50 protein-coding genes and 2 tRNA genes (1 of these 52 only partly in view) are annotated in these 57,438 nt (G+C 69.7%); 28 read left to right on the top strand and 24 right to left on the bottom strand.

All coding sequences use genetic code 11. The features are described 5' to 3' along the window. On the top strand, positions 1–558 hold the final stretch of the coding sequence (locus JKJ07_RS48375; RefSeq protein ID WP_203078660.1) for a PhoX family protein. 1,548 nt of this gene lie to the left of the window's left edge; 558 of the gene's 2,106 nt are visible here — the last part of the coding sequence; the start codon falls outside the window, past its left edge; the stop codon is at positions 556–558. Between the two features lie 163 nt (positions 559–721). Continuing rightward, positions 722–2,761, top strand: coding sequence for a PhoX family protein (locus JKJ07_RS48370; protein ID WP_203078659.1), 2,040 nt, complete (start codon positions 722–724; stop codon positions 2,759–2,761). Here JKJ07_RS48370 and JKJ07_RS48365 read toward each other — a convergent pair whose 3' ends face one another. Continuing rightward, on the bottom strand, positions 2,762–2,968 hold the full coding sequence (locus JKJ07_RS48365) for a 4-oxalocrotonate tautomerase family protein (protein WP_203078658.1): 207 nt from the start codon (positions 2,966–2,968) through the stop codon (positions 2,762–2,764). 113 nt (positions 2,969–3,081) lie between these two features. On the opposite strand from JKJ07_RS48365, the gene JKJ07_RS48360 reads away from it, so the two are divergent. From JKJ07_RS48360 to JKJ07_RS48330, 7 genes are all read left to right on the top strand, one after another. Then, complete coding sequence (locus tag JKJ07_RS48360; protein ID WP_203078657.1) at positions 3,082–3,918, top strand: MmyB family transcriptional regulator; 837 nt, start codon at positions 3,082–3,084, stop codon at positions 3,916–3,918. A 217-nt stretch (positions 3,919–4,135) separates the two neighbouring features. After that, positions 4,136–5,590, top strand: coding sequence for a Y4yA family PLP-dependent enzyme (locus tag JKJ07_RS48355; protein ID WP_203078656.1), 1,455 nt, complete (start codon positions 4,136–4,138; stop codon positions 5,588–5,590). After that, positions 5,587–6,894 carry a pyridoxal-phosphate dependent enzyme gene (locus JKJ07_RS48350; RefSeq protein ID WP_203078655.1) on the top strand — a complete coding sequence of 436 codons (1,308 nt, stop codon included), beginning with the start codon at positions 5,587–5,589 and terminating at the stop codon, positions 6,892–6,894. The genes JKJ07_RS48355 and JKJ07_RS48350 overlap by 4 nt, the downstream gene beginning before the upstream one ends. After that, positions 6,894–8,063 carry an aminotransferase class V-fold PLP-dependent enzyme gene (locus JKJ07_RS48345; protein ID WP_203078654.1) on the top strand — a complete coding sequence of 390 codons (1,170 nt, stop codon included), beginning with the start codon at positions 6,894–6,896 and terminating at the stop codon, positions 8,061–8,063. Before JKJ07_RS48350 ends, JKJ07_RS48345 begins: the two co-directional genes overlap by 1 nt. Before the next feature lie 506 nt (positions 8,064–8,569). Next, positions 8,570–9,529 carry a class I SAM-dependent methyltransferase gene (locus JKJ07_RS48340; RefSeq protein ID WP_203078653.1) on the top strand — a complete coding sequence of 320 codons (960 nt, stop codon included), beginning with the start codon at positions 8,570–8,572 and terminating at the stop codon, positions 9,527–9,529. A gap of 192 nt (positions 9,530–9,721) precedes the next feature. Beyond that, on the top strand, positions 9,722–11,734 hold the full coding sequence (locus tag JKJ07_RS48335; RefSeq protein ID WP_203078652.1) for a glycerophosphodiester phosphodiesterase family protein: 2,013 nt from the start codon (positions 9,722–9,724) through the stop codon (positions 11,732–11,734). Between the two features lie 73 nt (positions 11,735–11,807). Beyond that, positions 11,808–13,517, top strand: coding sequence for an SMP-30/gluconolactonase/LRE family protein (locus tag JKJ07_RS48330; RefSeq protein ID WP_203078651.1), 1,710 nt, complete (start codon positions 11,808–11,810; stop codon positions 13,515–13,517). Between the two features lie 61 nt (positions 13,518–13,578). Here the strand turns inward: JKJ07_RS48330 and JKJ07_RS48325 are convergent, their stop codons facing one another. The 7 genes from JKJ07_RS48325 to JKJ07_RS48295 form a co-directional block, all read right to left on the bottom strand. Next, positions 13,579–18,342 (bottom strand): ExeM/NucH family extracellular endonuclease, encoded by a 4,764-nt coding sequence (locus tag JKJ07_RS48325; protein ID WP_203078650.1) that lies wholly within the window; start codon positions 18,340–18,342, stop codon positions 13,579–13,581. A gap of 214 nt (positions 18,343–18,556) precedes the next feature. Next, the gene (locus JKJ07_RS48320; RefSeq protein WP_203078649.1) at positions 18,557–20,128 is read right to left on the bottom strand and encodes a DHA2 family efflux MFS transporter permease subunit; all 1,572 of its coding nucleotides are present in this window, start codon (positions 20,126–20,128) and stop codon (positions 18,557–18,559) included. A gap of 147 nt (positions 20,129–20,275) precedes the next feature. Then, positions 20,276–20,662, bottom strand: coding sequence for a BlaI/MecI/CopY family transcriptional regulator (locus JKJ07_RS48315; RefSeq protein ID WP_307834830.1), 387 nt, complete (start codon positions 20,660–20,662; stop codon positions 20,276–20,278). Between the two features lie 38 nt (positions 20,663–20,700). Beyond that, a complete protein-coding gene (efeB, locus tag JKJ07_RS48310) occupies positions 20,701–21,939 on the bottom strand; it encodes an iron uptake transporter deferrochelatase/peroxidase subunit (protein WP_203078648.1) in 1,239 nt (412 codons plus the stop codon). A gap of 18 nt (positions 21,940–21,957) precedes the next feature. Then, positions 21,958–23,091: an iron uptake system protein EfeO gene (gene efeO, locus JKJ07_RS48305; RefSeq protein WP_203078647.1), complete on the bottom strand. Its 1,134-nt coding sequence runs from the start codon at positions 23,089–23,091 to the stop codon at positions 21,958–21,960. A 7-nt stretch (positions 23,092–23,098) separates the two neighbouring features. After that, positions 23,099–23,938, bottom strand: a complete 840-nt coding sequence (gene efeU / locus JKJ07_RS48300; RefSeq protein ID WP_203078646.1) for an iron uptake transporter permease EfeU — start codon at positions 23,936–23,938, stop codon at positions 23,099–23,101. 83 nt (positions 23,939–24,021) lie between these two features. Further along, positions 24,022–24,759, bottom strand: a complete 738-nt coding sequence (locus JKJ07_RS48295; protein ID WP_203078645.1) for a hypothetical protein — start codon at positions 24,757–24,759, stop codon at positions 24,022–24,024. A 119-nt stretch (positions 24,760–24,878) separates the two neighbouring features. Here JKJ07_RS48295 and JKJ07_RS48290 point away from each other — a divergent pair, with 119 nt between their 5' ends. Continuing rightward, complete coding sequence (locus JKJ07_RS48290; RefSeq protein ID WP_203078644.1) at positions 24,879–25,283, top strand: helix-turn-helix domain-containing protein; 405 nt, start codon at positions 24,879–24,881, stop codon at positions 25,281–25,283. A gap of 35 nt (positions 25,284–25,318) precedes the next feature. Then, positions 25,319–25,735 (top strand): VOC family protein, encoded by a 417-nt coding sequence (locus tag JKJ07_RS48285; RefSeq protein ID WP_203078643.1) that lies wholly within the window; start codon positions 25,319–25,321, stop codon positions 25,733–25,735. A gap of 29 nt (positions 25,736–25,764) precedes the next feature. Here JKJ07_RS48285 and JKJ07_RS48280 read toward each other — a convergent pair whose 3' ends face one another. Further along, on the bottom strand, positions 25,765–26,013 hold the full coding sequence (locus JKJ07_RS48280; RefSeq protein ID WP_203078642.1) for a cellulose binding domain-containing protein: 249 nt from the start codon (positions 26,011–26,013) through the stop codon (positions 25,765–25,767). A 49-nt stretch (positions 26,014–26,062) separates the two neighbouring features. Between JKJ07_RS48280 and JKJ07_RS48275 the strand changes: the two genes are divergently transcribed. The 3 genes from JKJ07_RS48275 to JKJ07_RS48265 all read left to right on the top strand — a co-directional run bounded on the left by JKJ07_RS48275 (position 26,063) and on the right by JKJ07_RS48265 (position 28,629). Beyond that, positions 26,063–26,746 (top strand): metalloregulator ArsR/SmtB family transcription factor, encoded by a 684-nt coding sequence (locus tag JKJ07_RS48275; protein WP_203078641.1) that lies wholly within the window; start codon positions 26,063–26,065, stop codon positions 26,744–26,746. Next, a complete protein-coding gene (chrA, locus tag JKJ07_RS48270) occupies positions 26,743–27,864 on the top strand; it encodes a chromate efflux transporter (protein ID WP_203078640.1) in 1,122 nt (373 codons plus the stop codon). The genes JKJ07_RS48275 and chrA overlap by 4 nt, the downstream gene beginning before the upstream one ends. 81 nt (positions 27,865–27,945) lie before the next feature. After that, on the top strand, positions 27,946–28,629 hold the full coding sequence (locus tag JKJ07_RS48265) for a TMEM175 family protein (protein WP_203078639.1): 684 nt from the start codon (positions 27,946–27,948) through the stop codon (positions 28,627–28,629). On the opposite strand, the gene JKJ07_RS48260 is transcribed toward JKJ07_RS48265, so the two are convergent. Next, on the bottom strand, positions 28,544–28,771 hold the full coding sequence (locus tag JKJ07_RS48260) for a hypothetical protein (protein ID WP_203078638.1): 228 nt from the start codon (positions 28,769–28,771) through the stop codon (positions 28,544–28,546). The genes JKJ07_RS48265 and JKJ07_RS48260 overlap by 86 nt on opposite strands. Position 28,772: 1 nt before the next feature. Next, positions 28,773–29,297: a DUF6232 family protein gene (locus JKJ07_RS48255; protein ID WP_203078637.1), complete on the bottom strand. Its 525-nt coding sequence runs from the start codon at positions 29,295–29,297 to the stop codon at positions 28,773–28,775. Positions 29,298–29,419: 122 nt separating this feature from the next. On the opposite strand from JKJ07_RS48255, the gene JKJ07_RS48250 reads away from it, so the two are divergent. Beyond that, positions 29,420–30,109 carry a CHAT domain-containing protein gene (locus JKJ07_RS48250; RefSeq protein ID WP_203078636.1) on the top strand — a complete coding sequence of 230 codons (690 nt, stop codon included), beginning with the start codon at positions 29,420–29,422 and terminating at the stop codon, positions 30,107–30,109. A gap of 107 nt (positions 30,110–30,216) precedes the next feature. Then, on the top strand, positions 30,217–30,834 hold the full coding sequence (locus JKJ07_RS48245; protein ID WP_203078635.1) for a DUF4232 domain-containing protein: 618 nt from the start codon (positions 30,217–30,219) through the stop codon (positions 30,832–30,834). A 4-nt stretch (positions 30,835–30,838) separates the two neighbouring features. On the opposite strand, the gene JKJ07_RS48240 is transcribed toward JKJ07_RS48245, so the two are convergent. After that, a complete protein-coding gene (locus JKJ07_RS48240) occupies positions 30,839–31,849 on the bottom strand; it encodes an alcohol dehydrogenase catalytic domain-containing protein (RefSeq protein ID WP_203078634.1) in 1,011 nt (336 codons plus the stop codon). 147 nt (positions 31,850–31,996) lie between these two features. On the opposite strand from JKJ07_RS48240, the gene JKJ07_RS48235 reads away from it, so the two are divergent. Then, the gene (locus tag JKJ07_RS48235; protein ID WP_203078633.1) at positions 31,997–32,863 is read left to right on the top strand and encodes a helix-turn-helix transcriptional regulator; all 867 of its coding nucleotides are present in this window, start codon (positions 31,997–31,999) and stop codon (positions 32,861–32,863) included. On the opposite strand, the gene JKJ07_RS48230 is transcribed toward JKJ07_RS48235, so the two are convergent. Beyond that, positions 32,818–33,681, bottom strand: a complete 864-nt coding sequence (locus tag JKJ07_RS48230; protein ID WP_203078632.1) for an oxidoreductase — start codon at positions 33,679–33,681, stop codon at positions 32,818–32,820. The two genes, JKJ07_RS48235 and JKJ07_RS48230, sit on opposite strands and share 46 nt — an antisense overlap. Before the next feature lie 126 nt (positions 33,682–33,807). On the opposite strand from JKJ07_RS48230, the gene JKJ07_RS48225 reads away from it, so the two are divergent. The 3 genes from JKJ07_RS48225 (at position 33,808) to JKJ07_RS48215 (ending at position 36,540) form a co-directional block, all read left to right on the top strand. Beyond that, positions 33,808–34,746 (top strand): aldo/keto reductase, encoded by a 939-nt coding sequence (locus JKJ07_RS48225; protein WP_203078631.1) that lies wholly within the window; start codon positions 33,808–33,810, stop codon positions 34,744–34,746. 98 nt (positions 34,747–34,844) lie between these two features. Continuing rightward, positions 34,845–35,945 carry an MFS transporter gene (locus tag JKJ07_RS48220; protein ID WP_203078630.1) on the top strand — a complete coding sequence of 367 codons (1,101 nt, stop codon included), beginning with the start codon at positions 34,845–34,847 and terminating at the stop codon, positions 35,943–35,945. Positions 35,946–36,276: 331 nt separating this feature from the next. Continuing rightward, positions 36,277–36,540: a hypothetical protein gene (locus JKJ07_RS48215; RefSeq protein WP_203078629.1), complete on the top strand. Its 264-nt coding sequence runs from the start codon at positions 36,277–36,279 to the stop codon at positions 36,538–36,540. A 38-nt stretch (positions 36,541–36,578) separates the two neighbouring features. On the opposite strand, the gene JKJ07_RS48210 is transcribed toward JKJ07_RS48215, so the two are convergent. Further along, positions 36,579–37,715 (bottom strand): hypothetical protein, encoded by a 1,137-nt coding sequence (locus JKJ07_RS48210; protein ID WP_203078628.1) that lies wholly within the window; start codon positions 37,713–37,715, stop codon positions 36,579–36,581. Next, a complete protein-coding gene (locus JKJ07_RS48205) occupies positions 37,712–38,755 on the bottom strand; it encodes an XRE family transcriptional regulator (protein ID WP_203078627.1) in 1,044 nt (347 codons plus the stop codon). The genes JKJ07_RS48210 and JKJ07_RS48205 overlap by 4 nt, the downstream gene beginning before the upstream one ends. Positions 38,756–39,112: 357 nt before the next feature. On the opposite strand from JKJ07_RS48205, the gene JKJ07_RS48200 reads away from it, so the two are divergent. Beyond that, positions 39,113–39,343 carry a hypothetical protein gene (locus JKJ07_RS48200; protein ID WP_203078626.1) on the top strand — a complete coding sequence of 77 codons (231 nt, stop codon included), beginning with the start codon at positions 39,113–39,115 and terminating at the stop codon, positions 39,341–39,343. A 1-nt stretch (position 39,344) separates the two neighbouring features. Here the strand turns inward: JKJ07_RS48200 and JKJ07_RS48195 are convergent, their stop codons facing one another. After that, a complete protein-coding gene (locus JKJ07_RS48195; protein ID WP_307834829.1) occupies positions 39,345–40,934 on the bottom strand; it encodes a methyl-accepting chemotaxis protein in 1,590 nt (529 codons plus the stop codon). 149 nt (positions 40,935–41,083) lie between these two features. Between JKJ07_RS48195 and JKJ07_RS48190 the strand changes: the two genes are divergently transcribed. Beyond that, positions 41,084–41,557 carry a hypothetical protein gene (locus tag JKJ07_RS48190; protein WP_203078625.1) on the top strand — a complete coding sequence of 158 codons (474 nt, stop codon included), beginning with the start codon at positions 41,084–41,086 and terminating at the stop codon, positions 41,555–41,557. A gap of 76 nt (positions 41,558–41,633) precedes the next feature. Here the strand turns inward: JKJ07_RS48190 and JKJ07_RS48185 are convergent, their stop codons facing one another. Next, entirely contained in the window at positions 41,634–42,716 is a 1,083-nt protein-coding gene (locus tag JKJ07_RS48185) for a glycoside hydrolase family 19 protein (RefSeq protein ID WP_203078624.1), read from the bottom strand. A 137-nt stretch (positions 42,717–42,853) separates the two neighbouring features. On the opposite strand from JKJ07_RS48185, the gene JKJ07_RS48180 reads away from it, so the two are divergent. Both JKJ07_RS48180 and JKJ07_RS48175 read left to right on the top strand, forming a co-directional pair. Next, the gene (locus tag JKJ07_RS48180; RefSeq protein ID WP_203078623.1) at positions 42,854–43,510 is read left to right on the top strand and encodes a hypothetical protein; all 657 of its coding nucleotides are present in this window, start codon (positions 42,854–42,856) and stop codon (positions 43,508–43,510) included. Continuing rightward, positions 43,507–44,364: a hypothetical protein gene (locus tag JKJ07_RS48175; protein ID WP_203078622.1), complete on the top strand. Its 858-nt coding sequence runs from the start codon at positions 43,507–43,509 to the stop codon at positions 44,362–44,364. Before JKJ07_RS48180 ends, JKJ07_RS48175 begins: the two co-directional genes overlap by 4 nt. Positions 44,365–44,371: 7 nt before the next feature. On the opposite strand, the gene JKJ07_RS48170 is transcribed toward JKJ07_RS48175, so the two are convergent. Together JKJ07_RS48170 and JKJ07_RS48165 are read right to left on the bottom strand one after the other, a co-directional pair. Further along, the gene (locus JKJ07_RS48170; RefSeq protein WP_203078621.1) at positions 44,372–45,604 is read right to left on the bottom strand and encodes an NYN domain-containing protein; all 1,233 of its coding nucleotides are present in this window, start codon (positions 45,602–45,604) and stop codon (positions 44,372–44,374) included. A 111-nt stretch (positions 45,605–45,715) separates the two neighbouring features. After that, positions 45,716–46,930, bottom strand: coding sequence for a WD40 repeat domain-containing protein (locus JKJ07_RS48165; protein WP_307834828.1), 1,215 nt, complete (start codon positions 46,928–46,930; stop codon positions 45,716–45,718). Positions 46,931–47,125: 195 nt separating this feature from the next. On the opposite strand from JKJ07_RS48165, the gene JKJ07_RS48160 reads away from it, so the two are divergent. Continuing rightward, a complete protein-coding gene (locus JKJ07_RS48160; RefSeq protein WP_203078619.1) occupies positions 47,126–49,990 on the top strand; it encodes an AfsR/SARP family transcriptional regulator in 2,865 nt (954 codons plus the stop codon). 23 nt (positions 49,991–50,013) lie between these two features. On the opposite strand, the gene JKJ07_RS48155 is transcribed toward JKJ07_RS48160, so the two are convergent. From JKJ07_RS48155 to JKJ07_RS48145, 3 genes are all read right to left on the bottom strand, one after another. Continuing rightward, positions 50,014–50,436 carry a hypothetical protein gene (locus JKJ07_RS48155; protein WP_203078618.1) on the bottom strand — a complete coding sequence of 141 codons (423 nt, stop codon included), beginning with the start codon at positions 50,434–50,436 and terminating at the stop codon, positions 50,014–50,016. A gap of 173 nt (positions 50,437–50,609) precedes the next feature. After that, positions 50,610–50,682, bottom strand: a tRNA-Arg gene (locus tag JKJ07_RS48150). A 36-nt stretch (positions 50,683–50,718) separates the two neighbouring features. Further along, positions 50,719–50,809 (bottom strand) — tRNA-Ser (locus JKJ07_RS48145). A 133-nt stretch (positions 50,810–50,942) separates the two neighbouring features. On the opposite strand from JKJ07_RS48145, the gene JKJ07_RS48140 reads away from it, so the two are divergent. Beyond that, positions 50,943–52,109, top strand: coding sequence for a hypothetical protein (locus JKJ07_RS48140; RefSeq protein ID WP_203078617.1), 1,167 nt, complete (start codon positions 50,943–50,945; stop codon positions 52,107–52,109). On the opposite strand, the gene JKJ07_RS48135 is transcribed toward JKJ07_RS48140, so the two are convergent. Then, on the bottom strand, positions 52,096–52,863 hold the full coding sequence (locus tag JKJ07_RS48135) for a CPBP family intramembrane glutamic endopeptidase (RefSeq protein WP_203078616.1): 768 nt from the start codon (positions 52,861–52,863) through the stop codon (positions 52,096–52,098). The genes JKJ07_RS48140 and JKJ07_RS48135 overlap by 14 nt on opposite strands. A 144-nt stretch (positions 52,864–53,007) precedes the next feature. On the opposite strand from JKJ07_RS48135, the gene JKJ07_RS48130 reads away from it, so the two are divergent. Next, a complete protein-coding gene (locus JKJ07_RS48130; RefSeq protein WP_203078615.1) occupies positions 53,008–54,120 on the top strand; it encodes a globin domain-containing protein in 1,113 nt (370 codons plus the stop codon). A 9-nt stretch (positions 54,121–54,129) separates the two neighbouring features. Here the strand turns inward: JKJ07_RS48130 and JKJ07_RS48125 are convergent, their stop codons facing one another. Beyond that, the gene (locus JKJ07_RS48125) at positions 54,130–55,659 is read right to left on the bottom strand and encodes a peptide deformylase (protein WP_203078684.1); all 1,530 of its coding nucleotides are present in this window, start codon (positions 55,657–55,659) and stop codon (positions 54,130–54,132) included. 305 nt (positions 55,660–55,964) lie between these two features. Between JKJ07_RS48125 and JKJ07_RS48120 the strand changes: the two genes are divergently transcribed. Further along, a complete protein-coding gene (locus JKJ07_RS48120) occupies positions 55,965–56,765 on the top strand; it encodes an IucA/IucC family C-terminal-domain containing protein (protein WP_203078614.1) in 801 nt (266 codons plus the stop codon). Positions 56,766–57,438 lie beyond the last annotated feature (673 nt).

The following is a 57,438-nucleotide window of genomic DNA, read 5'->3' as shown; positions in this document are numbered from 1 at the left end:
GCCATGACCAACAACACGAACCGGGCCGTCGGCACCAACCCGGGCGTGGACGAGGCCAACCCGCGCAGCGCCAACAAGCACGGCCACATCTTCGAGATCACCGAGGACAAGGGCGACCACACCGGCGAGTCCTTCACCTGGACGCTCCCGATCGTGTGTGGCGACCCGGCCGCCGCCGACACCTACTTCGGCGGGTACGACAAGACGGCCGTCTCGCCGATCTCGTGCCCCGACAACGTCGCGTTCGACAGCGCCGGCAACCTGTGGATCTCGACCGACGGCAACGCCCTGGGCACCAACGACGGCCTCTTCGCGACGCCGATCGAGGGCTCCGAGCGCGGCCACCTGCGCCAGTTCCTCACCGTACCGCGCGGCGCCGAGACCTGCGGCCCGTTCATCACTGAGGACGACCGGTCGGTGTTCGTCGCGGTGCAGCACCCGGGTGAGATCTCGGGCGCGTCAGTGGAGAAGCCCGCCTCGACGTGGCCCGACGGCGACTACGCCAAGCCGGCCGTCGTCGTCACGTGGCGCCTCGACGGCCGCCACATCGGCAGCTGATCTCCCCACGGCGGCCGCACCTGCCGGGTGCGGCCGCCGTCCCGGCTCCTCGGCGGAAGGTCCGGAACCTCACGGTTGGCACGACCAGCATTCACGGCGATCTATCAGCACCGTGGGTTGGATCTGTGTTTACCTGGGGTTCACTTTCGTCGAGGAGGCAACGATGCCCGATCCGTTACCCATGCCGGGGCACAGTGGCGGCGCGCGTGACGCGATGACCTGCCTGTATCGCTGTGGCAACGCCTGCGCCCACCCGATCCCGAACACCTCGGACAACCCGTATTTCGGCGACATCGTCAACGCGGCGATGAGCCGCCGCGGTGTGATACGAGCCGGGGCCCTGGTGCTCGGTCTGGGCGGCGCGACGGTCCCGGCAACCGCCGCGACGGCCTCCCCCGCGGCCCCGTCAACCGGCGCCGGCGAGCTCACCTTCAAGCCGATCCCGCCCAACACGCTCGACACGTTCATCGTGCCCAACGGCTACGACTCGGCGGTGGTGATCCGCTGGGGCGACCCGATCATCCCCGGCGCCCCCGCGTTCGATCCCGACCGGCAGACCGCGCAGCGGCAGGTCCGGCAGTTCGGCTTCAACAACGACTTCCTGGGGGTCGTGCCGCTCAGCCGCGACCGCGCGTTGCTGGTGGCCAACCACGAATACACCAACGAGGAGCTGATGTTCCCGGGCTTCACCACGCTCGAGGCCATGACCGTGGGGCAGATCGAGGTCGCGATGGCGGCACACGGCATGTCGGTGGTGGAGCTCGAACGGGTCGCCGGCACCGGTCAGTGGCGTCAGGCCAAGAGCGGGCGCCTGAAGTACAACCGGCGCTTCACGATGCTGGCCACCCCGTTCCGCCTCGACGGGCCCGTGGCCGGGACACCTCTGGTGCGGACGGCGGCCGACCCGCGCGGCGTCAGCGTGACCGGCACGCTCAACAACTGTGCCGGCGGGGTCACCCCGTGGGGCACGGTGCTCTCCGGCGAGGAGAACTTCAACCAGTACTTCGTCGGCGGCGACGCCGTTCCCGCGGCCGACAAGGCTCGCCTCAGCCGTTACGGGATCACGACAACGACCCGCTACCCGAGCCCGTCGCGGCGCTGGGAACGGGCGCAGGAGCGTTTCGACCTGGCCAAGCACCCCCACGAGGCCAACCGATTCGGGTGGATCGTCGAGGTCGACCCGCTCTCCCCCGACGAGCCGCCCCGCAAGCACACGGCGATGGGCCGCTTCAAGCACGAGGGCGCCAACGTCATCGTGGCCAAGGACGGCCGGGTCGCCGCGTACATGGGGGACGACGAGCGCTTCGAATACCTCTACAAGTTCGTGTCGGACAAGAAATACCGGCCCGGCGATCGGCGGCACAACCTGACCCTCCTCGAATCGGGCACGCTCTACGTCGCCCGGCTCACCGGGGACAGCCCGGCGGCCGAGATCGACGGCACCGGCAAGCTCCCCTCGGACGGCGCCTTCGACGGCACCGGCACGTGGATCAAGCTGGTCGCCGGCGACCGGTCGTTCGTGCCCGGCATGACGGCCGTCGAGGTGCTGACCTTCGCTCGCCTGGCCGGCGACGCGGTCAAGGCGACCAAGATGGACCGTCCCGAGGACGTGCAGCCCTCCCTGCGTACGGGAAGGATCTATGCCGCTCTGACCAACAACACCAACCGGGGCGTGGGCACGAACGCCGGACCCGACGAGGCGAACCCGCGACGCGAGAACAGGCACGGCCAGATCCTCGAGATCGTCGAGGCCGGCGGCGACCACACGGGCGAGAGCTTCACCTGGTCCCTGCCGATCGTGTGCGGCGACCCGGCCGACCCGAACACGTATTTCGCCGGCTACGACAAGACCGCCGTGTCGCCGATCTCGTGTCCCGACAACGTCGCCTTCGACAGCGCCGGCAACCTGTGGATCGCCACCGACGGCAACGCGCTGGACAGCAACGACGGCCTGTTCGCGACGCCGATCGAGGGCCCTGCACGCGGGCACTTGCGGCAGTTCCTCACCGTGCCGCCGGGCGCCGAGACGTGCGGACCGTTCATCACGTCGGACGACCGCTCGGTCTTCGTGGCCGTCCAGCACCCGGGCGAGATCACCGGCGCGACGATGGACAAGCCGGCCTCGACCTGGCCCGACGGCGACTACGCCAAGCCCGCGGTCGTGGTGACGTGGCGCCTCGACGGGGGCCCGATCGGCAGCTGATCACTCGCCGTTAAGCATGGCGGCGGTCAGGACGTGACCGGCCACACCCCAGCCCCCGTCGGGCACCTCGTCGACGAGGACGACGGTCGTGGCGCGGGCCCGCTCGCCATAGATCTCGACGTACAGGTCTGTGGTGGTTTCGATGATTTTCTGCTTCTGCGACGGGGTGATGGTCCCGGCCGGCACCTTGAAGTTCGCGAACGGCATGTCGTCTCCTTGCCTGGCATGAATGAACGACCCCACTCTGCGCCGCCCGCGGAGATTCAGGCAGAGGATGACAACCCCTGCCTGGGCCGGGTTCGCGGCGGCAGACTGGGGTGGTGAACCTCTCTGAGCTGGGCACCTTCCTGCGATCGCGACGAGACAGGATCCGGCCGGACGAGGTGGGGCTGCCCAGCGGTCCCCGCCGGCGGGTGCCGGGTTTGCGCCGGGACGAAGTGGCCCAGTTGGCCGGGGCGTCGGTGGAGTACTACATCGAGCTCGAGCGCGGGGCCGGGTCGCAGCCGTCGGAGCAGATGCTGGCGGCCCTGGCCCGGGCGCTGCGGCTCACCGGGGACGAGCGCGACCACCTGTTCCACCTGGCCGGCCGGGTCCCGCTGCGCACGGGCCCGGCCGCGCACGTGCACCCGGGCATGAGCGACCTGCTCGACCGCCTCACCGGTACGCCGGCCCAGGTCATCACGGATCTGCATGTCACGCTCCTGCAGAATCCGCTGGCGGTGGCCCTCCTGGGCAGTCATGATGCGTATCGCGGGGCGGACGCCAGTTTTGTGCACCGCTGGTTCACCGACCCCGAGGCGCGGCTGCTCTACCCTCCGGCGGACCATCCGACGCAGTCGCGAGCCTTCGTGGCCGACCTGCGGGCCGCCGCCGCGCGTCGTGATCAGCGGGATTCCGACGTACGCACGTTGGTGTCGACGCTGCTGGACCGGTCGCCCGAGTTCGCCCGCCTGTGGGCCGACCACGACGTGGCGTTCCGCCGGGACGACCGCAAGCGCATCAACCACCCGGCGCTGGGGCTGCTCGAGGTCAACTGCCTGTCGCTGTTCAGTGAGGACGGTCGTCAGCGCCTGCTCTGGTTCACCCCGGCACTCGGCACGGACAGCGCCGATCGGCTCGCGCTTCTGGCTGTGATCGGCACCCAGACTTTCCCGTGAATGAATGCACATATGCACAACTCACAACAGTTAGACGGTTGCCGAATCAAGGACAAATGTATTGACATATAAACGAGTAACGAAGCACTCACCGAATGTATTTACACCCCTTGGCGAGTGGTCCGCGCATCGGTTACGTTGAGGAAACCCTCTCAGCGCCGAGATCTCGACAACGCCCGAACTGACCTGCTTAAACGGCCATCCGGGGAGTCGTACTGTGACCGATTCACGTCCACTCGAGCTGGTCCCCAGAATCGAACCGATCCTCCAATCGGTTCTCGCCGAGAACGCGCTCCTGCGACAGTTGGCCGACGGCCTCGGCTCACCGCTCAACATCGTGCTGCCGGGTGCGCTGGCCGCCAATGTGGAGTCTTTCCGAGCGGTCTATCGAGCGCATCGGCTACGCGGTCACATCTATTTCGCCCACAAAGCGAACCGTTCCGCGGCATTGCTGCGCCAGCTGGCCACCACCGACGCCGGCGTCGACGTCGCCTCGCTGGCCGAGCTGCAGCACGCGCTCGGCGCCGGCTTCACCCCCGACCGGGTGATCGCCACCGGGCCGAAGAATCGCGAGTTCCTCTGGCTGGCCGCGCGCACCGGGGTGCTCGTCAACGCCGACTCGCTCGACGAGCTGAGCGAGCTCGCCGCCCTGGTCGCGATCAACCGCCTGCCCCGCGTACGGGTGATGGTGCGCCTGGCCGGGTTCGCCGCGCCGGGCGTGCAGCTGATCAGTCGCCGCAGCCGGTTCGGAGTGCCGTTCGATCAGCTGACCGAGGTGCTGGGCCGGCTCGACAAGCACGCCGAGCAGCTGGAGCTCGTCGGGGTCGCATACCACCTCGACACCATCGGCCTGCCCGAGAAGGCGGTCGCGCTGGAGGGCTGCCTGGCCGCGCTCGACGAATGCCGCAACCGGGGCGTTCCGGTCTGGTCGGTCGACATCGGCGGCGGGTTCGGCGTCAACTACCTCGCCGAGGCCGGGCAGTGGGAGCGGTACACCTCCGAGCTGGCCCAGGCGGTGCTCGGCCGGCGACCACCGATGACCTGGAACGGGCACGGATACGGGCTGCGCAACGAGGCCGGCACCCTGCGCGGGGCGCTCGGGCTTTACCCCGCGTACCGGCCGGTCTCCGGGCCCGGCTATCTCGACCAGCTGCTCACCACCCTCGCCCCCGCGCAGCGCCGGCCGCTGGGGGAGCTGCTGCTCGACAGCATGATCGACCTCGACATCGAACCCGGGCGGGCGCTGCTCGACCAGTGCGGGCTCGTGCTGGCCCGGGTGCTCGAGGTGCGTACGGGCTCCGCGGACCTTCTCGTACGGCTGGAGATGAACGCGCGGGACGTCAGCCTCGAGGAGCACGGGGTGCTGATGGATCCCGTGCTCGTGGGCGCCGGCGACCGGCCGCCCGAACCGACGGAGGTCTTCCTGCTCGGCAACCTCTGCCTGGAATCCGACCTGATCACCCGGCGCAAGGTGACCCTGCCCGCGCGGCCCCGGCCCGGCGACCTGCTCGCCTTCGTCAACACGGCCGGCTACTTCATGGACTTCAGCGCCACTCGCGCCCTGCACCAGCCGATCGGCCGCAAGGTCGCCCTCTTCCGCGACGGCGACCGGTGGAGCTGGTGCCTCGACGAGCAGTACTGGCCCGTCCACGAGCGCACGGAGGCAGCATGAGATACGACGACATGACCGAGGCGATCGGCAACACGCCGCTGGTGCGTCTCGACCCCGCGGTGCACGGCCTGGTCAACATCGACCTGTACGCCAAGATGGAGCTGCTCAACCCGTTCGGCTCGGTCAAGGATCGCGCCGCCCTGCAGATGATCCGCCCGCTGCTGGCCGGCGCGGCCGCGCGCGGGGACACCGTGGTCGAGCTGTCCAGCGGCAACACGGCCAAGGCGCTGGCCCTGATCGCCGGGATGCACGGGCTGCCCTTCAAGAGCGTCACCAACCGGATGAAGGTCCCCGAGATCAAGGACCTGTTGCTGCTGCTCGGGGCCGAGCTCGACGAGCTGCCGGGCCAGGCCGAATGCCTCGACCCGACCGACACCGAGGACCCGCTCTCACGCATGCACCGCACGCTCAGCGACAACGGCAGCGGCTACGTGCACACAGATCAGTACTTCAACGAGCGCAACGTCGAGGCCCACCTGCACGGCACCGGACCCGAGATCGTCAAGGACCTGGACGGCCGCGCACCCGACTACTTCGTGGCCTGCGTGGGCACGGCCGGCTCGTCGACCGGGGTGGCCCGCGCGCTGCGCCAGCACGACCCCGACGTACGGGTGATCGGTCTGGTCGCCGCCAAGAGCGACTTCATCCCCGGCATCCGCACGATCGACGAGGTGCACGAGGTCGGGCTGTTCGACCCCGGCGTCTACGACACCCTCGAGACGATCACCTCCGACGACGCCATCGACGGGCTGCTCACGCTGGTGCGCCGCTGCGGAACCCCGGCCGGGCCCACCGGGGGCGGGGCCTATCAAGGAGCCGTACGCCACCTGCGCGCCCTGGACGCCACGCTGACCTCGCGCAAGACGGCCGTGTTCATCGTCTGCGACCGGGTCGAGAGCTACCTGAGCTACCTGCGCGACCGCCGGCCGGCGCTGTTCGGACGGCCGCCGGCGACCAACGACGTACGGGTCCTGACCGCCGACGAGATCGCGGCCGCGCCGACGGTCGACGTCGAGGAGGCGTCGCGCTGGCCCGGGCTGGTCATCGACCTGCGCAACCCGCACGCGTACCGGGCGCTGCACATCGACGGCTCGATCAACATCGTGGACGAGCTCTTCGCCGAGCTGCTCCACGGTGGACTACCGTTCGGCCGGCGCCAGCCGGTGCTGCTGGTGTGCCCGGTCGGCGAGAAGTCGGCCCGATACGCCGCACTGCTCCTCCGCATGGGTCACCCGGAAGTACGGTCACTCGCGGGCGGCGTAATCGCCTGGCGCGACGCGGGCGCACGGCTGGTGCGTGACTGATGACGCTCACCTTGGAAACCGGCTGGCAGATCGGCGTACGGTCGCAGTTCCCCCTGCTCATGGGCAACCCCGGAGTGGCCTACCTGGACAGCGCGGCCACCTCCCAGAAGCCGCAGGCGGTGCTGGACGCGGTAATGGCCTACCTGACCAGCGAAAACGCCAACGCCGCCCGAGGCACGTACCCCTGGGCCAACCGCACCACCGCCCGCATCGAAGCCGCCCGCGACCAGGTGCGGCGCTTCCTCTTTGCCGGCGACAAGTCCAGCGTTCACTTCGTCGACGGGACCACGGCGGGGTTGCGTACGGTGGCCTTGGATTGGCTTGTGTCCTATTTGTCTGACGGCGACGAGATCATCGTGCCGTTCGCGGACCACAGCGCGAATCTGGTGCCCTGGCTGGATGCGGTCGAATTACTGCGACGCCAGGGTGTGCGGATCGTCGTGCGGCCGATGCCCTACGACGAGGCCCACGACTACGACGTCGCGCGCCTGCCGATCGGACCGCGCACCCGTTTCATCGCGGCCACCCACGTGCACCACGTCTACGGCAACGACATGAACGTGCACCGGCTGCGCGCCGCGGCCGGGCCCGACATCCCCATCTGCTTGGACGCGGCGCAGAGCTTCGGGCACATGCCGATCTCGGCGGAGGCACTGGACGTCGACTTCATCGTCTTCTCCGGCCACAAGGCGATGGCCCTGCCCGGCATCGGGGCGGTATGGGCCGCCAACAAGCGTGGCCCGGTCTTCAAGCCGGCCGGCTGGAGCGGCTCCCCCAACACAGCCGGAATCGTCAGCCTGGCCGCGGCGATGGACTGGCTCACATCCGTGGGGCTCTCGCGGATCTCGGCCTACCTCGTCGCGCTGGGCGGACGGCTCACCGCCGGGTTGTCCGCCCTGCGCAGCTACGAGGTGCTGGGCTGCCAGAACAGCCTCACGGCCGGCTCAACCGTGCAGCAGCGGCACGGAATCGTGACGTTCCGGCACCACGACATCGGCTCCAACGACCTCGGCTTCATCCTGGCCTCCGACAACCTGCTCGTCCGCGCCGACAGCCACTGCCAGGGCACACAGGGCGAAAAGACCTCCTCCGTACGCGTGAGCCTGCACGTCTACAACACCCCGGACGAGGTCGATCGCCTGCTCTCGGCGCTGGCCACCCTCGACTGACCCACCGCGCGGCACCCCCTACCGCAGCACACCACCGGCCGCCATCACCCATCCGCCAACCGCCACCGCCAGCCGCCGCACACCGCCGGCCCGCCAGCCGCCAGCCGCCAGCCGCATCGCCCATCCACCGCCAGCCCGCATCGCCGATCCGCCACCGCACACCCCGGGCCGCCACCCGCTACCCAGCATCGCCCAATCGCCGCCGGGCACCTCCCGGCCGCCGCCCAGCGCCCAACTGCCACCGTCAGCCGCCACCACCGCGCACCTCCCATTCGCCCCCTGCCCCGCCCAGTCCCCGCTGCCACCACCGCGCGCCCCCAACCGCCGCCGCTCAGTGCGCCATCGCCCATCCGCCGCCGTGCACCGCCCGGTCGGCAGGGAGCACCGCCATTCGCCGCGGGCGGGCTGTTGGAAATGGATGTCGTTTTCTGTAGTCTGCCGAAATGGGCCATATGCCGACGACGACGCTCGACTCCGCCCGGTGGCGGGCCGCCTGGGACGAGGTGATGACCGGGTTCGTGCCGGGCCTGCCCTCCCTCGAAGCCGCGATCGCCGTCGCCGCCGATGCCGTCCTGGGCCGATCACCCGTGCGCGTCCTCGATCTCGGCGGCGGCCCCGGCGTGCTGGCCGAGCGGATGTCGGCGCGCTGGCCCGAGGCCGCGGTCACCATGATTGACATCGACCCGGTGCTGCTGGCCCTCGCCCGCGACGGGGTACCGCCAGCCGTCTCGGTGATCGACGCCGACCTCGGGGAAGCCCTCCCGATCAACGACGACTCAATCCAAGCCGACGACAGCAAACTCCTCGCCGAGGGCGACACCGTTCCCGATGACGTGCTTCGCAGTGGCGCACTTCTCGGCGACGCGCTTCCTAACGGCGCACCTTCCGGTGGCGCGCGTTCCGGTGGCGCGCTTCCCAACGGCGCACTTCCCGATGGCGCACTTCCCAACGGCGCACTTCCCAACGGCGCACTTCCCAACGGCGCACTTCCCGATGGCGCACTTCCCGATGGCCCACGTTCCGATGGCGCACGTTCCCATGGCGCGCTTCCGGCCGACCGCGGCTATGACCTGGCCACTGCCGTCATGACTGTGCATTACCTGCGGCCCGAACGGATTCGTGCGCTTTATCGTCGTTGCCGGCGCGCCCTCGCCCCCGGCGGCCTGTTGGTGGTGGCCGACCTCATGCCCGACGACGGGTTGCCCTCGGTGATGAGCGCCCTCAACCCGGCCCCGGGCGAGGCCGCGGCCGAGCTGGCCTGGGCGCAGTGGTGGGGCGAGGTGGGTGAGGCGTCGGAGTTCGCGGGGCTCATGGAGTCGCGGGCCGACGTCTTTCGGAGCCGGCCGCCGGCCAACTTCGCCGGCTCGGTCTCGTGGCATGTCGCCGCCGCCCGGTCGGCCGGTTTTCGCGAGGCCGGCCTCCTGTGGCGCGACGGCCGCCACGCGGCGATGGCCGCCGTCGCCTGACTCGCCCAAAACCGGAGCGGGCGAGGCGCCGAGCAGGCAAGGCACCGAGCAGCCCGGGCACCGAGCGGGCGAGCAAGCGAGGCACCGAGCAGGCAAGGCACCCAGCGAGCGAGGCAGAGATTCCCGTGAATGGCCGCCATCGGTTCACATAGACGTCGGCTGATCGTTGCGCCCGGCACACACGCTGGCCGCATGCGCATTCCTGTCGCAATGCTTCTCGCGGCCGGCGTTCTGGCCGTCCCCAGTCCCGCCGTCGCCGGCGGTGGCAAGACCTTCGACCTGCAAGCTCACCGCGGCGGCCTCGGTCTTCGCGTCGAGAACACCCTGGCCTCGTTCGGCAACGCCCTTCAGCTCGGCGTGAGCACGCTCGAGCTCGACGTGCAGATCACCGAGGACGGCCGGGCGGTGGTCACTCACGACCGCCGCGTCACGGGCACCAAGTGTGCCGACACCGCGCCCGCCACGGCCGGGGACCCCGAATTCCCGTACGTGGGCAAGTACGTCAACACGCTCACCCTGGCCCAGGTCCGCACACTGGACTGCGGCTCGCAGACGCTGGCCGACAAGCCCGGTCAGCTGGCCGTGCCGGGCGCCCGGATGCCGCTCCTGAGCGAGGTGTTCGCGCTGGTCAAGCGGTACCGCGCGGACGGCGTGAAGCTCAACGTCGAGACCAAGGTAGAGGCCGGCGCGCCGACCGAGACCGCTCCGCGCGAGCAGTTCGTGCAGGTCACCGCGGCCGAGATCCGCAGGGCGGGGCTGCTGCGGCAGGTCACGATCCAGAGCTTCGACTGGGGCGCGCTGATGCGGATGCGCCAGGTCGAGCCGCGGCTGCCGTTGGTGGCCCTGACCAACTTCGACTTCCTGCAGACCGGTCAGCCGGGCGCGTCGCCGTGGCTGGGCGGGATCGACATCGACACCTTCGGCGGCGACCCGATCCGGGCGATCAAATCGTTCGGCGCCTCGGCGTTCTCGCCCGTGCACGGCTTCCCGCAGAACGGCACGGTCACCGATCCCGGCTATCGGCCCTACGTCACCCGCGAGATGGTCAAGCGGGCCCACGCGTACGGGATCAAGGTCGTGCCGTGGACCGTGGACGACGTGCCGACCATGACCAAGCTGCTCGACGACGGCGTCGACGGCCTGATCACCGACTACCCGGACCGGCTGCGGACGCTGCTCGCCGCCCGGGGTTACCGGCTACCCAAGGCGTACGCGTCGCCGTTCGACGTGCAGGCGCACCGCGGCGGCCGGGCCACGCGCCCCGAGAACACCCTCCCCGCGTTCGCGAACTCGCTGGCCAACCCGGCGATCTCGACCCTGGAGACGGACACCGGGGTGACGGCCGACGGTCGCCTGGTCATGCTGCACGACCGCACGATCAACGGCTCGCACTGCGTCGACACCGCGCCTGTCAAAACCGGAGACCCCCTTTTCCCGTACGTGGGGAAGGTTGTCCACGATCTCACGCTGGCGCAGATCAAGACGCTCGACTGCGGCTCGAAGGTCGTCCCGGGCCAGGTGGCCGTGCCGGGCGCCCGGATCCCGACCATCGAGGAGTTCTTCGCGCTGGTCAAGGGCAGCGGGCGCAAGGACATCCGGATGAACATCGAGACGAAGATCAGTCCGCTCGTCGACGACACCGCGCCCTACCAGGTCTTCACGACCAAGCTGGTGCGCGCGATCCAGGCGGCCGGGCTCGAGCGGCGGGTGACGATCCAGTCGTTCGACTGGCGCACGATCCGCCTGGCCCAGCGGCTCGACCGCCGGATCGAGACGGTCGCGCTGGTCTGGCAGTACGGCCCGGCCGAGTGCGCCTCGCCGGCCGACGAGTGCTCGCTGCGCGCGGTCTACGACGACCCGAAGGTCAAGAGCCCGTGGACCGGCGGCCTCGACTGGTGGCACTACCGCGACCTGGGCAAGCTCGTCCGGGCGGCCGGCGCGTCGACGGTCTCGGCCAACTGGCAGGTGCACGACCCGGCGCAGGCCACGGTCGCGAACGACGACTGGTATCTGCGGCAGAACCCGGCCTACTTCCACGGCCCGGTCGTGGCCAAGCTCCAGGACCGTTATGACCTGAAAGTCGTGCCGTACACGGTCAACGACGCCCCCACCATGCAACGCGTGCTCGACCTGGGCGTCGACGGCCTGATCAGCGACGATCCCGAGCTGCTGATCAAGGTCGCCATCCGCAACGGTCTCCGCTGAACGACGGACTCCCCCCATGATCGGCAGCCACTAGTCTGTGCGGACTGTTGATCTACGGGGGAGTCCTCCGCAAATGCATAAGCTTCGCGTCGCCGTCCTGGCCGCGGTCGTGGCCGGGGCGGCGACAACCGTTGTCGCCCTCGGCACCGGCACATCCTCGGCGGCCGACATCGCGCTCGCCCGCGGCAACCAATTGCTGATCAAGTCGGCCACCGACGTTCTGGTCGACCCCATGCACAAGCAGGTGCTGATCAGCGACGCGACGGGTGGTCAGCTGGTGGCCACGAACTATGACGGCGCCGTGCTGGCCACCCGGACCGGCCTGCCCGGCATCAACGGGCTCGCCCTGTCGCCGGACGGGCGAACGCTCTACGCCGCGGTCACCGGGTCCCGGGCGATCGCGATCTTCGACGCGGCCACGCTGACCAAGCAGCGCTCCACCCCGCTCGTCGAGCCGTACACCCCGACCACCATGACCACGGTCGCCGACGGGGTCAGGTTCGGCTACGAGATCCCGTCGAAGGCCGGGCGGCCCAGCAGCGTCGAGGTGCTCGACACGGGCACCATCCCGCTGCATGCCGGCCACATCACCGCGGACACCAGCCCGCTCCACGGCGCTCCGCTGTTCCTCACGGCGCCTGGCGACCCCGATCGCCGGCTGGCCGTCGACACCTCGGCCGACGCCCGCACCGGTGGCAGCGTGTGGATCGAGACCAACGCCTCCTGGCAGTCCGGGGCGATCGCCCCGCTCGACGCGCCCGTGCGCGGAGCGGCCCTCTCCGCCGACGGCGCCACGTTGATCGGGTGGGGCGACGGCTGCACGCCGTGGAAGGTGACGCTGGCGACCAACGAGCGTTCCCCCGCGTACGCGGGACGCTGCAACCCGGCGTCGATCGACGTTCACCCGGACGGCCGGGTCGCGATCGGCTACAACAACTCCGGGGCCGGCACCGACATCGCCGTCTTCCCGCGCGGCGCCGAGACTTCGACGCAGACGTTCGCCGCGCCGACCGGCGAGATCATCGACGACGTGGCCTGGCAGCCGGACGGCCCGCGGCTGTTCGCGATCACCCGCAACGCGAAGTCCGAGTTCCGGATGTGGGTCATGAACAGCCCCGCCGCGGCGCCCCGGGTCAAGCCCACGCTCACGATGAGCGGCAACGGCGCGACCGTCCCGTACAACTCGACGGTGACGCTGACCGCGAGGATCGGCGCGCCCGGCCGCGTCGTCGAGATCTGGGCCGACCCGTGGGGCGGCGACCAGCCCCTGCGACTGGTCAAGCGGGCCACCAGCAACAGCGCGGGCATCGTCTCGACGACGTTCAAGCTGACCCGCACCACCAGCGTGACGGCCAAGTTCGTCGGCGACAGCAACTACCTGCCCACCGAGGCGAAGTCGACCATTCACACGAGGACGACGGTCGCGCTGGCCACCTCGCGGCAGTACACGACGAAGAAGGTCGGCACGATCCCGTACGCGTACTTCCGCAAGTCGGTCAAGCCGTACTTCACCACCACGATGCCCGCCTACCCGGGCCGCCGGCAGACCCTCCAGATGGAGTTCTGGAACGGCAACACGTGGCGGCCGCTGCGGTCGGCCCACGTCGCCGTGAACAGCGCCGGCAAGTCGCACTACACCCTCACCGGCATGACCTCGGTCAACGTGCCGCTGCGGGCGCGGGCCACCTACCGGCCCTACGACCCGAGCACGCCGCTGGCCCCCAACGACGCCGTCAACGCCCTGACCTACGGCAACTGGCTCTACTTCCGTTTCACGGCCTGACCCTCGTACGGGAAAAGCCCCCGCCTCCCACTCGGGAGACGGGGGCTTTCTCGTGGCCGTACTACTTGGTGATCTTGGCCGTGTAGGACTGCTTCGCCGAGGAGTTGCCGGCCCGGTCGGTCGCCCAGTAGGTGACCTTCAGGGTGCCCTTCTCGACGCCCTTGAGCCCGATGCTCCACACGCCGAGGATCGGCAGCGGGGCGTCGGTCAGGACCTTGGCCTTGGTCGCGGCGTCGGACTGCGAGGACGCCTTGACCCACTTGGCGCCGTCGAAGTAGTGCCACTGGCCGGAACGCTCCTGGATCAGCGTCGCCGAGACCGTCGAGACGCCCACCCCGGTGTCGCTGGCCAGGCCGTTGAGCGAGCGCCAGGCGGACGCCGACGACGGGATCAGCGGCGGCACGAAGCGCACGCCGGGGGCGTACGTGTCGGCCGTGACCTTGACCGTGCCGGCCTTGACGGCCGTGCCCGCCCCGGCCGCGTTGTGCGGCGTGACCGTGACCGTGAAGGTGCCGGCCTTGGTGTAGGCGTGCGAGATCAGGGAGCCGTTGGCCGACATGTCGGACGTGACGCCGTCACCCCAGTTGATGACCAGCTTCGTGGCGCCGTCGACCTTGCTCACCGCGAGCACGCTGGACTGCCCGGCCCAGATCGACTGCGGGGCGAGCAGGTAGACGCCCTTCGGCTGAGCCGTGACCTTGACGACCGCGGTCCCCTGGATGGTGGCCGCCGCCTTGTTGCCGGCCTTGTCGGTCAGCTGCACCGAGATCGTGTAGTTGCCGGCCTTGGCGTACGTGTGGGTCAGGCTCTCCGAAGTGGATCCGTCGCCCCAGTTGACGACGACCTGGGCCACGTCGTCGTCCAGCGCCACCTTCGTCACCGTCACCGGCTGGCCGGCCCAGAGCGCGGTCGCGCCCAGCTTGAAGGTGCCGGTCGGCGGCGTGGTGTCGGGCGGGGTGGCCGTGCCGGGCGTGCTGCGCGGCGCGGGGTCGGCGGTGACCGGCGTGTTCGCGGCGAAGTAGTTGACCAGCATGGTGAGGTCGTTGTCGCCGGTGGTGACGCGGTTCGTGCCCTGCCCCAGCGTGGTGAAGTTGTCGCCACCAGCGGCCAGGAACGAGTTCGACGTGACCCGGTAGGTGCCAGTCGGGTTGAGCACGACGCCGTTCAGCTTGAGGGTCGAAGCGATGATCTTCGAGCCCCGCGGCTGGCTCACGTCGTACGAGTAGGTCAGGCCCTTGGACGAGCCGAGGTGCAGCACCGGGCGGGACGCGCCCTCCGGCTGCCACTGCTCCTCGAGCACCTGCTTGATCTGCGCGCCGGTGAGGGTCTGGGTGACCACGTCGTTGGAGAACGGCTGCACCGAGAACGCGTTGGCGTACGTGACCGTGCCGTCGGTGCCGTAGAGCAGGTCGGCCCGCAGCCCGCCCGGGTTCATGAAGGCGATCTGCGCGCCACCCCGGCCGGCCGCGCTGGTCTGGTCGAGCTGCACGTCGGCGATGAAGTTGCCGAGCACCGACTCGGCGCCCCGGTCCTCGGCGCCCGCGGCGCTGTAGGCCCGCTTGATGTCCGCCGTGATCTTGCCGAGCGGCTGCTTGCCCAGCTCCTCGGCGGTCACCTTGGCCTTGGCCACGATGTCGGCGACCGCGGCGTCGGCCGGGTAGCCGGTCACGTTGAGCAGCTCGGCCGTCGAGCCGGTGACCGTCTTGGTGGCCGGGTCGACGGTCAGGACCGCCTTGCCGACCCGCAGGCCGTAGTCCTCGGCCTGGATCACCGGACGGGTCCGGTCGGTGCCCGGCACGGGAACCTCGAACGCGTACGGCTGGTGGGTGTGCCCGCTGAAGATCGCGTCGATCTCCGCGCTGACCCGGGTGAAGTCGCCGAAGACCGGGTCGGCCTGCAGCGCCGCCGCCGAGCCGATGTTCTCGGTCGCCGCGCCCTCGTGGGCCAGCAGCACGAGCACGTCGGCCTCGCCGTTGGCGTCGTTGCCGTCGGACAGCTGCGCGGCCAGGGTGTTGGCCTCGGCCACCGGGTCGCGGAACTCGACGCCGGCGATGCCGTCCGGGCTGACCAGCGACGCGGTCTGCTCGGTGACGACGCCGATGTAGCCGACCTTGATCCCGCCCAGCGTCTGCACGCTGTAGCCGGGCAGCACCCGCTCGCCGTTCTTGTAGACGTTGGCCGCCAGGTACGGGAAGTCAGCCCGGTCCTCGACGCGACCCTGCAGATCGGCCAGGCCCTTGTCGAACTCGTGATTGCCGACCGCCGAGACGGCCAGCTTGCCCGCGTTCAGCACGTCGATCGTGGGGTTGTCGTCGTCGATCGCGGAGATGAACGTGGAGGCGCCGATGTTGTCACCGGCCGAGATCCACGCCGTGTTCGGGTTGGCCTTGCGCAGCTCGTTGACCATGCCGACGAGCTGGGCCGCGCCACCGTTGCCGGCGGTGGGCTGCTCGAGGCGGCCGTGGAAGTCGTTGATGCTGAGCAGCTGCAGGTCGACCGGACCGGCCTTTTCAAAGGAGAGGCCGACGACCACCGGGTCGTGATCGCTGGCCCGGTACGGACCGGCGTCGTAGAACGGCGCGTAGCCGTCGTACTCGTAGGCGAACGACTCGACCGAGTTGATGTTCCAGACGTCCACGCCGGTCACCTTCGCCGCGAGCGAGGCGCTGGCCAGCGCGTGGTCGAGCGAGCCCGACTCACCACCGAAGACGTACGACTTCTCGTCGGCGCCGGCGATGTTCTGGTAGCCCGCGTCGGCCAGCACCTGGATCGGGTCCTCCTGGCTGTACGCGTTGAAGTCGCCCAGCAGGAGCACGTCGTCGGTCCCGAGCGACTTCACGAACGCGGCCAGCGCGGCGGCCTGCCGCTTGCGGTCCCCGTTGTACGCGCCCTGCCCGTCCCCGGTGTCCACGTTGTCACCGCTCGGCGGCGTCGACGCGCTCTTCGACTTCAGGTGGTTGGCGACCACGGTGAAGGTGGCCGAACCGGCGGTGAAGGTCTGCGCGATCGGCTCCCGGGCGTTCGCCCACACCGACTCGTCGTTCACCGAGCGCGCGGCGCCCTTCGGGGTGACCGCGGCCGGCTTGAAGATGATCGCCGTCGTGATGAAGTCCTGCTGCTCGGCGCCCGGCAGGTCGGCCGGCGAGCGGACGTAGTCCCACGTGCCCGCGCCGTCCTTCGCGTTCAGCGCGCCCACCAGCGTCTTCAGCGCCACCTGGGGGTCGTCGGGCTCGAAGCGGACCGAGTTCTCGATCTCCATCAGCGCGACGACGTCGGCGTCCAGCGCGCTGATCGCCGAGACGATCTTCGCCTGCTGCTTGGCCAGCGCGGCCGCGTCCGTGGCGCCGCGGGCCTCGCCACCGAAGTGGACGAAGTAGTTGAGCACGTTGAAGCTGGCCACCCGGATGTCGCCGCCGACGTTGACCGGAGCCGCCGTACGGGGGTTGCTGTCCTTGAACGTGGTCTGCAACGACGCGGGGTCGGTCGGCTGCAGGCGCCACTCGCTGAAGCCGAAGCTCAGCACGCTCGGGCCGAACTTCTCGACGGCGTCGCCGACCCGGATGGGGTCGTCCTTGGTCAGGTACGCGGGCGCGAGCCCGGCCTCGGCCAGGTTGGTCGTGCGGCCGTCGTCGACCAGGATCCGGCGGGCCTTGTTCTCGGCCTTGATCGCCAGGGCCTCGGCCGAGCCGGGGCGGGCCAGGTCGGTCGGGATCGGGGCGACCTCGTTGCCGGCGGCCAGGATGATCTCGCCGTACCGGTTGGTGTTGTAGACGTCCGAGACCGTGTACGCCCCCACGGGCGCGACCAGCATCGACTCGACCGACTCGCGGGCCGCGTCGTCCAGCGGCAGGCTCAGCGCGACCGGGGCGGGCAGCGCCACGTCGCTCGCGCAGACCGCGGTGTCGGTCTTGGCCGCGGTGGTGATCTCGGTGAGGCCGTTGAACTCGGTGACCGTGCCGGTGACCCGCACCCGGTCGCCGATCTTGACCGTCGGCGCGTTGGCCGCGGTGGTGCCGAAGTAGACGAAGATCGCGTCCGAGGCGGTGCCGGCCGCGACCGGGCGGTCCCCACCGGTGCCCGCGGTCTGCACATAGACGCCGTTGTAGCCACCCGTACGGTGGTCGGCGGTCACGACACCCTCGACGGTGACCTTGGTGTTGGCCACGGGGGTGGCGGCGCCGGTGCCCTGCACCTGGGCGATCGTGTGGGTGACGGCCGTGTCGCAGGTGCCCGGCTCGCCGGGCTCCTCCGGCTCCTCCGTACCCGCGCTGTTGATCTTGCCGAAACTCGAAGCGGCCGGGGCCTGCCACGTGCCGTCGATCTTCTGCAGCGAATGCCCGACGGGCGTCGAGGCGATCTCCGAGACGCCGATGTCCGTGCTGGTCAGACCGTTGGCCGGGCCGCCGGCGGCGGTCATGACGCCCTCGTAGCTGAGGAACTCGGCGACCGCGCCGTCCGGCTTGACCAGGGCCACGCCGTCGGGCGCGCCGTTCTGGATGCCGTCCGCCGGGTACGTCTGGACGACCACACCGGCCGCCGGGACGGCACCGCTGAGCGTGGCCGTGTTGTAGGCCGCTCCGCCGTTGCCGTTGTAGAGGACGATTTGCCAGCCGGTCAGGTCGGTGCCGGCCGGGGCCTGCACCTCGATGGCCTCACCGGTGTCGGTGCCGGCGTTGTCGTAGTGGATCTCGCTGATGAACGGGTCGCCCGGCGCGGCGGCCACGGCCGGTCCGGCCAGGCTCACGCCCATCGCGGTCGCGAGCGCGGCGGCGCCGATCGCTCGCAGCGCCGCCGCGGACGGGCCGCGGCGCAAATATCGATGCATGGAAGATTTTCCTCCGGAAGCAGGTGATCCGCCGGAGGCTATGGAAGTCGCATGACGATCGATTCTCGTTCGGGTAACGGTTAAGCATTGCAGCAGGTGAATGCTCGGTATACAGACCCTTATCGATCGTTTTGGCAGCGCCCATTGTCCGCCTTTGTAACAAGGCCCCGTCTCCATCGGGAGACGGGGCCTCGAAAAGAAATGCGAATAATTCTCAGTGCATCATGATGGGCGCCTCGACCGCGGGCTCGCCCGGCGCCCCGGGCGGGGTGTCGCGGCGCTTGCGCGGCAGGAACGCGATCGGGATGAACGTCGCCAGCACCAGCGCGAAGCCCACCCAGAAGGTGGTCGAGAACGAGTCGGCCGCGAACTGCAGGCCCCGCTCGATGATCTCCGGAGGGGCCGGGATGTTCGCGCCGTGGTTGTTGGCGATCGCGATGTCGGCCTCGGTGAACGTCTCGCCGGTCTGCGGGTTGACCGCGCCCGGCACCTCGGCCGAACCGTTGAGCCGGCTGGTCAGGATCACCGACATGATCGCGGTGCCGATCGAGCCGCCGATCTGCTGCAGGATGTTGACCAGCGTGGAGCCGCGGGCCACCTCGAGCGGCTGCAGCGTGCGCAGCGCCGAAGTCATGATCGGCATCATCGTGCCGCCCATGCCCAGACCCATCACGAACAGCGAGCCGCACAGGAACAGATACGACGTGTCCGTGCCGACCTGGGTGAACCCGAAGAACCCGACGGCGATCAGCGTCATCGCGAACGGCACCGTGCGCCCGACCGGGATCTTGTCGGCCAGCATGCCCGCGATCGGCATGGTCAGCACCGCGCCGATGCCCTGCGGGGCCATCAGCAGACCGGCGTCGAGCGTCGACTCCCCGCGGACCTGCAGGAAGTAGCTCGGGAAGAGCAGGCCGGCGCCCATGAACGCGATCACGAAGACGAACAGCGAGACGCTCGCGACGGTCAGGTTGCGGTTCTTCAGCAGCCGCAGGTCGAGCAGCGGGTGCTTCGGCTTGAACGAGTAGAAGACGAAGGCGATGACCAGCACGGCGCCGATCAGCATCGTCGTCCACACCTTGGTCGCCGTGATCGTGCCCTCCTCGGGCAGCGACGAGACGCCGTACAGGAAGAGGGCGAGACCCGGCGACAGCATCAGCATGCCGACGAAGTCGAACGACTCCGACTTGTGGGGCTCGTCCTTGGGCAGCGCGAGCTGCGCGTAGACCAGGCCGATGAGGCCGATCGGCAGGTTGATCAGGAACACCCAGTGCCAGCTCGCGGCCTCGATCAGCCAGCCGCCCAGGATCGGGCCGCCGATCGGGCCGAGCAGCATCGGCACACCCAGCACGGCCATGAGCCGGCCGATCCGCTCCGGGCCGGCCGCGCGGGTCATGATCGTCATGCCGATCGGCATGAGCATGCCGCCGCCGAGGCCCTGGAGCACCCGGTACGCGACCAGCTGCTCGATCGAGCCGGCGGTGGCACAGAGCACCGAGCCCGCCGTGAAGAGCAGCAGAGCCAACATGTAGAGACGCTTGGTGCCGAACCGGTCGGCGGCCCAGCCGCTGAGCGGGATCACCGTGGCCAGGGCCAGGGTGTATCCGGTCATGGTCCAGGCGACCTGTGCGTAGGTCGCGTCGAACTCGGTCTGGAAGGTCGGAAGGGCGACGCTGACGACGGTGATGTCGAGGATCGACATGATCGCGCCGAGCACGACCACCCCGGCGATCTTGAGAACCGCGGCGTCGAGCTTGCCCGGAGGCGCGGCGGCTTGATCGGTCACGAGAGAACTCCCCCAGCTCTTTTGCCCGGGTCTCGGGCCACGCGCGACTTCGGACCGCGCGCACAGAAACGTCCATGCTGCCACTGGTGCGTTACCGGCAGCATCCCGCTTTCAGCATGCCCTCAGGTATGAGTCACTCTCGCGGTTTCAGTCGGTCGAGGGATCCTCTTTCAGAAGTTCACGCAGCAGACGCTCGTCGTCCGCACTCAGGGTGGAGACAAATCGGCGTAATACCGTCGCTCGGTCGGGTTCGACCGCCATCAGGCGGCTCATCCGGTCTGCGACCAGGCCTGCCGGTGCGCTCAGGGCTCCGTATCGAAAGGCCCTTCCGTCCCGATGACGGGCCACCGCACCCTTCTCAAACAGTCGCGTGAGAGTCGTCACAACCGTGCTGTAAGAGAGCGATCCGTCCGGTTCGAGAAGTTCGCGGACCTCGCCGGGAGTCAGCGGGCGCACCGTGGTGTCGAGGACCGTCATGATCTCGGTCTCCAACTGGCCGGGCCTACGCCGGCTGCCCCCGGTCGGTGTGGTCACGCGCAGACCTTATCGACGAATCCTGTGCTTTTGATGAGTCACGCGAACAACGCCCGGCCCCAGAAGTCGTCCGCCGCGAGCAGCCCCGGCGGGCAGGCGAACAACCCGCTCGACACGTGCCGGATGTATTCGTTGAGCTCGTCCTGCCGGGCCAGCTTCGTCTGCACCGGCACGAACTGGCGGCGCGGATCCCGCTGGTACGCGATGAAGAAAAGCCCCGCGTCGAGCCGGCCCAGACCGTCCGAGCCGTCGACGAAGTTGTAGCCGCGGCGCAGCAGCCGGGCGCCGTCGTTCTGCGTCGGGTGGGCCAGCCGCACGTGCGCCGTCGTGGCGATCACCGGCTCGCCGTCGTCCCCCCGTACGGCGAAGTCGGGCTCGTCGAACTCGCCCTGACCGGTCAGTGGGGCACCCTCGCCCTTGTCGCGACCGAAGATCGTCTCCTGCTCGAGCAGCGACGTGCGGTCCCACGGCTCGATCAGCATCCGGATCTTGCGGGTCACCATGTACGACCCGCCGGTCATCCAGTCGGGCCCGTCGCCGGCGCGGACCCACAGGTGGTCGTCGAGCAGCGCCGTCTCCTCGGCCTTGAGGTTGGCCGTGCCGTCCTTGAACCCGAACAGGTTGCGCGGGGTGGCCTGCGTCGTCGAGGTGGACGCCGTACGCCCGAAGCCGAGCTGGGACCAGCGAACGCTCACCACGCCCATGCCGATCCGGGCCAGGTTGCGGATGGCGTGCACCGCCACCTGCGGATCGTTGGCGCAGGCCTGCACGCAGATGTCGCCGCCGGACAGGGCCGGGTCGAGGGTGTCGCCGGGGAACTTGGGCAGGTCGGCCAGCGCGGCGGGCTTCTTGGCGCGCAGGCCGAACCGGGAGTCGAACAGGCTGGGCCCGAAGCCGATCGTCAGGGTCAGATCGGCCGCGGGCAGCCCGAGCGCCTCGCCGGTGTCCTCGGGCGGCGCCTCGGGCAGGCCGCCGACCGCGCCCAGGGTGCCCGCCTCCTTGCCCTGGGCCATCCGGGCCGCCGCGGCCGTCCACGACTCCAGCATGTCGACCAGCGCGGCCCGGTCCTTGGTGATCACGTCGAACGCGACGAAGTGCAGCCGGTCCTGGGCGGGGGTGATGATGCCGGCCTGCCGCTCGCCGTAGAACGCGATCTGATCCTTTACCGGCGTGTTTGCCGCGGGTTCGTCACCCATCGAGCGCCACGCGACCGCCCCGGCCCCCGCGGCTCCCACCGCGGCGGCCCCGGCCAGCCCGATCACCTTGCGCCGCTGCACCCGTCCGCCCTCCTCAGCTCACTTGCCGGCGACCAGCGCGGCGACCTTGCTGATCGGCTCGGAGAGCGCGTTGATCTCGTCGCTCAGCGTCTTGAGGTCGGCCTGGCTGAGCGTGTTGTGCAGCTTCCAGCCGTCGCCGTCGCGGTGCTTCTCGAGCGCCGCCTCCACCGCCGCGAACCGCTCGTCGAGCGTCTTGACCAGGGCCGCATCCTTTTCCTCGAGGGCCGGGCGCAGGGCCGCGATCGCCGCCTGCGAGCCCTCGACGTTGGCCGCGAAGTCCCACAGGTCGGTGTGCGAGAACGTGTCCTCCTCGCCCGTGATCTTGCCGGTGGCCACCTCGTCGAGCAGGCCCTTCGACCCGTTCGCGAGCTGCACCGGCGAGAGCGTCACGGTGTTGGCCTTGTCGACGATCGTCTTGACGTCGGTGAGCAGCTGGTCGGCGGTCGGCCCCGACTTGCTGACGTCCTTGGCCACCCACAGGTCCTTCTCGATCTTGTGGAAGCCGGTCCACTCCTGACCCGCCTCGAGGTCGGCCTCGCGCGCGTCGATCTTGGGGTCGAGGTCGCCGAAGCTCTCCGCCACCGGCTCGATCCGCTCCCAGTAGGTGCGGGCGATCGGGAACAGGGTCTTGGCCTTCTCGATGTCGCCCGCCTTGACCGCGGTGACGAAGGCGGTCGTCTGCTCGATCAGCGCGCCGGTCTGGCTCTTGACGTACCGCTGGTAGTCCTTGGTCGCCTGGGCCAGCTTGGCGTCCTCGGTCAGCGCCGGGGCCGAGCCGGAGACCTGAAACGCGTTCCGGATGCCCTTGCCGATCATGCCCGGCTTGCAGGCGGTCTCGTACGTGCCCGAGGCCAGCTCGACGATGAGCTCGCGGGACAGGCCGGGCGCGATGTTCTCGACCTCGCCCATGACCCGGTCGCCGGGGGCGTAGACGTAGAACTCGGTGACCTTGTTGCCCTTGTTGGCGATCGCGAACGTGACGGTGCCGGCCGCCGACTCGGACGCGGCCACCTTGCACTCGGTGTCCGAGGCGTCGACGGTGATCTTGTCGCTGGCGCCGGAAGCCGAGTCGTCACCGTCTCCACCACAGGCAGCGAGCGGGACGGTCGCCGCGGCGGCCGCGACGAGGGCGAGCAGTCGAGGGGTGCGCATGGTTCTCCTATTTGCTCAGTGCAGGTTCTTGCGTACGGGCGGGCTGGGTCGGCCGGTGCGGCCAGAGGAAGATCACGAGTACGGGGATCCCGTAGGCGAGCCAGGCGATGATCTCGAGAACCGTCGGCGCCGGGGTGAAATTGACCATGCCGCGCAGCAGCTCGGCGTACCACGCCCCCGGCGGCCAGCTGCCGCTGATGTCGAACGCGGTGGTGTTGAGCCCCGGCAGGACGCCGGCCTCCTGCAGGTCGTGCACCCCGTACTTGAGAATCCCGGCCGCGACGAGCACGAGCAGCGCGCCGGTCCAGGTGAAGAACTTGGTCAGGTTGATCCGCAGGGCGCTGAGGTAGAGCAGCCACCCGAGCACGATCGCGGTCAGCAGCCCGAGCGAGATGCCGATGAGCGGACGCGCGCTGTCGGCAGTCCCCTGCGCGGCGGCGTAGAACAGGATCGAGGTCTCGAGCCCCTCGCGTACGACGGCGAGGAACGCCACCCCGACGATGGCCAGCGGCCCGACCTTGATCGCGTCTTCCAGGCGGCCGCGCAGCTCGGAGCCCATCTGCCGGGCCATCCGCCGCATCCAGAAGATCATCCAGGTCACGAAGGTGACGGCGACGATCGACGCAATGGCCTCGAAGAGCTCCTGATGCCTGTATTCGAGCCGGGCGACGCCGAACTGGAGCAACGCGGCAAACCCGACACTCAGCCCCGCCGCGACGACAACACCGGCCCAGACCCACTTGAGCAGGGGCTTACGGTCGGACTTGACCAGGAACGCAATGAGGATGGAGACCACCAGGGTGATCTCCAGACCTTCCCGGAGCCCGATCAGGTAGATGGCCGTCATCGAACTCCTCAGGTAAGCCAACCCTAACTACGCTGAGCCTTACCTTCTTTTATTCACTTGTAGAAGTCAACTCATCCGGAGTCTCACTTCGGGATGTCCCACGCCGTCACCCTGAGCACGACCGAGCCGTCCCCAGTAATCGCGTTGATCTTGACCACGGCCATCTTCGCGCTCTCCGCCGCAGGACCGGGCGAGGTCATCACGCAATAGACGCGACCTTGCCGTACCGCCGACCCCTCAGGAGACAGCGGACTGGTCCGGATGCGATCGGCGCACTCGTCCGGCGGAATCGAGGACGAGGTCACCTCGCTGGCCTGGGCGTCCGAGTCCAGGGCGATGGTGCCCACGTTGCTCCCGCAGGCAAGCGAGTAGACGAGGTCGGGGCCGGCGCCGCGCACTCGCGGCTCGTCCAGGTCGACGGGGATGCTGCTGTTGCACCCGATCGACAGTTCGAGCGACTGCCCTGTATAGGCGGGCTTGTATTCGGTCGGCACGTCGATCGAGGGATCCGCCCCGGGCGGATCGGCCGTCGGCTCATCGGTCTCGTCCGGAGGCACCGGAGGGTCGGTCACCTCGGGGGCGGTCGGCGTCGGAGCGGCCGAAGTCTGAGCCGGCACCGCGGTCGCCGCCCGGTTGAGAGCTTCACCCGAGCGGGCGTACGACAGCCAGGACAACCCCACCGCGACGATGGCGAGCAGCAACGCGGCCGCCGAAAACACGACGGTGAGCAGGCGGTGGACGCCGGCCCGGCGCTCCGGCCTCGGCACTCCTGGCTGGACATTCGCGGCTCCGTGCGAGCCGAAGTTTCGAGGTGTGGTCACGAGAAGTACTCCTGATCTTTTGTCGTTTTCCTCCCCTCTTCCTGACGGACAACCAACCAGGCCGGAACGGCGGGATGTGCGGGTGTCACGGGTGACCCGGGCGGTTTTAGCATCGGGGGGTGAGCCGGGAGGTCGAGGAGCTCAATCGGCGGATGCTGCGGGCTCGGGACGCCATCGATCGGGGCTATGCCGGGCCGCTGGAGGTGCGGGGGATCGCGGCCGGGGTCTTCATGTCGACTGCGCATTTCAGCCGGTGTTTTCGGGGCGTGTTCGGGGAGACTCCGCATCGGTATCTGCAGCGGCGGCGGATCGAACGCGCGATGTTTCTGTTGCGGGAGAGCGGGCGCAGCGTCACCGAGATCTGCTCGGATACCGGGTTCACCAGCCTGGGCACCTTCAGCCGCACGTTTCGGGGGATCGTGGGGGTGTCGCCCTCGGCGTATCGGCGGGAGCACGGGGTGGTCGTGATGCCGCATTGTGTTCAGCGGGCCCACACCCGGCCACGATCGAGCAGTTTTGGATAAGGCGGCGTGCGGGTGGCTTCTCTAGCCTGAGCAGCATGATTACGAAGCTGAACGTCACCTCGATCTTCGTGCTCGACAAGGATGAGGCGCTGGAGTTCTACGTCGGTCTGCTCGGGCTCGAGAAGGGCAACGACGTGCAGCAGGGCGACTATCGCTGGCTGACCGTGCGCGTGCCGGGCGGGGGCACCGAGATCTCGCTCGAGCAGCCCGGCCCGCCGCTGCACGACGAGGCGACGGCCGAGCAGCTGCGCGAGCTGGTCGCCAAGGGTGCGCTCAACGGGCTCGTCCTCAACACCGACGACGTCCGGGGCCTGTACGAGAGCCTCAAGAGCCGGGGTTTCACCGACTTCACGCAGGAGCCGGCCGACCACTTCTACGGCACCGACATGGGAATTCGCGACCCGTCGGGGAACGCGATCCGGATCCTGCAGCAGGGGAACGCCGCCGCCTGAGCCAAGCCGGGGGCGGCGGCGTTCGCGCGTCAGGCAGTGGTGCAGGTCGGGGTCAGGCTGCCGGGGGAACCGGTGGCTTGGAAGCCGAACTCGACGTAGCCGCCCGCCGGGATCTGCCCGTTGTAGGCGACGTTGCTGAACGCTGTGCCGGTGCGGTTCACATTCCAGGAGTTGCTGACGGTGGTGCCGGCCGGGAGGGTCAGCCCGACGGACCAGCCGTTGACCGCGGCGGCGCCGGCCGTGACCAGCGTGGCGATCACTGCGGGGATGCGGTTCACGGGGCCTCTCCGACAAGCCCATCAAACCAATTTGATATATCGTGCCGGCATGGAGCCGGAGGTGTTTCGGGCCGCGGGGCATCCGCTGCGCTGGCGCTTGCTGACCGCCCTGGCCGAGGGTGATCTGCGGGTGCAGGAGCTGACGGCGCAGGTCGCGCAGCCGCAGAACCTGGTCTCGTATCACCTGGCCCAGCTGCGCAAGGCGTCCCTTGTGGAGGGCCGGCGCAGCCTCGCCGACGGCCGCGACACGTATTACCGGCTCGACCTCGCTCGGTGCGGGCGACTGCTGGCCGAGGCCGCCGGGTCACTGCATCCGGGTTTACGGTGGGTGTCGCCGCCGGTGCCGTCGTCACACGGCGTACGGGTGCTATTTCTCTGTACGGGTAACAGCTCGCGCTCGCAGATGGCCGAGGCGCTGGCCCGGCGGGCCGGTTTCGAGGCGTTCAGCGCGGGAAGCCATCCCAAGCCCATCCACCCCAGGGCCGTCGAGGTCATGGCCGCGCGCGGGCTGGACCTGGGCCGGGCCCGGTCCAAGCACCTCGACGAGTTCGCCGGGCAGGGCTTCGACCGGGTCATCACGCTGTGCGACAAGGTGCGCGAGGTCTGCCCCGGCTATCCGGGCGCCCGGCACTGGAGCGTTCCCGACCCGGCCCGCGAACCGTCACTGTTCGACGCGGTCGCCGACGAACTCGAGGAGCGGATCGGCTTCCTGACGCACACGGTGCGCTCATGACCGTCGGGCTGGGCACCGTCCTGCGCGAGTGGGGGCGAATCGGTTGCGTCGGGTTCGGCGGGCCACCCGCGCACATCGCGCTGCTCCGCAAGCTCTGCGTGGACGACCGCGAGTGGCTGGACGCGCAAGAGTTCGAGGACGCCATCGCGGCCTGCAACCTGCTGCCGGGCCCCGCGTCCACCCAGTTGGCGATCTTCACTGCCTGGCGCGTACGGGGTCGGCTCGGCGCCGTGGTCGGCGGGCTCGCCTTCATCCTGCCCGGCCTGATCGCGATCCTGGTTCTGGCCATGTTGTTTCTGGGCGACCCGCCGCTGTGGGTCAAGGCCGCCGGGGCCGGAGCCGGAGCCGCGGTGGCTGCGGTCGCCGTGCAGGCCGGGTGGAGCCTGATCGGGCCGGGCTGGCAGCGAGCGCCGAGCCGTCGCCGCTGGGTGGCGTACTTGCTGCTGGGCGCGGTCGGCGCGGCCACGATCGGGCCCTGGCTGGTGCTGCTGCTGATCGCCTGCGGCGTGGCCGAGACCGTCTTCCAGCGAGTGCCCGCCACCCGGCCGCCGCTCAGCGCGCTCCCGCTGATCGCCTCAGCCGGGCTGGCCGGCAGCGTCGCCTGGGTGGCCCTCAAGGTGGGCGCCCTGTCGTACGGGGGTGGGTTCGTCATCATCCCGCTGATGCAGGCCGACGCCGTCGACCACTACCACTGGATGACCGACGCCGAGTTCCTCAACGCCGTCGCCCTGGGCCAGATCACGCCGGGCCCGGTCGTCCACACCGTCGCGGTGGTCGGCTACGCCGCAGCCGGTCTCGCCGGTGCGTTGCTGGCGGCGGTGGTGGCTTTCGGGCCCTCGTTCGCCTTCATCCTGCTGGGCGCCCACCGCTTTGATCGGCTGCGCTCCGACGTACGGATTCGCGCCTTCCTGGACGGCGCCGGGCCGGGCGCGATCGGGGCCATCCTGGGCTCGGCGGTGCCGCTGACCCTGGCCCTGACCGAGCCCTGGCAACTCGGCGTGCTGGCCGGCGCCCTCGTGCTCATGCTCGCCCTGCGCCGAGGCCCGGTGCTGACCCTGCTGAGCGCCGCCGCGGTCGGCGTGGCCGTGGTCCTGCCCGGAGGCCCGTTGCCGCATTGAGCACAGCCCATGAAACGAGAACCACGGCAGGTCGATCTCAGGGGCTCCCGCAACGCGTTAAGAACGCGGAATACTGCCTGCGTGAACGCCCCTCGCGAGGTGACCAGCTCGGAACGGCTCGTCTTCTTCACCGACGCGGTCGCCGCCATCGCGTTGACCCTGCTCGTCCTGCCGCTGCTCGACGTCATCACCGAGCTCTCCGAGGATCATCCCGGGCTCGGCACGCTGCTGCGCGAGCACCGCCTGGAGTTCGGCGCGTTCCTGCTCAGCTTCAGCGTGATCTTCCGGATCTGGTGGGCCCATCACCGGATCTTCCAGCACCTGTCGCTGGTCCGGCCGCGGCTGGTCTTCCTGAGCGCATTGTGGACGCTCGCGATCGTGTTCCTGCCGATCCCGACCGCCTTGATCACCGCGTACGAGCCGTCGCCGGGCACCGTGGCCATCTACGGCGGCACCTTGGCCCTGTCGAGTGCTGCCCTCACCCTGCTTTCCGCGTACGCCCGGCGGCATCCCGAGCTCAGCGAGGGCCGCACCCCGGTGCCGGGCGAGGTGGTGCTGGGCAACCTGACGACCTTCATTACGCAGCTCGTGGCCACCCTGATCGGCGCGATCTTCGCCGACACGATCAACTTCTGGGCGTTCCTGCTGATGTTCGTGACGGCCATGCTCGAGCGCGGGCTCAGGGCCGCCGGCGTCCTCGGCGGCCGATCGCCTCGCGGATCAGCAGCCGGATCAGCCGCACCGGCTGAACGACCAGCCAGGTGAGCAGCCGGCAGTAGGCGCGCCAGAGGGGGTCGCCCAGCACGGGCATCAGCCGGCGCAGGATCAGCAGCAGCACGGTCGGGACGAGCAGCGCCGAGACGACGCTCAGGATCAGGCTCGTGAGGGCATCGCCGAGGGCCTGCACGTCAGCCCCCGAAGACGTATTTGTCGCCGCCCTCGAGGCGGTCGCCGACCTGCTTGTCGCCGAAGACGATGTCGCCCTGGATCTGCAGGCGATAGTCCACGGCCGGGTCGTTGATCGCGGCGGCGAGCTGGGCGCTCAGGTTGTAGACCTGGCCTCGGTTCTCGCTGACCACGGCCGCCTTGGTCACCCCGGCCGAGATCGTGAGCGCCCAGAGATCGGGGGCCATGACCCGGCGGGCCAGGTGGTAGATCTGGAACGCGATCACCGACAGCACGACGAGAACGCAGGCTGCGCTGACCCAGCCCGGGACGGCGTTGCCGACGCAGCCCAGCAACACCAGTGCGACCACGCCGAGCCCCGCCCAGGCACCAGCCCGGCGCAGGAAGTCGAAGATCATGCCGCGGCGGTTCCACCGGGCCCGCACCGCCTCGAACTCGGTGATGCCCGGCACCGGAATGCCACGCGCGCCGATCCACAGCACCCGCTGGCTGATCCGGATCTCGACTCTTCCGTATCTAGCACTCATGCTCAGCTCTGACGGACACGTCCGTCAGAACGGGGATATGAGTGCCCCGCTTTGCCGGACACGTCCGGCAAAGCGGGGACATGAGTGCCCAGCTCTGCCGGCCACGTCCGTCAGAACAGGCCATGGGCGATGTCATCTTCGGCAACAAGCAGGTCGGCGACGTTCTCAACGGCGGCAACAAGTACGTCGTCAATCCGGGCCCCGCGTCGTCGCCGCCCGCAGAACGCCGGGTGATCCTGATGATGAGCGCCAACCCGGTCACGACCCAGCCGCTGCGGCTGGACGAGGAGCACCGGGCGATCGATCGCGCCGTCGCCGACGCGCAGGCGAGTCACCTGCTGGAGGTGCGCGCGGCCACCGCCGTACGGCTGGAGGATCTGCAATACGCCCTGCTGCGGCACCGGCCGGCGGTCGTTCACTTCAGCGGCCACGGCGATCCCGTACGGGGTATTCAGGTCACCGACGACCGTGGCCTGGCCCGGTCCGTCCCGCCGGACGCGCTGAGCCGGCTGTTCGAGATCCTCGCCAGGGGCATCGACTGCGTGGTGCTGAACGCGTGCTTCACCGAGGCCCAGGCGTCGGCGATCGCCCGGCATGTGCCCTGTGTCATCGGCATGCGCGGCGGGGTGCTCGACAAGTCGGCCATCCGGTTCGCGGCCGGTTTTTATCAGGGCATCGCGTACGGCAGCTCGATCGGCACGTCGTTCGAGCTGGCCCGCAACGGCCTCGACCTGCACGGCGTGCCCCACAGCGACGTCCCGCAACTGATCACCCAGCCGGGCGCCGACACCCGTACGGTGATCGACCGCTAGCCGGATTCTCCTAATTTCATGCCACTCGGGCGCGCGGCGGGCATGCTCTCGATCTTGTCGGGCAATGTGGAGGTGGACACGCAAGACCGACGAATGAGGAGCAAGTCATGGAAAAGCGTTCTTTCCGGATCTTCACGCTCGGCGCGGTGGCCGCGGGTCTCACACTCGGCATGCAGGCTTGCGCCAACGGCACCAGCGAGGCGGCATCCACCCCGGGCGAACCGGTGGCCGCCACCCAGTCGGCGGCTGCCTCGCCCGCCGCCTCGACGCGTGCCCCCGGCGCGCCCTGCACCAACGACGACGTGTCGGTCGAGATCACCCTGCAGCCCGCCCGGGACGACGGAGCGCAGCGGGGGCTGGTCGCCGTCACCAACAAGTCCGACTCGGACTGCGGCGTGAACGGCCGCGCCGCCATCTCGCTGCGCAACGCCGCCGACGAGGTCGTCGACGTGCCGGCCAAGGACGTCGACCAGCCCGGCGCGGCCGTCCCGATCATGCTCAAGGCCGGCAGCAGCGCCTTCCAGGGCATCAAGTGGGTGCCGTGCGACAAGGGCGACGCGACCTGCGGCGCCGGCAACAGCCTCTCGTTCAACCTGCAGGCCTCGACCGACGGCCCGGCGGCCAAGCTGATCGGCTTCCCGGCGCCCGAGAAGAGCAACATCACCATGAAGTCGCTGCAGGTCGGCACCCTGCAGCCGGCCACGCAGGGCGTCGTCGCCTGGTGACGCCCTAAGGGGTGAGCACCACGCGGTAGCGCGCGTCGCCGGCCAGCATCCGGTCGTACGCGGCCTGCACGTCGGTCAGCGGCATCGTCTCCGTCCGTGGCCGGATGCCGGTCAGCGCGGCGAACCGCAGCGTCTCCTCGACATCGCGCGCCGTGCCGGACGGGTGGCCGTGAATCGTACGGCTGGTCGAGATGATCTGGAACGGGCTCACCTCGATCGGGGCCGGGTCCGCGCCGACGACCACGAGCTGGCCGTTCGGGGCGAGCCCGTCGAGGGCGGCGGTCATCGCGGCCGAGCTGCCCGCCGTGGCCAGCACGACCGAGGCCCCTCCGAGCTCCTGCAGCCGGTTGGCCACGTCACCGGTCGCGCTGTCGATGTAGTGGTGCGCGCCGAGTGCCCGCGCGTCGGCTTCCCGGGCCTCGCCGCGGGCGATCGCCACCGTCTCGAAGCCGAGCTTGGCCGCGAACTGCACCCCCAGGTGGCCGAGCCCGCCGAGGCCGAGCACCGCGACCAGGTCGCCGGGGCGGGCGGCGCTGGAGCGCAACGAGGTGAAGGTGGCGACGCCGGCACACCCCATCGGCGCCGCCTTGACCGCGGTGATCGTGTCGGGGATGCGGGCCAGGGCGTTCGCGGGCACGACGAGCGCGTCGGCGTAGCCACCCGGGTAGGCCCAGCCCGGCACCTGCAGGCGTACACAATGGATGAAGTCACCCGAACGGCAGGGGTCGCAGACGCCGCAGTGGCCGCCGAACCAGCCGACCGCCACCCGGTCACCGGTGCGCCAACCCTCGACGTCCGCGCCCACAGCGTCCACCCGGCCGGCGATCTCATGCCCGGTGACCAGCGGGAACGACACCGGGAAGGCGGCGTTGACGAAGGCCGCGTCGGTGCGGCAGACCCCGCAGGCCTCGACGGCGACACGCACCTGGCCGCGGCCGGGCTCGGGACGGTCCGACTCGACGATGCGGAACGCGGCGCCCGGCTCGGCGACCTGGGCGGAACGGATCGTGCTCATGGGAGAACCTCTCTCGTCTCGAAGTCCTCTCCATCAGACCCGCCGGCAAGGCCCGGTGAGCTGCCCGAACAGGCCCGGCTCAGCCTAGGAACGGCAGTACCAGGTTGGTCCTTCGACAGGCGTCCGGCGGCGTCGATACTGGGAGGCGTGACCCACAACGCGGACCTCAAGGAGTTCCTCCGCTCGCGCCGCGCCCGCCTGCGGCCCGAGGAGTTCGGCCTGGGTGACACGGCCGGCGCCCGCCGCGTGCCCGGGTTGCGGCGCGAGGAGCTGGCCGCGCTGGCCGGCGTGAGCGTCGACTACTACGTACGCCTCGAGCAGGGCCGCAACCTCAACCCGTCCGAGGCGGTGCTCGACGCGATCGCCCGCGCGCTGCGCCTCGACGACACCGAGCGGGCCCACCTGGTCGACCTCGCGCGGCCCCGGGAGGCCCGCCGTCGCCCGCCGCGCCGTCCCCAGCGGGTGGCCCCGGCGACGTATCAGTTGCTCGAGACGCTCGACGAGGCCGGCGCGCCAGCCTTCATCGTGGGCCGCCGGATGGACGTGCTCGCCATCAACCACGCCGCCCGCGCGCTGATCTGCGACTTCAACGCTTTACCGGCCCGCGAGCGCAACTACGCCCGGTTCATCTTCCTCGACGAGAACGCCCGCGACCTGCACCCCGACTGGGCCGTCATCGCCGCCGAGACGGTGGCCACGCTGCGGGTCGACGCCGGCCGGCACCCCGACGACCCGGAGCTCTCCGCGCTGGTCGGCGAGCTGTCGGTGCGCAGCGAGGAGTTCCGCCGCTGGTGGGCCGACCATCAGGTGCTGGCCCGCACGAGCGGCACCAAGCGCTTCCACCACCCGATCGTCGGCGAGCTCACCATCACCTATCAGGCCCTGGCCATGCCGGGCGACGCCGAGCAGACGATGTTCGTCTACACCGCCCCGGCCGGCTCCCCCGACCGCAACGCCCTGCGCCTGCTTCAGTCCGGCACCGACACACCGGCCAGGGTGTCCAGCGCCTCCTGATCGAGGGTCAGCTCGCCCGCGGCGAGGTTCTCGCGCAGGTGGGCGACCGACGACGTGCCCGGGATGAGCAGGATGTTCGGGGCCTGATGCAGCAGCCAGGCCAGCGCCACCGCCTGCCGGCTCGCGCCGATCCGGGCCGCCACCTCGTCGAGCGTGCCCGACTGCAGCGGGGTGAACCCGCCCAGCGGCCAGAACGGAACGTACGAGATGCCCTGCTCACCCAGCGTGGCGATCAGCTTCTCGTCACCCCGGTGCGCGACGTTGTACCAGTTCTGCACCGTGACGACCGGAGCGATCGACTGCGCCTCGGCGACCTGCTCGGCGTCCACCACGCTCACGCCCAGATGCTTGATCAGCCCCTCGCGGCGCATGTCGGCCAGCGCGCCGAACTTGTCGGCGATCGACCCCGGCACCGGCGAGTGCCCGTCCGCGCCCCCGCCGACCCGCAGGTTCACCACGTCGAGGGCGTCGACCCCGAGGTTGCGCAGGTTGTCGTGCACCTGGTCGCGCAGCTGGCCGGGTTCGCGCGCGTGCACCCAGCCGCCCTTGTCGTCCCGGACCGCACCCACCTTCGTGACGATCAAGAGCTGTTCCCCGTACGGGGAAAGGGCTTCTCGGATGATCTGATTGGTGATGTGCGGCCCGTAGAAGTCGGCCGTGTCGATGTGGTTGACCCCCGACTCCACGGCTGTCCGCAGCACGGTGATCGCCTCGGCGCGGTCCTTGGGCGGGCCGAAGACACCGGGCCCCGCGAGCTGCATGGCGCCGTAACCCATTCGTTCGACGGTGAGGCCGCCGGCCATCGTGAAAGTCGTCATGACCTGAGCATTCGCCTTTTCCGGCGGCTCAACCATCACTCCGCCGATCCTGGGACCGGCAGGCACATCTTTCCCGGTTCAGGGTACTTGAATGGTCAGACAAGATCAGGTTCGGAAAGGACGACCATGAGCACTCTGGGCAGCAGCGGCATCGAGGTTTTCCCGCTCAACCTCGGCGGCAACGTCTTCGGCTGGACCAGCGACGAGGCCACGTCGCACCGGGTTCTCGACGCGTTCGTCGAGGCCGGCGGCAACTTCGTCGACACCGCGGACGGCTATTCGGCCTGGGTGCCGGGCAACTCGGGCGGCGAGTCCGAGACGATCATCGGCTCGTGGTTCGCCGCCCGCGGCCACCGCGACCGGGTCGTCCTGGCCACCAAGGTCAGCACCCACCCGCAGTTCCAGGGCCTGGCCGCGGCCAACGTGGCGGCGGCGGCCGACGCGTCGCTGAGCCGGCTCCGGACCGACTACATCGACCTCTATTACGCGCACTACGACGACGCCAACACCCCGCTCGAGGAGACCGCCGGCGCGTTCGACGCCCTGGTCAAGGCGGGCAAGGTACGGGCGATCGGCGTCTCCAACTACAGCGCCGCGCGCATCCGCGAGTGGTTCGAGATCGCCCGCCGCAACGGTTTCGCGCTGCCCGTGGCCGTGCAGCCGCACTACAACCTGGTCGAGCGGACCGCGTACGAGCGTGACATCGCCCCCGTCGCCGAGGCCGAGGGCCTGGCCGTGCTGCCGTACTACGCCCTGGCCGCAGGCTTCCTGACCGGCAAATACCGCACCGAGGCCGACCTGGCCAGCGGTCCCCGCGGCGGCGGCGCCAAGCAATATCTGACCGAGGACGGCCTGGCCGTGGTCAAGGTGCTCACCGACATCGCCGCCACCCACGGCGTCGAGCCGGCCACGGTCGCGCTCGCCTGGTTGCGTACGCGCAAGAACGTCGCGGCCCCGATCGCCAGCGCCCGCTCGACCGAGCAACTCCCCGCACTGATCGCCTCGGCCACCCTCAACCTGGCGGCCGACGAGCTCGCCGCCCTCGACGAGGTCTCGGCCCGCTAGCACTACCCTGCGCGCTCGCCTGATCAGCGAGTTGTAGTCACCCCCGTTACAGTCATCGACGGGGGTGACTTGTGCGGGCCGCTCGAGGCGTCAGTCTGGTGTTCGCCCTCAGCGGGGCGACGCAGGCGTCCTGGATGTCGCGGCTGCCCCCGGTTCTCGAGCAGACCCAAGCCGATTTCGTACGCTTCGGCGCCGCGCTGCTGATGCTCGGCCTCGGCACCCTGACCGCGATGCTGCTCACCGGCGCGGCCTGCGACCGTTTCGGCAGCCGCCGGGTCCTGATCTTCGGGTTCGCCGTCACGCTGGCCGCCCTGCCCGCGATCGCGCTCAGCCGCTCGGCGCCCGCCCTGGCCATGACGCTGCTGGTCATGGGTCTGGGCAGCGGCGCCTGGGACGCTGGCATGAACGTGCAGGGCCACGCGGTCGAAAGCCGGCTCGACAAGCACCTGATGAGCCGCTTCCACGGCTGGTGGAGCGTCGGCAGCATGGCCGGCGCCGGGCTGGGCCTGGCCGCGGCCCGGTTCGCCGTCCCGCTGCTGCCCCACCTGGCCACGGTCGGCGTGCTCACGGCCGTGCTGTGCGCGCTCAGCCTGCGCACCTTCGGCGACGCCAAGGACAGCCGCCCCGACGAATCCCGCCCCCACCCACGATGGCCGCTACGCCGCCTCCTACCCATCGGCACCCTGATCTTCTGCGGCGCGATAGTCGAGGGCGCGGCCGGCGACTGGCTTGCCGTCTTCCTCAACCAGGAACGCGGGCTGTCCCACACCGGCGCCGCCCTCGGCTACACCCTGTTCGTCTCGGCCATGGCCGCCGGGCGCCTCTTCGCCGAACGCCCCCACCGCCACGCCGGCGCCCCCGGCGTCGTCCGCTCCGGCGCGATCGCGGCCGGCCTCAGCATCACCCTGGTGGTCTTCGCCGACACCGGCTCGTGGGCCTTCATCGGCGCCCTGGGCTGGGGCGTCGGCATCTGCTGGGTGTTCCCGGCCGCGTTGAGCGCAGCCGGCAACGCGGCCACGTCATCCGCGGTCGCGGGAATGACCGCGGTCGGCTACAGCGCCAGCATCTTCGGCCCACTGGGCCTGGGCTGGCTGGCCCACACCACCGGCCTGGGCCCGGCCCTGCTCACCTTGCTCCCGCTGGCACTCGCCGTCGCCCTGCTGGCACCGTCACTGGCGACCCGGACCCCCGCGGACTGACCCGGCGCCTTCAGTTCACATTGCCAAACCGGGTCGAGCCCTAGATCAAGACAACGCCATCTGAACATCCGGCTGAACGGCTTGACGCCCCGGAACTGCATCAGCGGAATACGCACTGAAGTCCGCGCACCGCGTCACGCACGCATCGGGCGTGATCCATAAGGAGCGCGACAACGCCGCGGCCAGGAATTCAGTGCAGATAAGTGCAGCGGAGCTGATGTCAAGTCGTCCGCTTAACCCGCGAGCCCCGAAAATGTGGCGGCCTAAATGCCTCGGCAGGCTCGTAAGCTGCCTACGAAGCCGTCAACCAGCACGAACGAGAGAGAAATCCATGCGAAAGAGATCGGTGGCCCTTGTCGCACTCGCCCTACTGACCCTGCTCACCACCACTGCCGCGACGCCCGGAAACGATGGCTCGAGGATAGAATTGATGGTCTATTCTTATGGCGCATTGCTTACCTTCGCCGGCATTGTCGCCCTCGTCGCCAAATACTTCTTAAAAATTGTCCTGACGGTGGTCGCCGCCTCGTTACTATTGCTGCTCTACCTGTCGGCGAAGCTTGCTTTCGAAACGGTGGCCGGATGGCTGCAATGAGACGATTGCGCGGCGCTCGCTCATGGGCGCCGCGCCGTTCACGCTGTCGCAGTTGACATTCGGCGTCGCCCCGCCGACATGGCGTTCGGAGTCAGCCCGAGCCGGTCGATCACCGTCCAGATCTCCTGGCCCGGCCGTCCCCCCGCCGTCCGCAGCTTGCGCACAAAGCGCCGCCATCTCTCCCGATCGCGCTGCCAGGCTCCGATGTAGACCATGCAGTCTCGCGGCGTGATGAATTGCAAGCGCCCGCCGGCGGCGGTCAGCGAGGCACGCATCTGCTGGTCGAGGGCGGACTCGGGCCGGCAGCGGGCCTTGATTTCGGTGATCAGGCTCAGTCGCGCGGCCAGGAATTCTCGCCAGTAGTCCTCGGTCGCGTCGCCGATCTTGCCGCCGTCATCGAACAGCGCGAACAAACCCTCGGCCAGGACGTCGCCGAACTCCTCGTCGCGGGCCCGGTCAGGGTTGGCGTAGGGGTCGTAGTCCTTTTGCAAGGCGATACCAGTCTGTCCCACCGGCCGCAGCGTCGTGTCGTCGGTGAGGAAGAACCAGTCCTCGTTGTAGATCTCGGGGAAGAAGGAGTCGATCCGGTCCGTCGCCACCGCCATCGCGCCGCCGCCGACGAACGTGTCCTGTTCGGCGCCGGTGTCACGGTTGGCGTGGCAGACCACCGAGTTGTCGGGGAAACCACCGACCCGCAGGCCGACCGCGTCGCATGTGTCGAGCAGGGCGGCCGCACGCAGCAGGTCGTTCGCGTCCGGCACCAGGATGTCGTCGTCGAGGAAGACGACGCGATCCCATCCGGCCATGCGGGCCACCACCAAGCCCAGGTTTCGTTTGGCACTCGTATCGGTTCGCCGCCGCAGCCGCGAATTGTTGAGGATCGTCGAGGTTTCGAGCGCCGGCAGGCGGGCGATCGGCTCGCGAGGGAAGTCGACGGCGATGACTTCGGCGTCGACGCCGCCCAGAGAGTCGGCGACCCGGCGGGCCCGCGAACTCTTGCTGGAGAGGACCAGCAAGAGGCACTCCAACTCTGAGGCCAAGCGGGCGGCCTCGCGCAGAGCCGCCTCGTGCCGGCCGCTCGGCACGATGATCGCGTCGACCCGAACGCCGAGATCGCGCGGCGCCGCCGCCGAGATCAGGCCCCGGTGGGACCAACGTTGGACTCCCGCGCTCACGCCTCACCGTCGGATGGCCACTCGTGCAGCCGGTCCTCCGCCTGCGTCCAGTCGGGAGTCAACACGGCTCCGTTCGGGATGATCCGAACCCTCATCAGGATGCTGAATGCCTGTGCGTTCCGGAAACGCTGCTGAATGAATTCTTCATTCCGATCGCGAAACCTCACGTCGGTCAACGCGCGAACGGCGCCGTAGGTTCCGCGCGCGTATTGCCCGTTGCAGAGCGTGACGGTGCGGCGGGAATTATAGGGGTTCCTGCCTCGGTAGAAGTGCGCGACGTCCTCGATGAGGCTACCGTTCGTGTCGTCGAGCACGGGCTTGAAGGTAGTCCCATCTGCCGTCGAAAAGAAGCCCGTATCTTTCTCGCTCGGTCGCAGCTGTTGACGGACCGCCAATTCGAGCCGACGCGTGATGTCCCGGTTCACGGAGTTGAAATCTCCTCCGCCCAGGAGCACAAGATGCGCGGTGAAGTCGTCTTCGTTCATCTCTTCCGACCGCAGAATGCGGACCTCGGCCGCCGGATTCACCGCCCGGATGTGCCCGTGCAGTTCGATGAGCGCATCCAGGTCGGCCAAGGAGTAGGAGCGCACGTAATCCGGATTCTTGAGGTCCGCGTACGGCATCAGGCTGCGCAGCCGCGGCGACATGCTGCCGCTGACGATGATGATCGGTCGCTGATCCGGAAAGAACCACGTTCCACCGCTGAGGGCGTCGCCGACCGCACCGGCGCTCATGAGCCGCTGCGGCCACGTGTCGGGCTCATCCAGCACCGGATCCCCGAACGAACGCAAGCTGAGCAGATCGGCATGCATGACGTCGCGAGCGGTTCGCTCGTCCTCGGTGAGCTCGTGCTCCTCCAGCAGACGAGCGGGATTCGACTCGATGGTGCGCCGGGTCGCGAAGAAAAGCGCGTACTGGGCCAAACGGTTCGCCGGCGGCACGACCGGCTTACGGGTGGACTCCCACGACGAGATCAGCGACAGACTCAGCGGCGTACCGCGGCCCAGTGCCTCCGCGACCTGCTGCTGCGTGACCTTCAAGTTGGGCCACTGCTGATACCGGAGCGCACGTAAGCGTCGCGCCAAACGAGTCTCGGGCCGTTCTGCCGGCTGCATTTCCCACCCTTCACTGAACTTCAGGGAGTGCCGCAGAAGTTTAGGGGTACGCCGGATGCGCACGCTATACGGACGCACTCGCCATTCAGACTGTGCCGAGAAGGTGATTGAACGGCGATTCACGAACTGCACCCGACGTAGCCTTACTTCACAGAAGTTCATTGAAGTTCAGGGGGGTCCGAGATGAACCCTATGGTCTCTCGACTGACAGCCGGCCGAACTCTTCCGTCTGACGTCCGCAGGCGCCGCCCCGATCCGCGTCGGGATATTGCTCGGTGCTTGATGTTCGTGATCGCTCTGGTCGTCTTCGCGGCCACCTCCGGCGCGGACCCCGCCCCGGACGCCTCCCGCACCGCGCTGACCGTCTACTCGGCGGCCTGCGCCCTAACCCTCGCCGCAGTGCTGACCACCGCTGTCCCGGTGCTGCGACTCCTGCTAGATCACGCCTTCTGGCTGCTCAAAGTCGCAGTCGGGGTAGCGATCGTGATCGGCCTCGTCCACGTCTTCACCTGACTCACAGGCGGTACGTCGACACCGTGCTCTGCAGGTCGGCGGCCGTGCGGGCCAGTTCGGAGGCGGTCTGCTGGGTCTCGGTGGCGCCCGACGTCACCTGGTGGGCCGCCTGCGCGACGCCGGTGATGTTCTCGGCGATGCTGGTCGAGCCGGCCGCCGCCTGGCCCACGCTGCGGGCGATCTCCGCCGTCGTGGCCGTCTGCTCCTCGACGGCCGCGGCGATTGTCGTGGCGTAATCGTTGATCGTGCCGATGACCTCGGCGATCTGCTGGATCGCGTTGACCGCGTTGCCGGTCTCGTCCTGGATGGCGCTCACCTGCGAGGTGATCTCCTGGGTGGCCCGGGCCGTCTCCTGGGCCAGATCCTTGACCTCGGCCGCGACCACCGCGAACCCCTTGCCGGCCTCGCCCGCGCGGGCCGCCTCGATCGTCGCGTTCAGGGCGAGCAGGTTCGTCTGCTCGGCGATCGACGTGATCAGCGCGACGACCGTACCGATCTGGGCCGACGCCTCGCCGAGCCGGGCCACGCTGGTGTTCGTCGACTCGGCGGTGCGGGCGGCTTCGGCGGCCACCCCGGCGGCCTCGTTCGCGCTGTTCGAGATCTCCCGGATTGACACGCCCATCTCGTCGGCGCCGGCCGCCACCGCCTGCACGCCCGCCGAGACCTGACCGGCCGAATCGGAGACCGTACTGACCTGGGCCGACGTCTCCTCGGCGGAGGCGGCCAGCTGGGCCGACACCGCCGACAACTGCTCGGAGGCGGAGGCCAGCAGGTCGGAGTTCGAATGCACCCGGCCCACGGTTCCGGCCATCGCCGCCGCGGTGTGGTTGAGCGTCTGTGCCATCCGCCCCACCTCGTCGGAGCTGCCGACCTTGACCCGTACGGTGAGGTCGCCTGTCCCGACCCGCTCGAGGGCGCTCACGCATTGGGCCAGCGGCCGCACGATCAGCCGGGTGATGCCCAGCGCGAGCGCGATGCCGAGCAGGCCACCGCCGATGAGGATGACGATGACCAGCCATTTCGTCGACTGGTAGCGGCTTTCGGCGAGGTGCTGCTGCGCGGCCGCGGCCCGTACGGTGAGGTCGGCCAGGCCGGTCATCGGCGTCCGCACGTCGTTCATGGCCTCGGCCAGCGGCCCGATGCGGGCGGCCTGCAGCGCCGTCCGGTCGCGCAGGGCGGCGCTGGTCAGGATGCGGGCGTCGAGCACTTCCACGTACGCGGTCCAGGCCGTCTTGAAGGCGTCCTCGGTGGTCCGCATCTCGCCGCTCACCGAGAATTTTGCGAACGCCCCGGCGTACTCCTCGACCTGCTGCTCGGCCGTGGTCAGGGCCGTCTTCGCCTTGGTTCGCCCGGCCTCGTCGACGGCCAGCAGGTAGTCGTTGACGGCCAACCACGTACGGTTCACGGCCGACCGCAGGTTGCCCACGGTCTCGAGCTCCAGGCTGTGCTGATAGCCCGCGCCGACCTGATTGTTGGTCTCCCCGAGGCTGCGCAGCGCGACCATCCCGTCGATCACGCTGAACAACGTGACCGCGACGACGGCGAGCATGATCTTCGTGCCGACCCGCCGGTCGGTGAGCAGACGCCACACGCGTCCACTGTTGTTGTCCACCGTCACACCAGGCTCCCGATCCGAAGTTCCCGCCTCATCCAGCGAACACCGAACCGGCCTCAAATACCCCTAAAACCCCGATACCGGCCGACAGGCAGCAACAAGAGTCGATCTTGCAGAATCCCCGGATGAACAACGGACCGTGGACTCAGTTCTTCCGGAAGTCATCGATGGGTCCGGGCGTCTACGCACTGCGCGGGGCGGACACCTCGGCCGCCGATCGGGTGGAGAAGACCCTTCGTACGGCGGGCCTGGAGATCGCCGAACGCAACACGTACCGCGAGCCGGTCCTGCACGCGGCCGCGCTGCCCGGCGGCGCCATGTTCCGCGTCGTGCACGGCTTCGGCTTCGGGGGCATGCCGATGCGGCTGTGGGTGATCGGCGCCCGCCCGCTGCGGCACGTGCTGCGGCTGCTCGCCGTCGACCAGCCGGTGCGCCGGCTCTCGGGCGAGGAGGGCGCGCTCCCCCGGATCGAGGAGCTCGAGGCCGAGTGGGCGCGGTTCGTGGCGCGGCCGGCGGCGGAGCAGATCCGGGCGAGCGAGCCGTGGTTGCTGCTTGAGGGCTCGGCCAACCTCGAGACGATCCGGGCGGCGGCTGAGTGAGGGCGGCGCCGCCGGGGGCAGGGAACTCCCGGCGGCGCCGTCGATCGGTGGGTGGGTCAGCAGGAGAGTGGGTGGGTCAGCAGGAGAGGTTGCCACCCGTGGGGACGCCGAGGATGCCGGCGAACCGCGTGTAGAGGCTGATCCGGCTCTGCACCTGGCCTGGGTTGCCGCCGTTGCACTCGATGCTGTTGATGGCGCGGATCGTCGTGCCGAAGCCGTTGCCGTTGACCATCGCGTTGTGCGAGGTGGTGCCCGCGGCACCGGTGCCGGTCATCCAGTACCAGAGGCCGGTCTGCCACGAGATCGACGAGTTGGTGGCGACCAGGTTCGGGTTGTTGAGCAGGTCGACGCCGAGTGCGTTGCCCGCCGCGTAGTAGTTGAAGTTCCAGCTCAGCTGGATCGGGCCGCGACCGTGGTACGCCGACTGACCGGCCGGGCACCCGTACGGCTGTGAGGTGTCGCAGTAGTGCGGCCAGTTCGCCTGGTTGATCTCGTCGATGTAGACGAGCCCGCCCGTCTCGTGCCCGACGTTGGCGAGGAAGGCCGCGGCCTCCTGCTTCTTGACGGTGTCACTGCCCGACGTGGCGAAGGCGGGGAACTTCTTCATGGCGTCGGTCAGACCCGCGTACGTGTAGAAGCTGTTCCGCCCCGGGAACATCGAGTTGAACTGGGCCTCGCTGACGACGAACCCGCCGCCCCCGCCACCGTTGTTGCCGCCGCCCCCGCCGGTGCAGTTGTAAGGCGACCAGTACCAGGTGCTGATCACCGGGTCGTAGCCCGGGTTCTCGTGGCTGGCCTGGTAAAACTGCCCGTTGGTGTAGCGGACGATCGCACCCGCGGCGTAATACTGCCCGGCGACCCAGTTGGGATAGTTGCAGTTCGTAGTGCCGCCGCCACCGCCACCGCTGTTGCCGTCGCAGGCGCCGTTGTCCTGCCACACGTTCGAGCCACCGGTGCTCGGCGCCTCGCCCTGGGTCCACCACTTGGCGGTCCAGTTGCGGCCGTTGTAGGACGCGGTCATGCCACCCGTGTAGACGGCACTGTTGTTGTAGGGGGTCACGCACGCGGCGGCCGCTTGGGATGCCGTCATGGGCACCACCGCGCCGACCACGCCCAGCACGAGCGCGCCGAGCAGCGTCAGCAGACGTTTTCTCTTCATGGCGGACCTTTCGAGCGCCGGGGGGATGAAGGACGCGCGCGACACATTGACGAAAGCAAATACTTAAGGCTTCGGTCAATACTTCTGCAAAGAAACCTTATTGTTTGTGGCGAGACAGCCCTCGATACCCTGACCCGATGCCACCCAGGTCCCGCCCCCACACCCCGGGCGGCGGCGACGGCGGCGACCCGCCCCCACCCCGGCGCCGGCCAGGCGGCGGCTCGGGCAACGGCGGCAACGCCCGCAGCATCGCCGACGCCCAGGCCCAGACAACCGGCAAAGCCCGGGACGGCCGCGCCGGCACCAGCGATCGGTCTACCGGCTCCGGCTCGCCCGCGACCCCGGCCGGACCGCCGTGGCGCGCGTCCGACGCCGTCACCGGGGCCGGCGCGGGCAAGGATCTGAGCCCACCGCACCGGCGGCACACCGTCACCGGGTCACGGCACGGCAAGATCAGCGCGGAGAACTCAGTTTTCCTGCGTGGTCAGGAGCACCTCGGGGCCCGGGACGTGGAGGCGATCGCAGCTGGGGAGGGCCGCTGGAACTCCGACACCCAGCGATACGAGATCAACGGCCGGTCGTACGGCGTGGAGCCGAGCGGCCGCATGTTCCCCGACTCCGGTCCCGGTATGGTCAAACTCGACCGCAACGAGTACGCCGCCCTCAAAGAGATAGCCCAGGTCAACGGCGATCTGTCTGCGGCACCGCAGCTCACCAGGGCCCCGCGTTTCGCCTCCAATCCGGACGCGGTGGCGAAGGCAAAAGCGATCTACGACGGGACGTACGAGCCGTGAACTACGGTTTTCTGATCTTCGGGGAGCTGGATCGAGGAGCGCTCGCGACGGCCTTCGCCGAGATGCTGTCGCTCGCGCCTGAGGCGGTCGACGTAGCACTCGAGGATGCCGTCGCCGACCGCGACTGGGAGGCGGCGGTCCTCTGCACCGTCTCGCCCGTCGCCGGCGAGTTCCATTGGTACCTGGACGTCTACCTCGGCGTCGCCGTGGCCGGCCCGCCTTCCGAGTCGGTCGCCGGGAGCTGGCTGGCCGCGCGCCTCAAGACCGTCGTCGCCTGGGAATCACAGCAGTACCCACCCAGCGCGTTCTGGCTGGTGGGGCCGGACGGCCGACGTACCCGCGCCCGCATCTACGAGGAGGACAGCGACGACGACCTGCCGACCGTTTATCAGATCGACGCCGTCGAGCACCCCGTCGCGGCGCTGCCCGGCCTGCCCGTGGCGCCCCTTCCCGAGGTGATCCGCGAACACCGGATGCCGACCCCCGTCCGGGATCGGCTCGTCGAGGAACTCGGACCCGGAGCAGACCGGAACATGACCATGTGGCTCGGCGGATGGGAGAGCGTGGTCTCCCGCCTGGCCCAGGGCTGGCCCCCCGACGGCTGGTATCCGGCCGACTACTACCGGGAAGATCTGCAGATCCGCGACGAACTGACGACTGCCGTCGAGGCGCTGCCTGAGGCCGCCCGCGCGCTGGGCGAAGTGGACGCTCGCTTCGTCGAGCTGACCGAGGACGACGGTGGCCGGGCGTTGGCCGCCGAGACCGGCCCGCTGCCGCCGGATGCCTCGGACCGGTGGTGGTGGCGCCGCGTCCCCGACCCGTTGCCCTGGCGCGACGCCCCGGTTCCCGGCTGACGACGCCCTACTTGTCGAGGAGCCATCCCCGTACGGTGGTGGTCTCCTCGTCGGTGAAAGTCATGTCGACGGAGTCGGCGCGGCTGAGCACGTTGTCGACGAACGCGGCCCCGATCTCGGCCGCGGTGGGCGGGGGCAGCCGGAAGAGTGGGCAGCCGCCGAACGCCGCCCCGCGCACGACGAACGCGACCGCGCCCCGGCTGACCGGCACCCCCTGGTCGCGCAGCTGGTCACGGGACCAGCTCGTGCACTGGGTCAGGTTGAAGCGGTGCGACTCGACGTACGCGGCCAAGGTCTCGTAGATCGCCGGCCACCACGCCTGCGGCAGCCGCGGCAGGTCGAGCTGCCCGGCCAGGCGCTCGACGGGTTCGGGCTGGGCCGGGCTGGGCGTCGTCGTCGCGCCCGGGTCCGGGGCGTCGTGGCGGGTCTCGTCCCACAGGAAGAGCTGCGACATCCGCAGGTCGGGCAGCTTGAGACCGGCCACGGCGCGGGCGAAGCTGCCGAACCCGAACCAGTTGCTGTCGGTGATCGACTGCCCGAGCTGGGTGCGGAGTCGGGCGGCCAGCGAGGCCATGTTGAGCGGCTCGGTCGCGGCCGCGTACTCGCTCGAGACCACGTCCCGGAACGTCTCGTACGCCTCGCCCTGGTCGGTGTCGACCGGGAACTCCTCGTCCTCGTCCAGCTCGACCGGCTCGCCCTGCACCAGCTCCAGCAGCTGCTGGCTGTCGAGCACGTGGTCGGCGATCGAGGTGAACGCCTCGGCCGCGTCGGCCGGGGACACGATCATGGTGCGCCGGTCGGAGCGCCGCAGCCGCTGCAGCAGGGGCGTCATGTCGGAGTCGCCGGACGCGATGACGAACTCGTCGTACCGGGTGTCGGCCGACAGCGCGTCGACGGCGTCCACCACGATCCGGATGTCGGCCGCGTTCTTGGTCCCGCTGTACCGCGGGCAGTCGATCACGTCGAAACCGGCCCGCACGAACCACGGCCGGAACTTCGAGAAGAACAGCCGGGTCTGCTCGCCGGCCTGGTCGGTGTGGTGGACCCAGCCCGCCGGGTTGAGATAGCAGCGCAGCACGAGCCACCGTCGCGGGGCCTCGGACGTGGCGGTCACCGACATGCGCCGCAGCCAGCCGCCCGGGTCGCTGGCGAACTGCACGGCGGCCTCGGGATCAAGCCGATAGAGCCCGCCGAACACGTTGTCGAAGTCGAGATAGAGCGCTGCCCGGACATGACCCACGCTCGCAACCTATCAACGCGGGCGGAGCAGTGCCCGCGCGCTGGGCGGAAACAGCGGGCGGAGCGGTGCCCGCGCGCTGGGCGGAAACAGCGCGCGGGCCTTCAATCAGACTCAGATCACGGGCTGCTGGGGAGCGACCCGCCAGAGCCGGACCTTGCTGTCGGCGCCGGCGGTGATCAGCCGCTTGCCGTCCGGAGTGATCCGCAGCGCCCAGACCGCGCCGATGTGCCCGGTCAGCGGCTCGCCCTTCGCGGTTCCGGTCGCGGTGTCCCACAGCCGTACGGTCCCGTCGTCACCGCCGGTGGCCAGGAGCTTCCCGTTCGCGTTGAACCGCATGGCCCGCACCGGCCCGGTGTGCCCGGCAAGGGGCTCGGTGGCCGGGCGCCGGGTCGCCATGTTCCACAGCTGTACGGTGTTGTCACCGCCGGACGAGGTGGCCAACAGCCGGCCGCCGCGCCCGAACGTCAGGGCGTAGACGGGCCCGGCGCTGCTGGTGAGCGACCTGCCCGCGGGGGCGCCGGTGGCCGCGTTCCACAGCCGTACGACGTTGCCGCCCCCGGACGCGGCCAGCAGGCGGCCGCCGGGGCTGAAGCTCACCGCGTACACCGGGCCGGGGTTCACGGCCAGCGGCTCGCTGATCGGCTCGCCGGTGCTGGTCTGCCACAGCCGTACGGTGTTGTCGTCCCCGGCGCCGGCCGTCGCGAGGCGCTCGCCGTCGGCGCTGAACGTGACCAGGCGTACGGGTCCGGAATGAGCCTCGATCGTGCGCACCAGCGCCCCGGTGGTCGGGTTCCAGAGCCGCACCGTGCCGTCGTCACCGGCGGTGGCCATCAGCCGGCCGGTCGAGCTGAACGAGATCGAGCGCACCGGCCCGACGTGCCCGGTCAGCACCGGACCGTTGCGCTGCCCGATGGTCGGGTCCCACAGCGACACCGCGCTGTGCCCGGCCACCGCCAGCAGCTTGCCGTCCGAGCTGAACGCGATCGTGTAGATGGGCCCGGTGCCGGCGGCCAGGTTCGGCCCGCCCCGGCGCCCGGTCGCCGTGTTCCACTGCCGGACGACCGCCTTGTTCACGGTGGCGAAGACTTTCCCGTCCGGGCGCAGGGCGATCAGGCCCGACGACCCCGGCACAACGCTCCGGTTACGAGCGCCGGCCGCGTCCGCGGTCTGCTCCTGGCTTGTGGTTCGCGGGGTGGCGTGCGCGGGGGCGGCGGCAAGTGCGAGCAGCCCGACCAGGGCCACCGCAACAGACCATCCGGCGCGGCGCCGATGGCCACCGACCGCATAGTCACTGCTCGTGTCTTTACGATCTCTCTTGGTAGTCACACCCCGCACGGTAATGATCACGCCCGCCGGGTGTTCGGCGTGTTCGCCGCGGTTCATCCGGCCGGGTTGCACCTCGGCGTTCGGGCCCACGAGAGCACAAGCGCCTGCACGCGATATACGCGCCGTATACGCGGCCGCGCTTTGCTACTTCCAGCACGAGGAAAGTCGGTCTCTTGCCCCTCCTCAGGAAGTCGTATGAAGATTCGCCTGCTCGGCCCGGTAGAGGTTCGGTCCCGGAACGCCGTGGATTCCGGCGCTCCTCGGCAGCGTGCGGTTCTCGCCGCCCTGGCCGTGGACGCCGGGCGGTTGGTGCCGACCGGGACGCTCATCGATCGAACCTGGGGCGAGGAGCCACCCCGGCAGGCACGCGAGGCGCTCTATCCGTACGTGGCGCGGTTGCGGCGGCTGATCACCGACGCCGCGGGCGCTGACGGAACCGAAGCGGCACTGCTGCGCCGGTCCGGTGGCTACCTGCTCGACATCGATCCGGACCTGGTCGACGCACTGCTTGTGGAGAAGCTGGCGGCCGGCAAGGGCGACGATCCAGTACGCGATCTGCGCCACGCCATGGAGCTGTGGCGCGGGGAACCGCTGGCCGGCCTCGGCGGGGCCTGGGTGGAGCGTACGCGGTCGGGGTGGTTGCGGCGGCGGGCGGAGACGGCCGTCGCGTGGGCGGAGGCGGAACTGCGCGAGGGCGAGCCGGAACGTGTGGTCTCGCCGCTGACCGAGCTGGTGGGCGAGCACCCGCTGATGGAGGGCCTGGCCGCCGCGCTGATGCGAGCGTTGCACGCCGCCGGTCGGGGGGCGGAGGCACTCACGTTGTTCGCATCCACCCGGGAGCTGCTGGCAGAGGAGCTGGGCGCCGACCCGGGGCGGGATCTGACCGAGGCCCATCGTGAGGTGCTGCAGGGCGGCGTGGAAGCGGTTGTCGCCGCCGGCGGACGGGTGCGCCTCCCACCCGACGTACCGGACTTCGTGGGCAGGTCACGGCAGACCGCGCAGCTTGAAGCGATGCCGGGACCGCTGACGGTCGTGACCGGCCAGGCCGGGGTCGGGAAGACGTCGCTGGTGGTGCACGCCGCGCACCGGCTCGCGGAACGGTTCCCGGACGGGCGAGTGTTCCTCGACCTCGGCGGGATCGGGGGCCGGCCAGTCTCCGGGGCGGAGGCACTGGCTCAGGTCGTACGCCTGCTGGGGCTGGACGACCGGGACGGGGCGGGGGCCGCCGAGCTCTACCGAGCGCACCTCGCGAACCGGCGGATCCTGGTGGTGCTCGACAACGCGGTGACGGAGAGTCAGATACGGCCGCTCCTGCCGTGGGACGGCGGGTCGGTGGTGCTGGTGACAAGCCGCACACCGCTGGCCGGGCTGACGGCGGAGCGGATGTGGCTGCCGGAGTTCGACGAGCGGGAGTCGCTGGATCTGCTGGCCCGCACGGCCGGACCTGACCGGGTGACGGCCGAGCCCGAGGCCGCACTGACGATCGCCACCATGTGCGGCCGGCTGCCGCTCGGGATCCGCATCGCGGGGGCACGTCTCGGCGTCCGCCGCCATTGGCTGCTGGCGGACCTGGCCGAGCGGCTGGCGGACCACCAACGGCGCCTGGACGAGCTCGCGGTGGGTGACCTGACGGTCCGGGCCAGCATCGCGTTGAGTCACCGCGCGCTGGAGCCGCACGAACAAGAGATCTTCCGGCTGCTGGGCCAGTTGCACGGGACGACGTTTCCGGCGTGGGCGCCGGCCACGCTGGCCGATGCGGCGGAGCCGGACATGGCAGGCACGCTGGAACGGCTCGTCGACTGGCACCTGCTCGAGGTGGTGGACCGCGACCACGCCAACCGGCAGCGGTACCGCATGCACGATCTGGTCTCGCTCTACGCCCGGGAGCTGCCAGGCGGCGCCGGGGCGGAGGACGAGCGGCGGGCGGCCCGGAGCGCGGCGCTGGACGTCTGGGTCACCGTCTTCGACCGCATGGAGAAGCGGCTGGTCAGCGGGGACCCGGCCGGTCCGCGTCACCCTTCGCGGCGCAAGTATCCGCTGGGCTGGGTGCCGGCGTTGCGGTCCGCGATGTCGGGCCAGGTCACCGACGCGGTGGGAACCGTGCTGGAGACGGGATGGTCGCTGACCGGCATCGTCGTGCCGCTGTCGTTCGAGCTGTGGTCGCAGTGGGACGACTGGGAGGCGACCCTGGCGAGCGCGCGGCACTCCTCGCGCCGGGCCGGGGACAGGCTGGTGGCATCGCGGTTGGACGAAGACGGGGTGCCGGAGTCGCTCACGGTCGAGCCGGGGGTCAGCGACCCGTGGGCCGGCATGGTGGCGAACGTGGAACGGGTGGTGCAGAGCTTCCGGCGGCTCGGCGACCTCGACTGGCATGCGATGTCGCTGCTCACCCTCGGCAACGTCAATCGGGCCCACGGCCAGTTCGCCTCGGCGGCGCGGACGCTGGACCGGTGCGTGGCGCTGTTCAACGAGGTCGGCAACCCGGACTGGCGCGTCGCGGCACTGCTCAGCAGGGCGAGCCAGCACGTCATCGAGGGCGAGCTGACCGAGGCGGTCCGGCTGTACCGCGGCTGCCTGGCGACCTTCGCCGATCGGGGCGACCCGCTCTGGCAGGCGTACACGCGGCGCGCGCTGGGGTATGCCTTCCAGCAGCACGGGCGCTTCGCCGAGGCGGTGGAGCAGCTGGAGCCGGCGGTGCCGGTGCTGCGCGAGCACGGCGACCGGGTCTGGGAGGGGCACACGCTGCTCAGCCTCGGCCTGGCGGAGCTGGGGCGAGGCCGGAGACGGAAGGCCGCCGGTCATCTCGACGCGAGCCTGGAGCTGTTCCGGGCGTACGGGGACCGGAGGAGCGAGGCCCTGGCGCTCCGGGCGCGGGCGCGAACCCGTACGGGCCTGGAGTCGGAACGCACCCTGCGCGAGGCCTTGGCGATCTTTCTGGCCTTGGAGGATCCGGGCGGGGCGGCGCTGGTGCTGCGCGGTCTCGCGGCGTTGTCGTCATCGCGGGGTCAGGCCCGGGCCGCGGAACGGTATCGGCGGCTCGCCCGGTCGGCGAAGGTGTGACCGGGCGAGCCGCTCTGACATCGTCAGGCGTTGCGCCAGTTTCCGTAGATGTTGCCGTTGACGTTGTCAGCGACGATGACCCGGGCGCGCGAGATGATCCTGCCGTTGGAGGCCTTGGACATCGAGAAGGTCGCGGGCGAGCCGTCACACGGGTCGTCGTCGTAGCGCCGCTTCGGGGTGACCCAGTTGGCGCCGGTGACGTAGTCGACCTCGAACAGGACGAACGCCTTGTTGCCGTTGTTGCACAGCGGGTCCCGGACCGACAACGAGATCGGGTTGATGGAGAGCTTGTCGCCGGAGAAGGTGAACGTGGCGCTGCCGCACGCCCAGGCCCCGCACGCGTCCGACCGTACCGGCGCGGCCATCGCCGGCGAGCTCGTGCCGAAAATGGCGGCCGTCGCGGCCACCATCCCGGCCAGGGCAGTGCCGATTGCCTTGCGCTTCATGAATCCTCCGTGCTGGTGGGAACGAATTGCCACCACTGTGGTCCGGAGGACCGGGCCAAAACCTTGCGAAGACCTTGAGGCCGGCCGCAAGGTAATCATCCGGCGAGCGCCTCGACCATCGACGAAGACAGCAAAACGGCCCTTCACCGATGGTGAAAGGCCGTTCATGCTTGTGCGCCCGAAGGGACTCGAACCCCTAACCTTCTGATCCGTAGTCAGATGCTCTATCCATTGAGCTACGGGCGCTCGGTGCGTTGCCAGCATACACACTGGCTCTGCACGCGGAGACTCCGGGATTCGAACCCGGGAGGGGCTATAAAACCCCAACCGCATTAGCAGTGCGGCGCCATAGACCAGACTAGGCGAAGTCTCCCCGGTGGCCGCGACGGCCACCGACGGTTGAGGATACCGGACCCGCCGAGCGCCGCACAAAGAGGTTGCCATCCGGCGGGTCGGACCCTTCTCCAACAGGTGAAATGTTGCCATGGGGGATAGGCTTCCGCGGCATGGAGGACAACCCGCCGCCCGAGCGCCGCAAGCCCCCGCGCGCCCGCACGTCACGGCCGCCGTTCAACGCGCCGGGCGAGGCGCCGCCGGGTGAGACGCCTCCGAAGCGGCCCCGGAAGGCCCCGCCCGCGGTGACCTTCCAGCCGCCGGGTGCCGAAAATCACCCCAAAGAGCCCTCTCGTACGGATCCTGGTGGCACCCGCTCCTCCGGCGCCGAGTCGCCCGACCAGCCCGCGTCCGCTCGCAGGGCTCCGGCCGAGACCCCGCCGCCGGCTAAGAAGGCCACCCCACCCCAGAAACGCCCGGCCAAGAAGGTCGCCGCCGCGGCCAAGACCGTGCCCGCGGCACCGGTCGCGCCTGCGCCTAAGGCGACCAAGAAAGCCACTCCCGCCAAAAAGACCCCACCGCCACCCGCGACACCCGAGCCGCCCTCGGCATCGAAGCCCACCCGCTCCGCCGGTCCGCCCGCCCCGGCCAGCAGCCCCAAGCCGGCGCCCGCCGTCGACGTGGAAGTCATAAAGCCGGCCACGCACGAACCCCCAGTCCCGCAGCCCGAGACCGACCGCTGGGCCAAGCTGCTGGCCGATCCCGTGCACACCCCCGAGCTTTTGGCCCTGGCCGCCGTGGCCACCATCGGTCCGAGGGCCCGGGCCTGGGCCGCCGCCACCAGTTCGGCCTATCCCGCGGCCACCCCCGGCGCGCTGGCCCGGCTGGCGACTCGGCAGTTCACCCGCTTCGGCGCGCTCACCAGCTTTTTCGGCGCGCTCGCGGGGTCGTACGCGTCAATTGCTCTGGTCTCGACCCGGTCGCTGACCGACGCCGAGTTGGTGCTGCACCTGGCGGCCGCGCATGGGCTCGACCCGACCGACCCGCGCCGGGCCGTCGACCTGCTGGTGATCACCCAGGTGCACGAGACCGTGGCCGACGCGGAGGAGGCCCTGGCGACCACGCTAGGCGCCGAGCCGACCGCCAGCGGGCTGGGCGACGCCGTGTGGCGGCTGGGTCGCATCTTTGTGCAGCGCAGCGGCAGCTGGACGGTCCTGCGTGCGATCAACCGCTACTTCCCCGGGGCCAGCCTGCTCGGCGCCGTGCTCACCAGCGCGGCCGACGCCCAGGCCACGGCCGCCCGCGCCGTGGCCCATTTCAAGGGGCTCACACCCAGGTGAACCAGGATTCCGGCAGCAGGGCGTAGCCCACGAAGGCCACCACGTCGAGGAGCGTGTGCGCCACGATCAGCGGCATCACGCGCTTGTACTTGAGGTAGAACAGCGAGAACACGACGCCCATGACGGCGTTGCCGATGAACGCGCCGAAGCCTTGGTAGAGGTGGTACGAGCCGCGGAGCACGGCCGACGTCGCCACGATCGCGATCGTGGACATGCCCCACTGCTTGAGGCGGGTCATCAGGTAGCCGACGACGATGACCTCTTCCAGCACCGCGTTCTGGATGGCGGCCAGGATCAGCACCGGCACCGCCCACCACACGGGCTGCAGGGCCGCCGGCACGATCTCCGCGTTGATGCCGAGCAGCTTGGCCACGTACACCAGAAGGAGCCCGGGAATCCCGATGCAGGCGGCCAGCAACGTGCCCCAGCCCCAGTCGAAGCGTTGCCGATCGAACGACAGGCCGAGCTCGGTGCGGGGCGAGATGCGGTCCCGCAGCAGCAGATAGAGGGCCAGCGCGACCGGGATCAGGTCGAAGAACGTGCCGAGCAGTTGATAGGTGAGGTCGAGGTACGGCCGCGGCGACTGCGACGCGTTGAGCACGGCCGCCTGCTGCGAGAGGGGCTTGTCGGCGGTCAGTTTGGCGATCAGCGAGACCACCGCATAGATCGCGCTCTGCCCCAGCGACAGCAGAAGCACGATGATGATCTCGGCGGTGAGGATCGGCCGCGTGGCCTGCTGGCGCTCTAGGGTCACGCGCCAACTGTAAGAGCAGTCACTCGATGGATACTTCGGGCCTCGACGTAAACGGACGAATCGGGGCAAGCGTCACGGCATGAAATGAGATGAGTCGCACGAGCCGTGCGTCGCCTTTCCGACTCTTCTGCCCACGCTGAGGGCATGGGAGACCTCGGACGCATGCTCAAGGAGAGCTGGAGCCTCGTCGAGGAGCATCAGGAGAAGGTCGCCGGCTATTTCTACGCGCGCCTGTTCCTGTCCAATCCGGCCCTGCGGGATCTGTTTCCGGTGCACATGGACGTTCAGCGCTCGCGGCTGCTGGACGCGATCGTACGGGCCGTGCAGACCCTCGAGGATCCGGAGAAGTTCGACGAGTACCTGCGCGCCCTCGGCCGCGATCATCGGAAGTTCCACGTGGAACCAGAGCACTACGAGATTGTGGGGGGTGCGTTGATCGAGGCCATGCGTCAGTACGCCGGCGAGGAGTGGAGCGTCGAGTACGACCAGGCCTGGGCCGACGCGTACGCGACCATCGCCTCGAAGATGCTGGGCGGGGCGGAGGCCGACACCAACCCGCCCTACTGGTACGCCGAGGTGGTGGCGCACGAGCGGCGGGCCCAGGACATCGCCGTCTTCACCGTGCAGCCGATGCAGCCCCTCGAGTTCCGCGCCGGCCAATACCTGAGCATCGAGTGCCCGCGAATACAGCCGCGGCTGTGGCGCACCTACTCGGTCGCGAACGCCCCACGCCGCGACAACACCCTGGAGTTCCACGTACGGGCGGTCGGCGCGGGCTGGGTGTCCAGCGCCCTCGTACGGCGTCTCGAGGTCGGCGACATGATCAAGCTGGCCGCCCCGATGGGCACCATGAACCTCGACCGCCGCTCGACCCGCGACACCGTGTTCGTCGCGGGCGGCACCGGCCTGGCCCCGATCAAGTCGCTGCTCGAGGAGCTCACCCGCTACAACCGGACCCGCTGGGTGCACCTGTTCTTCGGCGCCCGCAACCGCGAGGACCTGTACGACCTGGCCGAGCTCAACCGGCTGGCCGCGCGCTACCCGTGGTTGTCGGTGGTGACCGCGTGCAGCGACGACCCGACGTTCCCGGGCGAGCAGGGTGACATCTCCGAGGTGGTGGCGCGCTACGGCCCGTGGAGCGAGCACGACTTCTTCGTCTCGGGCTCGGGCCAGATGGTCAAGGCCACCCTGAAGACGCTCTCCGAGCTGCAGGTGCCGTCGATCCGCATCAAGTACGACAGCTTCACCGACTTCTAAGAGCCTTCTCTAGTACGCCCAGGGCCGCCCGCTCTGCGTGTAGTCCGGCACGAGGTTGGACTCCGCGTTCATCCGGTCCACGTACAGCCGTCCCTCGAGGTGGTCGATCTCGTGCGCGACCAGCCGGGCCATCGCCCGCTCGAAGCGCGTGATCACGCGGGTGCCGTCGTACCGGGCGTGCTCAACGTCGATCAGCAGCGGCCGCCGCACCAGCCCGCGGTAGTCGAAGAACGACAGGCAGCCCTCGTACTGCTCGTCGCGGTCGCTCGACTCCCCGACCACCCGCGGGTTGATCAGCACCACCGGCTCGGCGTCGCGGTCGGCCGGGCGCACCACCGCGATCGCCGCCGACCGGCCGATCTGCGGCGCCGACAGGCCCACGCCCTTCGTGAAGTCGTGCACCTGCTCGAGCCGGCCCAGGGCCGCGTGCAGCGCCGCGATCGCCTCGCGGGCGGCGGCCGCCTCGCGGGGAAGCTGGAAATGCCGGGCGCGCTGCCGCAGCAGCTCCGAGCCGCGCTGGACGATCCCGATGCCGCGCATCTGACCGGACGCGCGCGGCTGGCCGTTGCCGTTGCTCTCCGGGGCCAGCGCCGGGCACGTCGGGGCGCCGGCCGCCCGGAACCGCCACTCAAGGCGATAGCGCGCGTTCAGCTGGGGCGAGTCGGTCGACCACTCGAAGACCGCCCGGTCACCGTCGTTGTGCCGCTCCATCGGGGTGCGCACCGGCACCTCGGCCGCCAGCGACGTCTCCACGCCCCACACCTGCGGGTCGAAGGAGGACGGGAAGTCGAGCCGTACGGTCAGCCGACGCGTGGGCAGCCGCACCGCTCGCTGGAACCACTGACCCCACTTCTCCACGCTGATCGTGTATTCGTACTGGATGGTGGTCCGTTCGCCCGGGTAGAGCGCGAACTGGCCGCTCTCGTTGGCGAAGAGCAGCCACACCTCCTTGGACGCGTCCCGGTCGAGCTTGATCCGCCACTGCATCGGCTCGATCGCGGTGCCCTCGCCGGCGCACGCGCTCAGGGCCAGCTCGTCGAACGTGAGCGGGTTGTCGCGATGGTGGCGGTTCGAGCCCGTCGGGTCGTTCGGGTAGCGGTCCACGGCGATCTTCACCAGATAGCGCGTCACCGGTTCGGAGCCCGCGTTGTAGAGGGAGCGCCGCACCCGGCAGCGATAGACACCTTCCTCGTACGCGAGCTCGGCCACCTCCCGCTCGACGATCAGCCCGGTGCCCGGCGGCAGCCACTGCACCGGCACCGGTGGGTCGCGGTGCAGGGCCGTGCTGCGGGCATGGCGGAGCTCGTCGTACTCCTGGAAGCGCTGCCAGATGACGCCGCCCGCCCCGAGCACGGCCTCGGCCCGGCGGGCGAAGTCTTCGGTCGGCTTGTGCCGCCGTCCCTCGACGTGGCTGACGTAGGACGGGTCAAAACCCATGCGCGCGGCGAGCTGCTTCTTGCTCATGCCCCGCTCGACCCGCCAATGCGCCAGCGCCGTCACGAACTGGTCAGCGGCCCGCTCGACGGGCGAGGTGGTCATCATCGATGTCCCCTTCGCGGACGAGAATTTCAGTGTCGTCGCCGCTCGTGTCCGGATGGTGCTAGTAGCGCGTACACGACAGATACCTTGACGAATCAGGCAACGTGCGCGCGGTCGGTTAGGTGACCCTTGCGCAGGGTATTCGTCCGAAATAGGGGCTTGGTTAGGCTAGCCTTACAGGTGTACGGTGGGTCGTCGTCACGGAGGCGTTTCGGCCTGCGGGACCTTTCTTCGACTCTCATCGAATTTGGCGAGGTGAATGCGGTGACCCGGACGTCGACGTCGCCGCGTGGTGGGTGCCGCCGATGACCACCGCCCTCACGCGTGCCGCACGCACCGTCACCGCCGCCGACCCCCTGGCCCCTGTGACGGCCACCCTGCGCGCGATGTTCGGCACAAGCACCGAACTGCCCGGGGTCGCCCCCGATCTTGTGGTGCACGACACCTCCGGTTGGTCGCCCGCGAGCGTCCTCGCCGGCCACGATCTCGGCACCCTGCTCGACTCGTCGCACCGCCGCTGGAACGCCCAACCCCACGCCGCCGCCGCGCTGGCCTGGAAGGCGTACACGTATTGGCTGGCCCTGCCGGCCGTGCTCGGTTACGCCTCGGCCCGCCGCGTGCCTTTGCTCACCGCAGACAACGTGCTCGTCCACTTCAACGACCCGCGCCCCCTGGTCACGATCGGCCTGCGCGCCGACACCCCGGTCGCGGTCCTGCCCGGCGACCCGATCGCGATCTCCGGCCTGCCCCACGTACGCGTCGTCCCCGACGAGACGGCCCTGCTCGGCGAGCTCCGGCGCTCGCTGCTCGACCAGCACCTGACCCCGCTGCTCGACGCCATTCACGACCGCGTACGCCTGGGCAAGCGCACCCTGCTGGGCTCGCTCTCCTCCGGCGTGGCGTACGGGGTGCTCCGCTCGGCCGACGTGCTGCCCGGCCCGTCCGCCGAGACGATCGCCCAACTGCATGGGGCCCTCGGCGTCGAAGACCTGATCGAGCTCGTACCGGGCCGCAACGGCAAGCTCGACGTCCAGCGCAAGACCTGCTGCCTGGCCTTCACGCTGCCCCAGCCCAAGGTCTGCAAGGGCTGCTGCATCAAGTCCTGAGTCGGACCGTTGGCCGCCTTGGATGGCACTCGCTTGTTGAATCCCACCATGCCGCCCTCGCGGCAGGCGTCCCGACCAGTAAGTGAGTACTCACATCTCTGAAGCTGGCAGGTTGCTCCGCCACCCTGAACCGGTAAGTGAGCACTCACATCCCAACGAGCGCAGCGCTCGACTACCTCCAACCGGGTAAGTGAGTACTCACATCGCCAACGAGCGCGGCGCCTGACCACGCTCACAGACCAAGGCGAGACGCACCCGCCCGACCGGGTAAGTGAGTCCTCACATCGCCCGTCAGCCGAAGCGACCTGCCCGCCCCCCAGCAGGTAAGTGAGCACTCACTTCCGAACGAGCGCGGCGCCCGACCACCTCCAACCGGGTAAGTGAGTACTCACATCGCCAACGAACACGGCACCCGACCACGCTTGTAAACCGAGGCGACCCACCCGCCCGGCCAGGTAAGTGAGTCCTCACATCGCCCGTCAGCCGAACCGACCTGCCCGCCCCCCAGCAGGTAAGTGAGCACTCACTTCCGAACGAGCGCGGCGCGGTCACGTCCGTTGGCGTGGTGTAAGAGCCGGTCACCGCAGATCCGTGTGTGCTGATGCTAGGCCGCGATCTCGACGATCTGGTCGGTTTCTGGCTGGTCAGCATCGGTGGTGATGGGTGTGAGGCG

Source organism: Paractinoplanes lichenicola, from assembly GCF_016785085.1.
Classification (GTDB): domain Bacteria; phylum Actinomycetota; class Actinomycetes; order Mycobacteriales; family Micromonosporaceae; genus Actinoplanes; species Actinoplanes lichenicola.
This window is presented reverse-complemented; position numbering and strand designations above follow the sequence as displayed.

Bases quoted from the DNA above. Each gene is read 5' to 3' on its own strand.
- JKJ07_RS48370 (WP_203078659.1), top strand. From the start codon at position 722: ATGCCCGATCCGTTACCCATGCCGGGGCACAGTGGCGGCGCGCGTGAC.
- JKJ07_RS48365 (WP_203078658.1), bottom strand. From the start codon at position 2,968: ATGCCGTTCGCGAACTTCAAGGTGCCGGCCGGGACCATCACCCCGTCG.
- JKJ07_RS48350 (WP_203078655.1), top strand. From the start codon at position 5,587: ATGAGATACGACGACATGACCGAGGCGATCGGCAACACGCCGCTGGTG.
- JKJ07_RS48345 (WP_203078654.1), top strand. From the start codon at position 6,894: ATGACGCTCACCTTGGAAACCGGCTGGCAGATCGGCGTACGGTCGCAG.
- JKJ07_RS48340 (WP_203078653.1), top strand. From the start codon at position 8,570: ATGACCGGGTTCGTGCCGGGCCTGCCCTCCCTCGAAGCCGCGATCGCC.
- JKJ07_RS48335 (WP_203078652.1), top strand. From the start codon at position 9,722: ATGCGCATTCCTGTCGCAATGCTTCTCGCGGCCGGCGTTCTGGCCGTC.
- JKJ07_RS48330 (WP_203078651.1), top strand. From the start codon at position 11,808: ATGCATAAGCTTCGCGTCGCCGTCCTGGCCGCGGTCGTGGCCGGGGCG.
- JKJ07_RS48325 (WP_203078650.1), bottom strand. From the start codon at position 18,342: ATGCATCGATATTTGCGCCGCGGCCCGTCCGCGGCGGCGCTGCGAGCG.
- efeO (WP_203078647.1), bottom strand. From the start codon at position 23,091: ATGCGCACCCCTCGACTGCTCGCCCTCGTCGCGGCCGCCGCGGCGACC.
- efeU (WP_203078646.1), bottom strand. From the start codon at position 23,938: ATGACGGCCATCTACCTGATCGGGCTCCGGGAAGGTCTGGAGATCACC.
- JKJ07_RS48285 (WP_203078643.1), top strand. From the start codon at position 25,319: ATGATTACGAAGCTGAACGTCACCTCGATCTTCGTGCTCGACAAGGAT.
- JKJ07_RS48275 (WP_203078641.1), top strand. From the start codon at position 26,063: ATGGAGCCGGAGGTGTTTCGGGCCGCGGGGCATCCGCTGCGCTGGCGC.
- chrA (WP_203078640.1), top strand. From the start codon at position 26,743: ATGACCGTCGGGCTGGGCACCGTCCTGCGCGAGTGGGGGCGAATCGGT.
- JKJ07_RS48255 (WP_203078637.1), bottom strand. From the start codon at position 29,297: ATGAGTGCTAGATACGGAAGAGTCGAGATCCGGATCAGCCAGCGGGTG.
- JKJ07_RS48250 (WP_203078636.1), top strand. From the start codon at position 29,420: ATGGGCGATGTCATCTTCGGCAACAAGCAGGTCGGCGACGTTCTCAAC.
- JKJ07_RS48245 (WP_203078635.1), top strand. From the start codon at position 30,217: ATGGAAAAGCGTTCTTTCCGGATCTTCACGCTCGGCGCGGTGGCCGCG.
- JKJ07_RS48240 (WP_203078634.1), bottom strand. From the start codon at position 31,849: ATGAGCACGATCCGTTCCGCCCAGGTCGCCGAGCCGGGCGCCGCGTTC.
- JKJ07_RS48230 (WP_203078632.1), bottom strand. From the start codon at position 33,681: ATGACGACTTTCACGATGGCCGGCGGCCTCACCGTCGAACGAATGGGT.
- JKJ07_RS48225 (WP_203078631.1), top strand. From the start codon at position 33,808: ATGAGCACTCTGGGCAGCAGCGGCATCGAGGTTTTCCCGCTCAACCTC.
- JKJ07_RS48215 (WP_203078629.1), top strand. From the start codon at position 36,277: ATGCGAAAGAGATCGGTGGCCCTTGTCGCACTCGCCCTACTGACCCTG.
- JKJ07_RS48200 (WP_203078626.1), top strand. From the start codon at position 39,113: ATGTTCGTGATCGCTCTGGTCGTCTTCGCGGCCACCTCCGGCGCGGAC.
- JKJ07_RS48190 (WP_203078625.1), top strand. From the start codon at position 41,084: ATGAACAACGGACCGTGGACTCAGTTCTTCCGGAAGTCATCGATGGGT.
- JKJ07_RS48185 (WP_203078624.1), bottom strand. From the start codon at position 42,716: ATGAAGAGAAAACGTCTGCTGACGCTGCTCGGCGCGCTCGTGCTGGGC.
- JKJ07_RS48180 (WP_203078623.1), top strand. From the start codon at position 42,854: ATGCCACCCAGGTCCCGCCCCCACACCCCGGGCGGCGGCGACGGCGGC.
- JKJ07_RS48160 (WP_203078619.1), top strand. From the start codon at position 47,126: ATGAAGATTCGCCTGCTCGGCCCGGTAGAGGTTCGGTCCCGGAACGCC.
- JKJ07_RS48155 (WP_203078618.1), bottom strand. From the start codon at position 50,436: ATGAAGCGCAAGGCAATCGGCACTGCCCTGGCCGGGATGGTGGCCGCG.
- JKJ07_RS48140 (WP_203078617.1), top strand. From the start codon at position 50,943: ATGGAGGACAACCCGCCGCCCGAGCGCCGCAAGCCCCCGCGCGCCCGC.
- JKJ07_RS48130 (WP_203078615.1), top strand. From the start codon at position 53,008: ATGGGAGACCTCGGACGCATGCTCAAGGAGAGCTGGAGCCTCGTCGAG.
- JKJ07_RS48125 (WP_203078684.1), bottom strand. From the start codon at position 55,659: ATGACCACCTCGCCCGTCGAGCGGGCCGCTGACCAGTTCGTGACGGCG.
- JKJ07_RS48120 (WP_203078614.1), top strand. From the start codon at position 55,965: ATGACCACCGCCCTCACGCGTGCCGCACGCACCGTCACCGCCGCCGAC.